Origin of the sequence: Staphylococcus sp. GDX7P312P, assembly GCF_008385775.1 — a bacterium.
GTDB classification, from domain to species: domain Bacteria; phylum Bacillota; class Bacilli; order Staphylococcales; family Staphylococcaceae; genus Staphylococcus; species Staphylococcus haemolyticus.
In genome coordinates this window covers 1-57,671 of record NZ_VUKI01000022.1, presented here as the reverse complement: position 1 = coordinate 57,671, position 57,671 = coordinate 1, and the positions used below count along the sequence as shown (strand labels likewise).

58 protein-coding genes (1 of these 58 running past the window's edge) are annotated in these 57,671 nt (G+C 34.1%); 22 read left to right on the top strand and 36 right to left on the bottom strand.

All coding sequences use genetic code 11. The features are described 5' to 3' along the window. Positions 1 to 941, bottom strand: the 5' portion of a protein-coding gene (locus tag F1592_RS06405) for a BCCT family transporter (RefSeq protein WP_053016210.1). 670 nt of this gene lie to the left of the window's left edge; 941 of the gene's 1,611 nt are visible here — the first part of the coding sequence; its start codon is at positions 939 to 941; its stop codon lies off the left edge, out of view. A 218-nt stretch (positions 942 to 1,159) separates the two neighbouring features. On the opposite strand from F1592_RS06405, the gene nagA reads away from it, so the two are divergent. Beyond that, complete coding sequence (nagA, locus tag F1592_RS06400; RefSeq protein WP_053016211.1) at positions 1,160 to 2,317, top strand: N-acetylglucosamine-6-phosphate deacetylase; 1,158 nt, start codon at positions 1,160 to 1,162, stop codon at positions 2,315 to 2,317. A 129-nt stretch (positions 2,318 to 2,446) separates the two neighbouring features. Continuing rightward, positions 2,447 to 2,695, top strand: a complete 249-nt coding sequence (locus F1592_RS06395; RefSeq protein WP_037550762.1) for a hypothetical protein — start codon at positions 2,447 to 2,449, stop codon at positions 2,693 to 2,695. A 69-nt stretch (positions 2,696 to 2,764) separates the two neighbouring features. Here F1592_RS06395 and nagB read toward each other — a convergent pair whose 3' ends face one another. Further along, positions 2,765 to 3,493, bottom strand: a complete 729-nt coding sequence (nagB, locus tag F1592_RS06390) for a glucosamine-6-phosphate deaminase (RefSeq protein ID WP_053016212.1) — start codon at positions 3,491 to 3,493, stop codon at positions 2,765 to 2,767. 24 nt (positions 3,494 to 3,517) lie between these two features. Next, positions 3,518 to 4,189, bottom strand: a complete 672-nt coding sequence (locus F1592_RS06385) for an N-acetylmannosamine-6-phosphate 2-epimerase (RefSeq protein ID WP_053016213.1) — start codon at positions 4,187 to 4,189, stop codon at positions 3,518 to 3,520. Between the two features lie 173 nt (positions 4,190 to 4,362). Here F1592_RS06385 and F1592_RS06380 point away from each other — a divergent pair, with 173 nt between their 5' ends. Beyond that, a complete protein-coding gene (locus F1592_RS06380; protein WP_053016214.1) occupies positions 4,363 to 5,169 on the top strand; it encodes a MurR/RpiR family transcriptional regulator in 807 nt (268 codons plus the stop codon). Between the two features lie 61 nt (positions 5,170 to 5,230). Here the strand turns inward: F1592_RS06380 and F1592_RS06375 are convergent, their stop codons facing one another. Further along, complete coding sequence (locus F1592_RS06375) at positions 5,231 to 6,094, bottom strand: ROK family protein (protein WP_053016215.1); 864 nt, start codon at positions 6,092 to 6,094, stop codon at positions 5,231 to 5,233. A 241-nt stretch (positions 6,095 to 6,335) separates the two neighbouring features. Between F1592_RS06375 and F1592_RS06370 the strand changes: the two genes are divergently transcribed. From F1592_RS06370 to F1592_RS06360, 3 genes are all read left to right on the top strand, one after another. Then, a complete protein-coding gene (locus F1592_RS06370) occupies positions 6,336 to 7,217 on the top strand; it encodes an N-acetylneuraminate lyase (protein ID WP_053016216.1) in 882 nt (293 codons plus the stop codon). 51 nt (positions 7,218 to 7,268) lie between these two features. Then, positions 7,269 to 8,801 (top strand): sodium:solute symporter family protein, encoded by a 1,533-nt coding sequence (locus F1592_RS06365; RefSeq protein WP_037550751.1) that lies wholly within the window; start codon positions 7,269 to 7,271, stop codon positions 8,799 to 8,801. Positions 8,802 to 8,904: 103 nt separating this feature from the next. Then, complete coding sequence (locus F1592_RS06360) at positions 8,905 to 9,720, top strand: CPBP family intramembrane glutamic endopeptidase (protein WP_053016217.1); 816 nt, start codon at positions 8,905 to 8,907, stop codon at positions 9,718 to 9,720. Positions 9,721 to 9,762: 42 nt separating this feature from the next. On the opposite strand, the gene F1592_RS06355 is transcribed toward F1592_RS06360, so the two are convergent. Beyond that, the gene (locus F1592_RS06355; protein WP_053016218.1) at positions 9,763 to 10,956 is read right to left on the bottom strand and encodes an MFS transporter; all 1,194 of its coding nucleotides are present in this window, start codon (positions 10,954 to 10,956) and stop codon (positions 9,763 to 9,765) included. A 196-nt stretch (positions 10,957 to 11,152) separates the two neighbouring features. Between F1592_RS06355 and F1592_RS06350 the strand changes: the two genes are divergently transcribed. Then, a complete protein-coding gene (locus tag F1592_RS06350) occupies positions 11,153 to 11,761 on the top strand; it encodes an NDxxF motif lipoprotein (RefSeq protein ID WP_107609848.1) in 609 nt (202 codons plus the stop codon). Positions 11,762 to 11,895: 134 nt separating this feature from the next. Here F1592_RS06350 and F1592_RS06345 read toward each other — a convergent pair whose 3' ends face one another. Beyond that, positions 11,896 to 12,714 (bottom strand): CPBP family intramembrane glutamic endopeptidase, encoded by an 819-nt coding sequence (locus F1592_RS06345; protein WP_053016220.1) that lies wholly within the window; start codon positions 12,712 to 12,714, stop codon positions 11,896 to 11,898. Positions 12,715 to 12,870: 156 nt separating this feature from the next. Between F1592_RS06345 and F1592_RS06340 the strand changes: the two genes are divergently transcribed. Further along, positions 12,871 to 13,533, top strand: coding sequence for a CPBP family intramembrane glutamic endopeptidase (locus tag F1592_RS06340; protein WP_053016221.1), 663 nt, complete (start codon positions 12,871 to 12,873; stop codon positions 13,531 to 13,533). 72 nt (positions 13,534 to 13,605) lie between these two features. Here the strand turns inward: F1592_RS06340 and F1592_RS06335 are convergent, their stop codons facing one another. The 8 genes from F1592_RS06335 to F1592_RS06300 all read right to left on the bottom strand — a co-directional run bounded on the left by F1592_RS06335 (position 13,606) and on the right by F1592_RS06300 (position 20,716). Beyond that, on the bottom strand, positions 13,606 to 14,238 hold the full coding sequence (locus F1592_RS06335) for an ATP-binding cassette domain-containing protein (protein ID WP_053016222.1): 633 nt from the start codon (positions 14,236 to 14,238) through the stop codon (positions 13,606 to 13,608). Next, positions 14,225 to 14,998 (bottom strand): ATP-binding cassette domain-containing protein, encoded by a 774-nt coding sequence (locus F1592_RS06330; protein ID WP_053016223.1) that lies wholly within the window; start codon positions 14,996 to 14,998, stop codon positions 14,225 to 14,227. Before F1592_RS06330 ends, F1592_RS06335 begins: the two co-directional genes overlap by 14 nt. Continuing rightward, positions 14,965 to 15,732, bottom strand: a complete 768-nt coding sequence (locus F1592_RS06325) for an ABC transporter permease (protein ID WP_053016224.1) — start codon at positions 15,730 to 15,732, stop codon at positions 14,965 to 14,967. Before F1592_RS06325 ends, F1592_RS06330 begins: the two co-directional genes overlap by 34 nt. Then, on the bottom strand, positions 15,722 to 16,681 hold the full coding sequence (locus F1592_RS06320; RefSeq protein WP_149809383.1) for an ABC transporter permease: 960 nt from the start codon (positions 16,679 to 16,681) through the stop codon (positions 15,722 to 15,724). The genes F1592_RS06325 and F1592_RS06320 overlap by 11 nt, the downstream gene beginning before the upstream one ends. Further along, entirely contained in the window at positions 16,674 to 18,236 is a 1,563-nt protein-coding gene (locus tag F1592_RS06315; protein ID WP_149809384.1) for an ABC transporter substrate-binding protein, read from the bottom strand. The genes F1592_RS06320 and F1592_RS06315 overlap by 8 nt, the downstream gene beginning before the upstream one ends. A 193-nt stretch (positions 18,237 to 18,429) precedes the next feature. Continuing rightward, positions 18,430 to 19,068 (bottom strand): pyroglutamyl-peptidase I, encoded by a 639-nt coding sequence (gene pcp / locus F1592_RS06310; protein WP_107609846.1) that lies wholly within the window; start codon positions 19,066 to 19,068, stop codon positions 18,430 to 18,432. Positions 19,069 to 19,092: 24 nt separating this feature from the next. Next, positions 19,093 to 20,019 carry a DUF979 domain-containing protein gene (locus F1592_RS06305; protein WP_011274623.1) on the bottom strand — a complete coding sequence of 309 codons (927 nt, stop codon included), beginning with the start codon at positions 20,017 to 20,019 and terminating at the stop codon, positions 19,093 to 19,095. Further along, on the bottom strand, positions 20,012 to 20,716 hold the full coding sequence (locus tag F1592_RS06300; protein ID WP_011274624.1) for a DUF969 domain-containing protein: 705 nt from the start codon (positions 20,714 to 20,716) through the stop codon (positions 20,012 to 20,014). Before F1592_RS06300 ends, F1592_RS06305 begins: the two co-directional genes overlap by 8 nt. Positions 20,717 to 20,969: 253 nt before the next feature. On the opposite strand from F1592_RS06300, the gene F1592_RS06295 reads away from it, so the two are divergent. After that, positions 20,970 to 21,743: an acetoin reductase gene (locus tag F1592_RS06295; RefSeq protein ID WP_149809385.1), complete on the top strand. Its 774-nt coding sequence runs from the start codon at positions 20,970 to 20,972 to the stop codon at positions 21,741 to 21,743. Between the two features lie 81 nt (positions 21,744 to 21,824). Here F1592_RS06295 and F1592_RS06290 read toward each other — a convergent pair whose 3' ends face one another. The 3 genes from F1592_RS06290 to trhO form a co-directional block, all read right to left on the bottom strand. After that, positions 21,825 to 22,799, bottom strand: coding sequence for a choloylglycine hydrolase family protein (locus F1592_RS06290; RefSeq protein ID WP_053016229.1), 975 nt, complete (start codon positions 22,797 to 22,799; stop codon positions 21,825 to 21,827). A gap of 52 nt (positions 22,800 to 22,851) precedes the next feature. Further along, complete coding sequence (locus F1592_RS06285; RefSeq protein WP_053016230.1) at positions 22,852 to 24,054, bottom strand: MFS transporter; 1,203 nt, start codon at positions 24,052 to 24,054, stop codon at positions 22,852 to 22,854. A gap of 110 nt (positions 24,055 to 24,164) precedes the next feature. Next, on the bottom strand, positions 24,165 to 25,127 hold the full coding sequence (gene trhO, locus F1592_RS06280; RefSeq protein ID WP_053016231.1) for an oxygen-dependent tRNA uridine(34) hydroxylase TrhO: 963 nt from the start codon (positions 25,125 to 25,127) through the stop codon (positions 24,165 to 24,167). A gap of 276 nt (positions 25,128 to 25,403) precedes the next feature. On the opposite strand from trhO, the gene F1592_RS06275 reads away from it, so the two are divergent. Next, positions 25,404 to 26,381 (top strand): SMP-30/gluconolactonase/LRE family protein, encoded by a 978-nt coding sequence (locus F1592_RS06275; RefSeq protein WP_033079784.1) that lies wholly within the window; start codon positions 25,404 to 25,406, stop codon positions 26,379 to 26,381. Positions 26,382 to 26,639: 258 nt separating this feature from the next. Next, positions 26,640 to 28,286, top strand: coding sequence for a phospho-sugar mutase (locus F1592_RS06270; protein WP_107609994.1), 1,647 nt, complete (start codon positions 26,640 to 26,642; stop codon positions 28,284 to 28,286). Positions 28,287 to 28,423: 137 nt separating this feature from the next. On the opposite strand, the gene F1592_RS06265 is transcribed toward F1592_RS06270, so the two are convergent. The 7 genes from F1592_RS06265 to F1592_RS06235 are packed head-to-tail and all read right to left on the bottom strand — an operon-like array spanning position 28,424 to position 33,492. Then, positions 28,424 to 29,281, bottom strand: coding sequence for an urease accessory protein UreD (locus tag F1592_RS06265; RefSeq protein ID WP_053041639.1), 858 nt, complete (start codon positions 29,279 to 29,281; stop codon positions 28,424 to 28,426). Next, a complete protein-coding gene (gene ureG / locus F1592_RS06260) occupies positions 29,281 to 29,895 on the bottom strand; it encodes an urease accessory protein UreG (protein WP_053016234.1) in 615 nt (204 codons plus the stop codon). Before ureG ends, F1592_RS06265 begins: the two co-directional genes overlap by 1 nt. Positions 29,896 to 29,907: 12 nt before the next feature. Continuing rightward, a complete protein-coding gene (locus F1592_RS06255) occupies positions 29,908 to 30,597 on the bottom strand; it encodes an urease accessory protein UreF (RefSeq protein WP_149809386.1) in 690 nt (229 codons plus the stop codon). Beyond that, complete coding sequence (gene ureE, locus F1592_RS06250; RefSeq protein WP_053016236.1) at positions 30,590 to 31,042, bottom strand: urease accessory protein UreE; 453 nt, start codon at positions 31,040 to 31,042, stop codon at positions 30,590 to 30,592. The genes F1592_RS06255 and ureE overlap by 8 nt, the downstream gene beginning before the upstream one ends. A 12-nt stretch (positions 31,043 to 31,054) precedes the next feature. After that, positions 31,055 to 32,770 carry an urease subunit alpha gene (ureC, locus tag F1592_RS06245; protein ID WP_107609991.1) on the bottom strand — a complete coding sequence of 572 codons (1,716 nt, stop codon included), beginning with the start codon at positions 32,768 to 32,770 and terminating at the stop codon, positions 31,055 to 31,057. After that, a complete protein-coding gene (locus tag F1592_RS06240; RefSeq protein ID WP_053016238.1) occupies positions 32,770 to 33,177 on the bottom strand; it encodes an urease subunit beta in 408 nt (135 codons plus the stop codon). Before F1592_RS06240 ends, ureC begins: the two co-directional genes overlap by 1 nt. Positions 33,178 to 33,189: 12 nt before the next feature. Beyond that, positions 33,190 to 33,492, bottom strand: coding sequence for an urease subunit gamma (locus F1592_RS06235; RefSeq protein ID WP_053030032.1), 303 nt, complete (start codon positions 33,490 to 33,492; stop codon positions 33,190 to 33,192). 217 nt (positions 33,493 to 33,709) lie between these two features. Between F1592_RS06235 and yut the strand changes: the two genes are divergently transcribed. Next, entirely contained in the window at positions 33,710 to 34,612 is a 903-nt protein-coding gene (yut, locus tag F1592_RS06230; RefSeq protein WP_149809387.1) for an urea transporter, read from the top strand. Positions 34,613 to 34,689: 77 nt separating this feature from the next. Here yut and F1592_RS06225 read toward each other — a convergent pair whose 3' ends face one another. After that, positions 34,690 to 35,613, bottom strand: a complete 924-nt coding sequence (locus F1592_RS06225; RefSeq protein ID WP_149809388.1) for an ABC transporter substrate-binding protein — start codon at positions 35,611 to 35,613, stop codon at positions 34,690 to 34,692. 376 nt (positions 35,614 to 35,989) lie between these two features. On the opposite strand from F1592_RS06225, the gene F1592_RS06220 reads away from it, so the two are divergent. Next, positions 35,990 to 37,129, top strand: coding sequence for a polysaccharide deacetylase family protein (locus F1592_RS06220; RefSeq protein ID WP_053016242.1), 1,140 nt, complete (start codon positions 35,990 to 35,992; stop codon positions 37,127 to 37,129). A 213-nt stretch (positions 37,130 to 37,342) separates the two neighbouring features. Continuing rightward, positions 37,343 to 38,494, top strand: coding sequence for a penicillin-binding protein PBP4 (gene pbp4, locus F1592_RS06215; protein WP_053016243.1), 1,152 nt, complete (start codon positions 37,343 to 37,345; stop codon positions 38,492 to 38,494). A gap of 87 nt (positions 38,495 to 38,581) precedes the next feature. Here pbp4 and F1592_RS06210 read toward each other — a convergent pair whose 3' ends face one another. Further along, positions 38,582 to 39,169: a TetR/AcrR family transcriptional regulator gene (locus F1592_RS06210; protein WP_011274633.1), complete on the bottom strand. Its 588-nt coding sequence runs from the start codon at positions 39,167 to 39,169 to the stop codon at positions 38,582 to 38,584. A gap of 196 nt (positions 39,170 to 39,365) precedes the next feature. Here F1592_RS06210 and F1592_RS06205 point away from each other — a divergent pair, with 196 nt between their 5' ends. Continuing rightward, on the top strand, positions 39,366 to 41,141 hold the full coding sequence (locus F1592_RS06205; protein WP_107641141.1) for an oleate hydratase: 1,776 nt from the start codon (positions 39,366 to 39,368) through the stop codon (positions 41,139 to 41,141). 77 nt (positions 41,142 to 41,218) lie between these two features. Here the strand turns inward: F1592_RS06205 and F1592_RS06200 are convergent, their stop codons facing one another. The 7 genes from F1592_RS06200 to F1592_RS06170 all read right to left on the bottom strand — a co-directional run bounded on the left by F1592_RS06200 (position 41,219) and on the right by F1592_RS06170 (position 47,589). Next, positions 41,219 to 43,477, bottom strand: a complete 2,259-nt coding sequence (locus F1592_RS06200) for an ATP-binding cassette domain-containing protein (RefSeq protein WP_107609931.1) — start codon at positions 43,475 to 43,477, stop codon at positions 41,219 to 41,221. Positions 43,478 to 43,521: 44 nt separating this feature from the next. After that, the gene (locus F1592_RS06195; RefSeq protein WP_149809389.1) at positions 43,522 to 44,307 is read right to left on the bottom strand and encodes an arylamine N-acetyltransferase family protein; all 786 of its coding nucleotides are present in this window, start codon (positions 44,305 to 44,307) and stop codon (positions 43,522 to 43,524) included. A gap of 165 nt (positions 44,308 to 44,472) precedes the next feature. Continuing rightward, the gene (locus F1592_RS06190) at positions 44,473 to 45,108 is read right to left on the bottom strand and encodes an ABC-2 transporter permease (RefSeq protein WP_053016247.1); all 636 of its coding nucleotides are present in this window, start codon (positions 45,106 to 45,108) and stop codon (positions 44,473 to 44,475) included. Continuing rightward, positions 45,108 to 45,953, bottom strand: a complete 846-nt coding sequence (locus tag F1592_RS06185; protein WP_053016248.1) for an ABC transporter ATP-binding protein — start codon at positions 45,951 to 45,953, stop codon at positions 45,108 to 45,110. The genes F1592_RS06190 and F1592_RS06185 overlap by 1 nt, the downstream gene beginning before the upstream one ends. A 90-nt stretch (positions 45,954 to 46,043) precedes the next feature. After that, complete coding sequence (locus tag F1592_RS06180; protein WP_107609933.1) at positions 46,044 to 46,763, bottom strand: DUF3169 family protein; 720 nt, start codon at positions 46,761 to 46,763, stop codon at positions 46,044 to 46,046. Continuing rightward, positions 46,760 to 46,963, bottom strand: coding sequence for a helix-turn-helix transcriptional regulator (locus tag F1592_RS06175; RefSeq protein ID WP_011274640.1), 204 nt, complete (start codon positions 46,961 to 46,963; stop codon positions 46,760 to 46,762). The genes F1592_RS06180 and F1592_RS06175 overlap by 4 nt, the downstream gene beginning before the upstream one ends. A 143-nt stretch (positions 46,964 to 47,106) precedes the next feature. After that, positions 47,107 to 47,589 carry an RrF2 family transcriptional regulator gene (locus F1592_RS06170; protein WP_053016250.1) on the bottom strand — a complete coding sequence of 161 codons (483 nt, stop codon included), beginning with the start codon at positions 47,587 to 47,589 and terminating at the stop codon, positions 47,107 to 47,109. 155 nt (positions 47,590 to 47,744) lie between these two features. Here F1592_RS06170 and F1592_RS06165 point away from each other — a divergent pair, with 155 nt between their 5' ends. Next, complete coding sequence (locus F1592_RS06165; RefSeq protein WP_149809390.1) at positions 47,745 to 48,665, top strand: DMT family transporter; 921 nt, start codon at positions 47,745 to 47,747, stop codon at positions 48,663 to 48,665. 361 nt (positions 48,666 to 49,026) lie between these two features. Further along, on the top strand, positions 49,027 to 50,196 hold the full coding sequence (locus F1592_RS06160) for an MFS transporter (RefSeq protein ID WP_149809391.1): 1,170 nt from the start codon (positions 49,027 to 49,029) through the stop codon (positions 50,194 to 50,196). A gap of 70 nt (positions 50,197 to 50,266) precedes the next feature. Here the strand turns inward: F1592_RS06160 and F1592_RS06155 are convergent, their stop codons facing one another. Both F1592_RS06155 and F1592_RS06150 read right to left on the bottom strand, forming a co-directional pair. Continuing rightward, positions 50,267 to 50,830, bottom strand: a complete 564-nt coding sequence (locus F1592_RS06155) for a hypothetical protein (protein WP_053016253.1) — start codon at positions 50,828 to 50,830, stop codon at positions 50,267 to 50,269. A gap of 73 nt (positions 50,831 to 50,903) precedes the next feature. Beyond that, on the bottom strand, positions 50,904 to 52,445 hold the full coding sequence (locus F1592_RS06150) for a bifunctional metallophosphatase/5'-nucleotidase (RefSeq protein ID WP_053016254.1): 1,542 nt from the start codon (positions 52,443 to 52,445) through the stop codon (positions 50,904 to 50,906). Positions 52,446 to 52,749: 304 nt separating this feature from the next. Here F1592_RS06150 and F1592_RS06145 point away from each other — a divergent pair, with 304 nt between their 5' ends. The 5 genes from F1592_RS06145 to F1592_RS06125 all read left to right on the top strand — a co-directional run bounded on the left by F1592_RS06145 (position 52,750) and on the right by F1592_RS06125 (position 57,259). Then, positions 52,750 to 53,709, top strand: a complete 960-nt coding sequence (locus F1592_RS06145; protein ID WP_053016255.1) for a phosphate/phosphite/phosphonate ABC transporter substrate-binding protein — start codon at positions 52,750 to 52,752, stop codon at positions 53,707 to 53,709. Between the two features lie 315 nt (positions 53,710 to 54,024). Continuing rightward, complete coding sequence (gene phnC / locus F1592_RS06140; RefSeq protein ID WP_053016256.1) at positions 54,025 to 54,798, top strand: phosphonate ABC transporter ATP-binding protein; 774 nt, start codon at positions 54,025 to 54,027, stop codon at positions 54,796 to 54,798. Between the two features lies 1 nt (position 54,799). After that, positions 54,800 to 55,600: a phosphonate ABC transporter, permease protein PhnE gene (gene phnE / locus F1592_RS06135; RefSeq protein ID WP_053016257.1), complete on the top strand. Its 801-nt coding sequence runs from the start codon at positions 54,800 to 54,802 to the stop codon at positions 55,598 to 55,600. Further along, positions 55,597 to 56,424 carry a phosphonate ABC transporter, permease protein PhnE gene (phnE, locus tag F1592_RS06130; protein ID WP_053016258.1) on the top strand — a complete coding sequence of 276 codons (828 nt, stop codon included), beginning with the start codon at positions 55,597 to 55,599 and terminating at the stop codon, positions 56,422 to 56,424. Before phnE (F1592_RS06135) ends, phnE (F1592_RS06130) begins: the two co-directional genes overlap by 4 nt. 457 nt (positions 56,425 to 56,881) lie before the next feature. Continuing rightward, complete coding sequence (locus F1592_RS06125; protein ID WP_053016259.1) at positions 56,882 to 57,259, top strand: hypothetical protein; 378 nt, start codon at positions 56,882 to 56,884, stop codon at positions 57,257 to 57,259. A gap of 129 nt (positions 57,260 to 57,388) precedes the next feature. On the opposite strand, the gene F1592_RS06120 is transcribed toward F1592_RS06125, so the two are convergent. Next, on the bottom strand, positions 57,389 to 57,671 hold a 283-nt coding region (locus F1592_RS06120; RefSeq protein ID WP_149809392.1), incomplete at its 5' end, for an LPXTG cell wall anchor domain-containing protein.

Sequence of the window (57,671 nt, the reverse complement as noted above, 5' to 3'; positions counted from 1 at the left end):
ATCCAAGCATTATTGCCAGAATATGGATTGATACGTAAGCTGTATTCAACAAAGTGTCTGATATAGTCTCCGATTGCTAGAGTATAAGATTCAAAGATGAATTTTAAGTCTCCAAAGATAAGCATGAATAGTAGTAAAACAGCGCCTAAAATAATATTGATGTTACTTAGCCATTTAACACCTCGATTTAATCCAGTTATCGCAGAACCTAAGAAAATACAAACCATGAGTACCGTAATTGCAATTTTTGTAACGTTATTATTTGGTACATGGAAGACATGATTCAATCCACCACTAATTTGCATGATACCAAGACCTATAGAGGTGGCAATCCCCATAACTGTAGCTATAATTGCTAAAATATCAATCACATTTCGAAATGGACGTTTGTAAGCTTGACCAAAGACAGGTTCCATTGCTGTAGAAATTAAACCATCCCGCTTCTTTCTAAATTGAAAATATGCCACGATAAGTCCAGCCATGGCGAAGATAGACCATTGTGAAATACCCCAATGGAAGAAGGTATAGCCCATAGCTACACGTGCTGACTCTGCTGATTGATTCGGAACATCTTTTGGAAACGGTGAATGAAGATAATGTGTGAGTGGTTCAGCAACACCCCAGAATACAATACCGACACCAAGCCCCGCCGAAAATAGCATACCTAACCATGATAAAAATGAAAATTCAGGTTCTTCATCATCACTGCCTAATTTAAAGCGACCGTAACGAGAAATTGCTAAAGAGATTAAAAAGATATCTAAAATAAATATAATAAGTAAGAACAGCCAACCAAATGAATTAGAAATAAAATTATAAATATGCTGTGCATAGGCGCCAAATGCTTTAGGAAAGAGTCCGGCCATAGCAGTAATAAGTACAATGATGGCTACGGATATCACATATACTAAATAATTGTTTTTCTTTCGCTTGTCATTCATTGTTCAATTAAGTCATCCTTTATATTTTATTTAGTTTGAGTATACCTATAATATAAAATATTTTCAAAATTCAATTTATTTGAAATATCATGATTTCTAAGTAATAGTGTTCTGTTTTGAAAACTTTTTCCAAAAGAGAAATTTGGCTAAATACGACCTAATGAAATGCTATAATTGAGATGAAAATTTGAAGAATTAAATAGAAAAGAAGGTATATCATGTCAACAAACTATGTCATTACAAATGGTAAAATTTATACGGAAAAGCAAGTTATTGAAAATGGATATCTTGTAGTAGAAGATGGCAAAATAAGTGATATTCAACAAGGAACGTATACTGGAGAATTAGAACAAATCGATGTGAAGGGTCAAAATGTATTACCAGGTTTCATAGATATTCACATTCATGGTGGTTATGGCGAGGATGCAATGGATGCTTCTTATGAAGGGTTGAAACATTTGGCTGAACAGTTATTATCAGAGGGAACGACAACATTCTTAGCAACGACGATGACACAGTCTGATGCTAATATTGAAAAAGCATTGAAAAACATTGTGGCATATCAAGCTGATCAACAACGAGGAGAAGCGGCTGAAGTAGGTGGTGTTCATTTAGAAGGTCCATTTATTTCAGAGCATAAAGTTGGCGCGCAAAATCCTAAATATGTGCAACGTCCGTCAGCGTCTAAGATTAAACATTTCCAAGAAATTGCGAATCAGCAAATCAAAATTATTACCTTTGCGCCTGAAGTTGAAGGTGCGCATGATACACTCAATCAATTACATGAAGATATTATTTTTTCAATGGGGCATACTGTGGCAACGTTTGATGAAGCGAATGAAGCGGTCGACCACGGTGCTAAACATGTAACACATCTGTATAATGCTGCTACACCATTTGAACATCGCGATCCAGGTGTCTTTGGTGCGGCATGGACTAATGAACAATTAAATACTGAAATTATAGTTGATGGTATTCATTCACATCCTGCTTCTGTACATATTGCTTATAAGCAAAAGGGAAATGAACATATGTATCTCATCACAGATGCAATGCGTGCGAAAGGGATGGAAGACGGTGAATATGATTTAGGCGGACAGAATGTCATCGTTAAAGGAAAAGAGGCTCGCTTAGCAAGTGGCGCTTTAGCAGGTAGCATCTTGAAAATGAATGACGGTTTGCATAATTTAATTGAATATACACATGATTCATTAGAGAATTTATGGCGACTAACGAGTTTGAATCAAGCCATTGCATTGAAAATTGACGACCATAAAGGTAGTTTAGCAATCGGTAAAGATGCTGATATCGTTGTCGCAGATGATACGATTCGTATTGATAAAACAATTAAATCAGGAGTTGTACATCAATATTAAAAAATTGGTTGATGTAGTTATTATAAATTCTCTCTAACATCTATTCGCGTTTAAAGATATACATTCTAGTGTATATATGTAGTAAATGTTTGATACGAAACTCGAGCGACGGAAGAGAGGTGTCCATTCATGAATAATGATTTCAGATTCCCTAACGCTAAGCATTTCTTTAGTTGGTTAGCGTGGTTATCTATTATTGCTTTAATCGCATTAATCCTACTTAATTTAATCGTTTATAGCACATTCAAAAGTTTTAATAATTTTACTTTAGCATTTGAATTTCACCAAACAGAATTAATATTCTTAATTACTTTCTCAGTAATTGCGGTTATTAGTATTATTATGTATTTAATTTTAAAACTATTTAAACATTCATAAAATGAAAAAAACAGAAAGCGGATTGGCTATCAATCCACTTTCTGTTTTTTATTTTATTTGGGTAGTGAACTATAAATGTTTGAAAATAGTGTCATCAACGATGATTTCTACATTAGGATGTTGATGCAAGATAGATGCAGGTAATGACTCAGTTGTTTCACCGTTCAAGAGTTGATGAATTGCATCACGTTTACGTTCTCCAAATGCTAATAAGATAATTCGTTTCGCACGCATAATAGAATTCAATCCCATAGAAACAGCTTGTTTAGGCACATCATCAATATGATCAAAATGAACACTGTTAGCATTAATTGTTGATTCAGTTAAATCAACCACACGCGTTTCACTTTCAAAAGATGTGCCAGGCTCATTGAATCCGATATGTCCATTTTCACCAATACCCAATAATTGAATGTCGGGTTGACCAATTTGTTTCAATTGATCCTCATAACGACGTGCCTCACGCTCTAAATCATCAACATGGCCTTGAGGAATATGAATGTTATCGGCATTCCAACTAGCATTGTGATCAAATAATAATTGATGCATATACGTATGATAACTTTGAGCATGTTCAGGTGCTAACCCTACATATTCATCTAAATTAAATGTTTGAACTTTTGCTAAATTTACTCTATTAGCCAATGCTAATTCTGAGAAGCGTGGGTAAACATCTGTCATCGTGCCACCAGTAGCAAGCCCTAATATAGCATCAGGCTTATCTTTAATTAACTTCAATAGTTCAATTGCAACATAATCACTCGCTAATTTTTTATCTACTAAGTTCGTTATCTTCATGATTTACGACTCCAAATTAAGCAATTATTTTTGTTGGACAGCTTCTATAAAACGTTCAGTGATTTGTTTAGGACGTGTAATTGCGCCACCGACAACCGTACAATGTACGCCTAAGTCGCTTACCTTTTTATACATCTCAGGTGTAATGACATTACCTTCTGCGATAACTTTCGCGTTGACCTTTTCTAATACTTCTTTTAAAAATTCAAAATCATTTTCAAAGAGAATGTGTCCCTTTGTATAAGACGTATACCCACGTAATGTTGTGCCAATGTAATCAAAGTTCAAATGATCTGCATTGATGGCTTCTTCAACAGTTGAAATATCCGCCATAATTTCAACATGGGGGGCTTTCTCTCGAATGTAATGAACTAATTCTTCAAGGGACTCCTTAGGACGTGTTTGCTTTGTCGCGTCTAATGCAATCACTTCACATCCACTTTCTATTAGTTCATCCACCTCTTTAGAAGTTGCTGTAATAAATACATTAGAACCTTCATAATCTCGTTTTACAATTCCGATAACCGGTAGTGATACTTCTTCTCGAATCGCTAAAATATCTTCTTTAGTATTCGCACGTATACCAACCGCTCCACCTTGATAAGCTGCTAGAGCCATCTTTGACATAATAAATGATGAGTGTAATGGTTCGTCAGGTAACGCCTGACATGACACGATTAATCCATTTGGTAACATTTTTAAACACGCTCCGTCTTTTTCAAAATTGTAAATAGAAATAGTATTTGTAATTGATTCGTTTATTCATTCATATCATAACATTAAGAAAATATTTATCAATTTATAATTGAGAATTGAAAAATATTTTCAAATATAATACAGTTTAACTAACTTAATTACGAGGTGCTGTTATGAAATTTGAAAATCGTATTCAACGAAGTCGTCATTTATTAACGAAAATGGATAAAAAAATTATTGAATATATACAAACACATGAACTTGATGAAAATTTCTCTACAATTAATTCCTTAGCTTATGCTATCGGGACATCACCAGCTACCATTACAAGGTTTAGTGGCAAATTAAATTATGCCAACTTTCAAGATATGAAGTTTAATTTGCAACACGAAAAATCAGAAAAGGTAGTAGAAAATGCACCGCTTGTTCAGCTCATTCATCGTTATCATCAAAACATTATTCAACAAACGGGTGAATTTATTTCCGAGGAAAAGATTAAGCGTCTAGCACACAATTTAAAAACGTGTAGACAAGTCAATTTCGCAGGATTGGGAAGTTCGGGATTAACGGCAAGTGAATTTTACTATCGCACAATGCGTATGGGTATCAAAGGTTCTGTATCAACAGATGCGCACCAAATGAAGATATCGGCATCGCTACTTTCATCACGAGATATGTTTGTCGCTATTTCAAATAGTGGAGAAACGTTAGAATTAATTGAAGCTGCGAAGATTGCTCGCAATCAAGGGGCGTATGTCGTAGTCATAACAAATTTCGAAGGTAGTGGGCTTACTAAGAATGCAGATTTAGTATTAATCACGACGGCTCAATCAAGTAACAATGATTCAAAATTCATCAACTCACAAATTGCAACACTATTTTTATTAGATATCGTGAGTTATTTATTACTGAATGATACACATATGCACCAAGTGTATCAACAAACACGAGACGTCATTTTAGGAAATGAGAAAGAATGAGTGAGGAGTGGGGCAGAATTCGTTATGAATTCAGTGTCCCACTTCTATTTAGATTCAGCTATTATTTAGTGATTGCGCCGAATAAAGCAGCATGATTCTCTGTTTGAGTTGTTTGTATCTTAGCAATACCATAGTCAGAAGGTAAATAATGATGAATTTTAGGTTCTATATATTTGAGAAGTGTTTCTCCTTGAGATGAAATACCGCCTCCAATAAGAATCAAGCTTGGATCATAAATAATTTGAATTTGAGCAATACCTTCTGCAACATAATTACTCCATTCATTGAGAATATTAAGTGCTTCTTCATTACCATCTTCTGCTAGATCAAATAATCTAGGTACATCCGTACCATGTTCAAATTGATGTTTAGTCATTAAATCTTTAAGAGCTGATGTAGAGGCACGTTGCTCAAATGTTTTACCATCTTCTTCACGATAAAGTAAGTAACCAATTTCATTGGCACGGTGACGAGAACCTTGATAAATGCCAGAAGCTTCACTGTAAAATGCGCCCCCAATACCTGTCCCCAAAGTTAAACAAAATATATTATCTTCTTCATAATGATGGAGTTTAAGTTCCCCTAACAATGCCGCATCCACATCATTATAAACAGCAATATCAGACGATAAATCTTTGAAGACTTTGAAGAATTGTGTACCGTCATAATTAGGAATGGTTGGCCCCGTATAAATAATTTGACCTAAATCTGAATCTACGACACCAGCACTTGAAATACCAATAAATGGATTTTTAAGTTGATATTGTTTCATAAATGCTGCTACTAATTGATATGTTTCATCTACAATACGCACATTAATATTATCTGGCGTTTTAATCTTTTTATAATCAATCATTTCTAAGTCATCATTAATGACTGCCACTTTAATATTTGTTCCACCTATATCTACAGCTATTTTATACATTGAGGTACCTCCTTAGTCGTCTTTATTATAACGACACTTCAAATTAAAGTAATCGTCATCATTCTTTTTGAAAAATATTTTCATCAAATTCGCAATATTTTGTTAAATCTTTTCAAAAGTAGTTGTTTAAGCAAATGATAGCGTTTACAATTCGAGATGTAAATAGAAATTTATTGTAATTGAATTTATATCAAAAATTATAAAAATGAAATTGAATAAAAATGATTTGGAGGAACGTGACATGGAAGATAAATTAAAAGGATTATACGCCGCATTACTTGTACCTTTTGATGAACATGGACAAGTAAAAGAAGAGGGATTAAAGCAAATTGCTAAAAATGCGATTGAGACTGAAAAACTTGATGGTCTATATGTGAATGGTAGTTCTGGGGAGAACTTCCTAATTAGTAAAGAACAAAAGAAACAAATTTTTAGAGTAGTGAAAGAAACTGTTGGAGACGATGTGAACTTAATTGCGCAAATTGGATCATTAGATTTAAATGAAGCGATTGAACTTGGGAAATACGCAACAGAACTAGGTTATGATGCACTATCAGCAGTGACACCATTCTATTATCCATTCTCTTTTGAAGAAATTAAGCAATATTATTTCGACATTATCGAAGCAACACAAAACAATATGATTATTTATGCGATTCCTGACTTAACAGGTGTCAATATTAGCATCGAACAATTTGGCGAGTTATTTAATCATGAAAAAGTTGTAGGCGTGAAATACACTGCACCGAACTTCTTCTTATTAGAACGTATCCGTAAAGCATTTCCTAATAAACTCATATTATCTGGATTTGATGAGATGTTAGTGCAAGCGACAATATCAGGTGTCGATGGGGCAATTGGTTCAACATACAATGTGAATGGTCGCCGTGCACGACAAATATTTGATTTAGCACGAGAGGGCAAAATTGCTGAAGCATATCAAATACAACATGATACAAATGACATCATCGAAACGGTATTAAGTATGGGCATTTACCCAACATTAAAAGAAATATTAAAAACGCGTGGTATCGATGGCGGATTGCCTAAACGTCCATTCCGACCATTTGATGAAAGCCATAGAGACGCATTGGACTCATTAATTAAGAAATACGATTTATAAGCAAACTGAGAATATTTAACAACAGAATATGTAACACAAGGGGTGTTGATTATGCATCAAGTCGGTTTTGGGGCATGGAACTGGGTAGCTGTTATTGGTTATCTTGTCATTATGTTATTAATTGGAGCGTACTTTACTAAAAGGGCTGGTAAAGATACGGATAGTTTCTTCACGGCAAGTGGTCGTTTGCCTTCGTGGGCCATTGGGTTCTCGATTTATGCGACGACTTTAAGTGCCATTACCTTTATGTCTACACCAGAAAAGGCATTTTTAACAGATTGGGCATACATCGCTGGTAATATTGCGATTGTCGCAATTATTCCAATTTTAATCGCATTTTATGTACCATTCTTTAAAAAGTTACGCGTAACATCAGCGTACGAATATTTAGAAGCGCGTTTTGGACCAAGTATACGTGTCATCGGTTCATTATTATTTGTCATTTTCCATTTAGGACGCATAGCGATTGTTATTTATTTACCAACATTAGCGATCACAGCGGTATCAGATATGAATCCATTCATCGTAGCTAGTTTAGTGGGTATTTTATGTATTCTTTATACTTTCTTAGGCGGATTCGAAGGCGTTGTATGGAGCGATTTTATCCAGGGTGTTATTTTACTTGGTGGCGCATTAATGATAATTATCATCGGTGCTTTTGAAATCAAAGGTGGTTTCGGTACAATTGTCAGTGATGCAATTGCCAATAAGAAGATTATTAGTGTAGATAACTGGAAATTAAATAGTGCAGCGGCAGCGATTCCGATTATCTTTCTTGGAAATATCTTTAACAACTTGCACCAATATACTGCGAGTCAAGATGTTGTTCAACGTTATCAAGCATCTGACTCTATGGATGAAACGAAGAAATCGTTATGGACAAATGGTGTTTTAGCGTTAATCTCTGCACCTATTTTCTATGGAATGGGAACTATGATGTATTCTTTCTATCAACATGAACAGGTCTTGCCTAAAGGATTCAATACATCATCTATCGTGCCTTACTTCATTCTAACTGAAATGCCACCATTCGTGGGTGGATTACTGATTGCAGCTATATTTGCGGCTGCACAGTCGACGATTTCATCAAGCTTGAACTCTATCTCTGCTTGTATTTCTGAAGATATTAAACATCGTTTCTTTGGAAAAGGGGCAGATAAATCAGAAGTTAACTTTGCACGATTAGTCATTGTTGTGGCAGGCTTATTAAGCTATGGTATTTCAATTTACTTAATTGCTGCTGATTCAAACAATTTATGGGATTTATTCTTATTAATCACTGGATTATTTGGTGTACCACTAGCTGGTATCTTTGCAGTAGGTATCTTCACGAAACGTGCGAATACATTTGGTGTCTTAGTAGGATTAATTGCAGGTGTAATCATTGCATACCTACTAAATGGCGTGGGTGGAGGTAACTCACCATTCTACGTATCAATCATTTCATTCGTCGTTGCTTTCGTCTTCGGATATCTAGTAAGTCTTGTCGTACCATCTAAAAATGCAAAAGATATTACTGGACTAACAATATTTGATAAAGATAAACCATCAACATATATTTCTAAAGTAATAGAGAAAAAATAATATTTAGTATACGAGTTGGACATCATTGATTGTTCGACTCGTATTTTATATCTTTAACATTGTGCTAATATAGTAATGATTATAAAAAGATAGAGGTATTATCATGAAAATATTGAAAATTGCAGGTATGTTCTTATTAGCACTACTTATCATGGTCGTTACACAAGGCATTGCATCCATCTTTAGTGATTTAATTCCATTTCTAGGTATGGGCGCTATTTTACAAGGGATTTTATATATCATTTTTGCTTTTTTAGTCGTTCGATTATTCATTAAACGTGTATTAAAAGATCGCTTGAGCGCATATCGTATAACAACACCTAGGTTTAATAAACTCTATGTGATATTAGGCTTAAGCTTACCAATAGTAGTTTATGCCATTTATTTCATTTTTATTCCAGGCGATTTTACTGTGCACAACTTTGGTAATTTAAATGATATGTTGCATTCATTTTTCTGGGCTATCTTCGTAACAGCCATAGGTGGTGCAGTCGTTGAAGAAATGGTATGCAGAGGTTTGTTGATGGGATACATTGAGAAGAAGACGAACATTAATATTGCCATTATTTCCACGGCAATATTTTTTGGGGCAATCCATTTATTAAATGGTGGGCTAAATGTAAGTAGTTTCTTCTTATTATTAATTAGCGGTTCACTAGTAGGCATCATGTTCGGTTTGGCAACCTATAAATTCAATACTATTTGGGCAAGTATTACACTACATTTTTGTTGGAATTTATCCCAACTTTTACTTATCACTGAAAAGGAAAGTCAGTATAGTATTTGGCAATATGTCGTACATACGAACAACATAGCCATCACAGGCAATCAATTTGGCTATGAAGCATCCATTATATCTATCGCAGGATACATAGGCGTTATTCTTATTTTACTAACAATTAAGCGAAAGCAAGCATAATCAAAGGTCCAGACTTCCATAAGGAGTTTGGACCTTAGTTATTTATATTGAACGTTCATATTTTTTATTCAACTTCAAGAGCATACTAATTAGGATAGAAGCACACAGAATACTACTAAATAAAATTGGATAAAAAATATTAGAGATATTAAACAATACACCGGCAAGTAAATATCCAATTGGTGCAATACTCTGAACGATGCTAGTCATAAAACCGAAGTATCGACCTTTATACTTTTCTGGAATGACTTTTTGCAAATAAATCATAGCTGAAATATTCATGAATTGTATGCCTATCCCAGTCAAAAAGCGTGAAACACTATAAACAACGAGGATTATATTCGCATTAAAATGTAAGAAAAAAGGAATAGCTAGCATTCCCATACTTATACCAAGAATCATTGTTCCAATAATATTTCTATCGAATGTACTTTTCAATATTTTAATATACGGATAAATGATAGCCATAAAAAACATTGAAATAGTTGTAATAGCTTCTATTAATCCGAGTGATTTAGAGTTCATATGAAAGTATTGAACAAAACTAGTCGAAATACCAACATTACTAAAAGATAAAAAGAAGTTAGTGATAACACCAATACTCATTAAGACGATGAGATCATTATGTGGTTTGATAAATTTAAGAATACCTATATTAGTAGCTTTTGATTCATTAGTAATTACATTGTTATTTTCAGAAGGATTCACATGATTAAATTTAATAAATAAAAAGAGTAATAAAGATAAGCATTCTGTTATAAGCATGATGATTAAGAAATCAGATAAATGAATAAACGCATAAATCATTCCACCGAGAATAGGTGCTACAATGGATACCATTCTAATAATTGCTTCACGATTTGAAACAGCCTTCTCTAATTGAGTGTTGCCAACGATTTCAACTAGACCACTTGTAAATGTCAAACTAACAATAATGTCTGTTATAGTAAGGATAATAAGTAAAATAAAAATAGTAATAATGTTGTCTAATAATTGATTAAATATAATAAAAATTGGGATAATGACTAAATTTATGATTTGGCCGATAATGACAAGTTTCTTTTTAGAGTAATAATCAATTAATTTACCTATTAAAGGTGAACATAACACCTCGATGATCACTAAAGTAATTAGATAACTCGTAAAATAGAGTGGACTTTTATAGTCATATAGTAATTTAAATGATAAGGCAAAGATGAATAATTCACTTCCAATAATGCTAATTAAGGTAAACAATAACAGTAAATAGTAATTTCGCTTTATCGCAAGTCACCCCCACAATATAGTATCTTTATCATACCATTTATTAGAATTTTCAGAATAAAAATGTTATATCATTTAAGTTTTCAATTTTGTTTATTTATATAATTTTGTACGATATACTCTGACTATGAATATATTTAATACTGATAAATAGAAAAGGAGATTTGATATGAAAAAGTTTATATTATTCATTTCAACATTAGTATTAACCCTTTCATTAGTAGGATGTTCGTCATCGTCTGAAGAAAATGATTCTAAAGATACATCAAATGATAATAAGCAGTCACAAAATAGTTCTAAACATAATGATAAGATACCTAAACATATTTTTGATAAAACAACTAAAGGTCAGAAAATCTCTGAGAGTACGATAAAAAAAGATATTAAAACCTATTTAGATACTGATAGAAAATTAACAGATGCAAGAGAGCCTTATGAAGAAAAGTTAGAATCTGGTGAAAAGTTGTCTAAAAAGAAAGAGAAAAAATTTAATCATATTGTAGACTTACAAGAACAAAATTTAAAAAACTTTGCCAATTACATAAAAAATAATCAGATGCCTAACAAAGAATATGAACAATACACTAAAAAGATAAGTAATTATATGATAGCAACATATCAAACAAATCAACGTGCGTTAAATTTAGATGAAGATGCATCATTAAAAGATATTCTTGATGTCAATAAAGACAAGGCGATTGCGAATGGTCGAGAACAAGCTAAAATTGAGAAATTCTTGAAAGAGAAAAATATAAAGACCATTGCATTTGATAAATAAGAATAAGCAGGACTTCAACGGAATGAAGTCCTGCTTTTATAGTGTCAATAAGTGCTAAATTCTAAATTAAGAAATATTTAAGATAGAATTGCGACAATATTTGTTATGTTAGAACTAGTTTAAGAGTTCAATGTTTAACTAAAAAATACCATAAAGTAACTTACTAGAACCATGATGCCACTCACACCATTATGAATCATATGAACCATCATGCTGTCACGAACATTTTTACGACGATGGTAAGCAAGATAGAATATCATTCCCATCATGGTATACATTAGAATTGCTACCCAATTTGAAATACCATGCTGAGAAGCAAAGATAAGTGATGATAGGATGAACGGTAACCAGAATCGTGTACGTTTAAATAATGTTTCTTTAAAAATGCCACGATAAACAAGTTCTTCTAAATAAGGTGCTACAAATGTAATTGTCAGTACGAAGACAATTAGCGGGAAGACTTGGCCCAATTGATCAGGCGTTGGTTTGGCAGCGTTCATATCACCTAATAACATTTTGTCATTTTGTGTTTGCATTGAACCTGTCGCAAATAGCATTAAATATGACATACCAATAACGATTAATCTAAGAAGTACGGCCCAACCAACATTAACTGCAATATCCTTACCTGTAAATTTTTTAGGCTTTTCATAGGTATGACGTTTGTAATAGCCTCTAACTAGCCATATTACTACAGCAGCTAGTATGAAATAAATGATGGTCACTAATGTGCAAGTTAATGTATCCATATAAATAGAAAAACTATAGATAAACATACTACTCACAATAGGAATTTGAATTAGTAGCATCCAGCCAATGAAAATAAGGGCACGTACAAACTTATTACCATTTGGACGACGTTCTTCGGTATGTATGTGGTCTTTAGTTGAATTATCTTCGTTTGAAGAAGATGTAGTATTTGAAATTGTATCCATATTCTGATGATTCATCATAATAAACCCACCTTTGTCTAGAAATATAAAATCTTGAAAATGAATACCTCTATATGAATGTAACATATATTTGACATTTATTGTAGGTCACTTCATAAAAATGCGTTATCTTAACTAAAAATTAACATTTCGAATTATATGTTTAGGAGGCTAACTATGTCTAAAGATGAAATGTCACATGACCATATAACAGGAGATTTCCAAATTTCTCAAAAACCTTATTGGAAGTTGCTATTACAGTCTCTATTATTAATTTGTATTTTATTTGTTGCCGAATCAATGGTTATATTTTTAGTAGAGAAGCCAAAGTACTTTTGGATTGCTATTGTAGGGGTCATTATCGCATTTCTAATTTTAAAATTAAGTAAGTTGAAGCTATTTCAATTTAGTCGAATAACTAAAAAGCAATGGCTAATCATTATCATTGGATTCATTCTTGCCAATGGTGCAGATTATATTTATTTTGAATTCATGCCTACAACAGGGAATGAAAAGGAGTTAGAGGAAAGTTACCGCAATGTACCACTGTATTTACAACTCATTGCGATAGGTATTTTAGGTCCTATCTTAGAAGAAATTATATTTAGAGGATTGTTAATTAAAGGTATCTTTAGAGGTGCGCCTATAGTTGGTGGCATAGTATCTGTTATTTTATTCGCTGGCGCTCATGGCCCAAGCAACATAGGTGAATGGTTTATTTACGGCTTTTCAGGTTTCATTTTCGTTATTGCATATTTAACAACAAAACGGCTCGAAATACCTATCATCATACACATGCTTGGTAATATATTAGCTACATTTCAAAATTATTTTTGGTAGAAATACTTTAATTACATAGTATATACGCAATAAAAAGCAATGCCTAAGTTTTGATAGGCATTGTTTTTTAACTTAAATATGCTCAATTTTTAAATGTTTACCGGGAAGGCTGTCTAATAAATAAGGATCATGCGTAATAATAATAAGCTGTAACTTATCCATATTTCGTAACATTTGGAGTATGATTTCTTCATTTATCACATCAAGATTCGTTGTAGCCTCGTCTAGAATTAATACTTCAGGTTCAACTAATAATGCCTTCGCAATCCATAAACGTTGGAATTGTCCGCCACTTAAGGTGCTCACTTTTTTAGGTAACAAAGATTTGTCGAGTTTACATTGTTCTATGACGCTTAACATCTTATCATCATGTTGACTTTTAGGAATATTAAAGTGTTTTAAAGGTTGTTTTAAGATCCAAGAAACTGTTTTTTTAGGATCTAATGTATTGGCATTATATTGAGGCACGTATTGAATATGTTTCAGCCAATCTTGCTGTGACACATGTCCAAGCGTCATATCTTTATAACTTACCATACCTTCATAATTATCATCTAAACCTGCAATGATTTGTGCGAGCGTAGACTTACCACTTCCACTAGTACCACTAATGATTAAATTATCAGTATCTTTAAGTTCTAAATTAAAGTTTTTAAATATCTGCTTTTCAGAAAATGATTTATTTAAAGATTTAATCTGCAACATAACGGTATCTCCTATGCGCTAATTCAATTAATTGCTGTGAGTAAGCGTGCTCGGGACGCACTAAAATATCGTTTGCTTCGCCACTTTCAATCATTTGGCCATTACGCATCACACTAATATGTGTTGCGTAATCCATAGCTAAGCTTAGGTCATGCGTGATAAATAGTAATGACATATTATGTTCTTGAACAACATGATTTAATAATTTCATTAGTTGATTTCGATTGTCAAAATCAAGTGCACTTGTCGGTTCGTCCACGATCAATAATTTAGCTTCTCTAACAATTGACATTACTAAAGCAATTCGTTGAGCCATACCACCACTCAACTGAAAAGGGTAGTCATTAAATAAATCTTCAGGATTCTCTAATCCTAAATGTCTAAATTGACGTAGAACGAATTCGTGTTGCTGTTGTCGCGACAATTGCGTATTTAATGCATCAAACAGTGCATCAAAATGTTTTCGAATACGTACATTTTGGAAGAAATTACTATTAGTATCTTGGAACATGGCATCGGTATTATTTAAATCAATTGCAATTTGACCTTGATACTTTAGATGAGGATGACGCATATTCAAAACTGTACGTGCTAATAAAGATTTACCACTGCCACTCTCTCCAACTAAACAATGAAAGCTACCCTCTGTAACAGTTAAATCTACTTGATTCAACAATGCATGATTTCCGTCATAGACGGAGACATTCTTCAAATGTAGTAACGCATTTATTGAGTGAATCGACGATTGAGTATTTGACATATGAGCGCGAACCCTCCTAACAATATTCCTGGAAAGAAGAATAACCAAGGTGCTGAGTAAAAGTAGCTCTTACCGTCGTAGAGTATGGCACCTAATTCTGGCAATGGTGGTTTTACTCCTAATCCAATAAAAGCTAATCCTGAAATACTAAGCATTAATTTTCCAAAATCGGCAGTAATGAGTGCAGTCACGTTACACATAAGATGTGGAATAATATGATGTACTGTCGTTTGTGTCCTTGTTAAACCACTTAATGATGCAAATTTAACGAAAGGTTGCGTTTGTACATCACGAGCCAAATTTCTGAAATAACGTAAATAGCGTCCTAACCACCCAATCATCAAGGCCAAACATAAACCTACAATTGAGTTATTAATAAAGCCTAATACGACAAGTGCGATAATAATAGATGGTAAAGCAATTAACATATCAGCAAATGCCATCAATAGTGCATCTAACCAACGACCAATTAGTGCAGCTGCTAGCCCTAATATTAGTCCCAATATTACGGTCCCAACTATAATGAGCGTCGTTAAACCAAGTGTAACCATGCTACCAACAAATAGGCGAGTGAAGAAGTCACGTCCTAAATGGTCAGTGCCTAATAGATGATGAAGGCTTGGAGGTAAAAGTGCTTCCGATTGATGAATCATGTTTGCTTTGTCATAAAGCAGAAAAGCAAGTATAACGAATATGATTGCAATAATAGGGCATATCCAATGTTTAATCTTCATAAGCTATTCGGCCTCCTGACTTTTTTGACATTCTTAGACGTGGATCACTTTTCTCAAGTAAAACATCGCCGAAGAAATTGAGCACCATTATGAAGGTAATAATCATCATTAAAATGCCTAAAATAACAGGGTAGTCACGTAAATTAATACTATTGATTAATAACTTACCTAATCCAGAAATACTAAAAATAACTTCTAAAATAATCACTCGGCTAAATAAATGAATAAAATTATTAATGGTGATTGTCATGAGTGGTGCCAAAATTTCTTTTACTTGTACATAGATACGATCTTTTAATTTAAATTGTCGTAATTGAGCTAATTGGAAAGGTTGGCTTTGTAATGTACTTTCAAAAAGATGACTGCTTAACAACAACATATGACTTCCTTCTACAAGGACGAGTATGACAATCGGAAGAACAAAATATTGCCAACTATTACTTCCTACGAAAGGGAATAGATGCCATTTCACACCAAAGTAATAAATGAAAATAATCGCTAGCCAATATTCTGGTAATGATGTAACTACTTGGGCAATACGAGTTATTACGACTGACCACTTTTTTCGTGAATTATTGCCACATAAGTAACCAATTACGTAACTTATAGGAAACAGTATGATAGCTGAACCGAATATTAATTTAATGGTTGGGACAATTGCCTGGGAAATACGTTCAGTTACGGGTTCACCATTACTAAAACTCGTACCAAGGTCACCTGTAAAGACATTGCCTAACCATTGGACATATCGAACTGGCATTGCCTGACTTAAACCAAGTTTATCTTGAGCCATTTTAATACGTTCAGGCGTGATTTGTGCAACACCATGTTCTTGTAAGTATTGAACGGCAGGGTTACCGGTTGTATTCTCTAAGAGAAGAAATAATTCAAAGGAAATGATGATTAAATAGATGAGTAGTCTGATGAAATGATTTACAATGTTAGTCATTATTAGACACCTTCAACTTATCGTAATTTATTGGTGCATCTGTTTGTCCTGAGAACTCGAATTGTCTGATTTTAGGACTTGTCACAAAGGTCTCATTAGGATATGAAATAGGAACTATGAGATATTGCTGATCAATATAAGACGATAGTTTATTAAATGCGCGTTGTCGGTCATGCATGTTGATAATCGTCGGAAATTGCTTAAGCATAGATGTTAAGGTTGTATCGTTTGCGAATACACCAGGGCGTGAGCCATCTTGTTTAAAACGTGCATTCAAGAAATTGTATGGCATTAGCGCATTTGTATATGTACGATAATAAATGAGATCAAAATCTTTACGCACCGTTAAAGTTTCATAGTAAGTTTGTGAATCTAAAATATTAATATCGAGTTTAATTCCTACTTTTTTAAGGTCTTGCTGCATGATTTCAGCTTTCGTCTTCCATTCTGGAAATTCATCCGTTTGGAGTGCGAGTTTAAGTGAAAGTATGTGACCATCCTTTTCGAAATAACCATCATTATTCATCTTATAACCTAAAGAGCGGATTAACGATTTAGAAGTCGAAGGCGAATAAACATGGTCAGGTTGATTGTGAGCATTAACGTATTGAACATTCTGTTGAAATAGACCCTTCAGTTTCTTATTTGACGATAGGTCATCTGTGTTTATGGCTTTACTAATCGCCTCACGCATTGTCTTGTCTTGTAAGATTTTATGCTGGGGATTAAATCCCATAAATTGTGTTTCTGTACTTGGCGACGTATGTACAGAAAGTGCGTTATTTCTATGAGATTCTTTCACTTGTTGTGGTGTCATCTGACCTAATGAACCACCTGTAATATCAATAGAGTGACTCTCGATCGCTAAGTGTCTTGAATCACTATCTTCTATAGATTGGAAAGTTAGATTGTAATTAAGTGGATGGCCATTGCGATAATATATATTAGGTTTAAAACTCACAGTTTCATTTGTTGAATCTGCTACTTTGAATGGACCTGTGCCAATTGCTTTTTCAAATTTACCAGTTGTATTGCCACCTTTAACAGCGTGTGGACTCATAATGCGAAGCGGTCTAACTTGAGACAATTCATTTAATACTTGGTTTGACGGTGATTTTAACTCAATCTCAACAGTGTGTTTATCTTTTATTGTTATTGATTTTAATTTATCTAACGTTTCCATAGGGTCAGTTGTATCCGTTGCCTTCGCACGTTCAATTGAGAATTTAACAGCCGATGCATCAAAATCAGACCCATCATTGAATTTTACATTCTTCTTTAAATGAAATAGGTAGTGTTTACCGTCTTCTGAAGCTTCCCAAGATGTAGCAAGACCTGGTTCAATCTTGCCATTTTTACCATAAGTTACAAGCGGTTGATAGATAGCATTGTACACAGGCATAGGCGCATCAAAGCCTTGTGCATCTAGTTGATTTGTATTAAATTCACGAGGTAGTGAGACTTTAACCTCTTTGTTGTCATTATGATGCTGAGCACAACCACTTAACATAAGCATCGCGCACATAGAAAGTGAATAGAATATGCGCTTTTTCAATGTTTTACCTTCTTTCCATTGTATTCATCATTATTTTTTATAATAGAGTTTAGTTATTGGAAAATATTTTTCCATCAATAGACATTATTATATGATACACCCTATACAAATTCTTTGAAATGATAAATTTGTGAATAGATATGTAGAGGTTTTCCAATTTTGAAAATAAAAAAAGAGGGTGGGAACCCTCTTTTTAATGTGTTTCTCCTAGTGCAACTTTGGCGTCGTCTTCTTTAGAAATGGTTTTAATAGCGGCTGTTAAACCTTTCGCAATTGTTTCAATAGACATCGACGGTTTCTCAGGCTTATCTGTCACTTGTTCAGGGATAAAAGGTACATGAATAAAACCGAATAATAACCCTGGATAAGACTTGTCAGCGAGATAACCTAATTGGTATAAGACATGGTTACAAACAAATGTGCCCGCTGTATTCGATAAGCTTGCAGGGACGCCTGCTGCTTTAATCGCTTCAGTCATCGTTTTAACAGGTAAGTTTGAGAAGTAAGCAGGTGCGCCATCTTCTTGAATAGCCACATCAATAGGCTGATTACCTTTGTTATCAGGTATACGCGCATCGTCGATATTGATGCCTACACGCTCAGGAGTAAGGTCATAACGACCTCCAGCTTGACCAATAGACAAGACCACATCGTAATCGCCTTTAGACAGTTCTTTATCAATGACGTCTTTAGATTCATGAAAGACGGTTGGAATTTCTAACTTTGAAATGATATGTTCGCCAATCGTATTCTCCAATTGCTTTACTGCCTCTAATGCAGGATTAATCTTTTCACCGCCAAATGGATCAAACGCTGTAACTAAAATTTTCATTATTCATTTCCTCCTTAGAATTTTTTAAAATGCCCAGAAATACATTAGAGCAATGTGAATTACTATAAGTGCTAATGCTATAGGTGCTTGTGCTTTAATAACGCCAAATTCTTGTTTCATCTCAAGTAGTGCAACTGGTAATGTGTTGAAATTTGCTGCCATAGGTGTAAGTAATGTACCACAGAAACCACCAGTCATGGCAAGCGCACCTGCAACGATTGGATCGCCACCTTGTGCAATAACGAATGGAATACCGATACTTGCTGTTATAACAGTAAATGCTGCGAAAGCATTTCCCATAAGCATTGTAAAAAGAACCATCCCTAATATATAAGCAATTGCGCCTATTAAATGGTTGCCTTCAGGTAAAAATGAAGAGATACCTTTTGAAATGACTTGACCCACACCACTTGCAGTAAAGAGTACGCCAAGTGCAGCTAAGAATTGTGGTAAAATACCTGTCGTTCCAACTTGTTGTGTTAATCGGTCACTGTCATACAATGTGTAAGATAATTTTGGTTTAATAATGAGTAGTGCTGCGATTAATCCCACAATTGATGAAATACCTAAACCGATGGCACCGCCAAGTGGAGTCCAGTTTGAAACAACTACTGCTACCACAGCTAAGACAATTGCAGGAATGAAAAGTTTATTTCCATATTTAGCAGAACCTTTTTCAACTTCTTTATCATTAACATCGATAATATTTTTGATTTTCACTTGTCTGAAAAGTGTTAACGCACCCATTGCTAAAACTAGAAGACCATTAATTGCATCTGGTATGTAAGGACCACCTATAAATAAAATAGCTAAAATGGTCCAAAATGCTGCTGTACCTAAACTTTTAGATTTATCTTGTGAACGTAAAGCGCGATAAGCTGTATATAAAAATTGAAGTCCAATCAGTATGTAAAATATTTCTAAAATATGGTTTAAAGTTGCTTCACTCATGATTTTTCACCTCATTATTTCCATATTTTTTATTGAAGTAACGATCGAGTAAAATATTTTTAATCCAAACTAAAATAAGTGTGATGATAGCAACAGGAATTGAAGCGAGCACTAAACTCATTGCATTCACTTTGATGTCTAAAGATTGGAAAGTCCCAACCATCAATAACACACCAGCAGCACCAACAAATAAGTTTTGTCCAAAGAAATTACCATAATTTTCCATGGCAGATGCTTCGGCTTTTAGTTTTTCAATATCTTTCTCATCGATGTCTTTATCAGTAAGATTGTAACGTGTTCGAAGTGCACCTTGAACCATAGGGTTAATTAAAGGTCGAACAAATTGAGGATGACCACCGATACGTATTGATGCTACGCCAGCGATTTCACGAATAATTAAATATAAAGTAAGAAGGCGACCGGTTGTTATTTTCTTAACGTTACTAATTAGTTTAGAAGCTTGTTGCTTCAAACCAAAACGTTCAATTAAACCGACCATAGGAAGTGTAAGCATAAATAAAGTTACAAGACGTTGATCTACAAAGGCTTTTCCAAGTGTTGAAAGTACTTCAACGATATCCATACCGGCAACTAAACCAGTGACTACTGCTGCAATTAAAATAATTGCGATAGTGTCAAACTTAAGAATGAAGCCGATGATTATGATTAAAATACCAATCAATTTAATCCATTCCATAAAAACACTCCTTTGATGTATTAACTATATTAAAAAATAAAAAGTTATAATTTTCTTAATATTAGCACAACTATTTTCTATATAGAAGAGGATATAAAAAAAAAGAATAATATTTTAACATGTGCTCATATTAATGAAAAATTGTATAAAATCATGAAATATTTTATGAAAATTTTATGAATATAAGTATTTATTAATGTATTATTATACTTATATGATAAAATTTACTTATAAATTAAAGGAGGAATGTATTATGGCAAAAACAGCAGTTATTACAGGGTCAGCCGCGGGATTAGGTAAAGGAATTGCAGAACGTTTAGCAAATGATGGGTTTAATATTGTGCTTCAAGATATTAACCAAGATACATTATTAAAAACTGAAGAAGAATTTAAAGACAAAGGTTTTAATGTTGTAGATTTCCATAGTGACGTTTCTAAAAAGAAAGAACAAGAGGAATTAGTTCAATTTGCAGTTGCAGAATTTGGTCAAATTGATGTCTTTGTAAACAATGCTGGCGTAGATGCTGTATCTTCAATTTTAGAAATTACTGAAGACGAATTAGATAAATTATTCCATATTAACGTTTATGGAACGCTTTTCGGCATTCAAGCAGCAGCGAAACAATTTATTAAGCAAAATAGTAAAGGTAAAATTATTAACGCATGTAGTATCGCCGGACACGAATCTTATGAAGTGTTAGGTACATATTGTGCTACAAAATATTCAGTACGTTCATTCACACAAACAGCAGCTAAAGAATTAGCTGAAAAAGGTATTACAGTGAATGCATACTGTCCGGGCGTAGCTAAAACTGAAATGTGGGATCGTATCGATGCAGCCATGGTTGAATTAGATGACAATTTGAAACCAGGCGATGCATTTGAGCAATTCTCATCAGCAATCAAATTAGGACGCTACCAAGAACCAAAAGATGTAGCTGCTTTAGTAGCATTCTTAGCATCGCCGGATTCTGACTATATCACAGGACAAGCTATCCTAACAGACGGTGGATTAGTGTATAGATAAATCGAGTATTGATATTGGAGAGTATAATATAAAGTACAAGCGTGGCTTTTTAATCAGTCACGCTTGTTTGTTTATATATAATTAATTTACTTTATCGGTAGACAATCCTTGCGGAATCGGATCAAATATAACTAAATCGTCGCTATTTAATAACTCCTCAGTTAATTGTAATTCAGCAATACGATTAGAATTATAGTATTTCACATACAATGTACGCGATGTTAAGTTGAATACAGTTTGGTACAGCGTATAGTGGAATTCATCTTCAGAAGGGCGAACTGCACCTTTAGGAATGCTTACACTATCAAGAATTCTAAACGCATCTAATACTGCATTATCACCATTGTCAGGCAACAAATTACTTACAAGATAAGCTGCTCTTACATAACGTTCTGCTGACGTATAACCACCTGGTAGTCCAGAGGTACCACTTTCATTGCCGATATATAAATTTTTATAGCGTTTATATTGTGGTTTGTAAGGTGTCACATTCGCATAATTCTTCAAGTTCTCGTAATGCCAATTTAAATCAGGGCTATTTGTTAGTACACCGACTGGATTATCATGAACGACAATGCGACCTTCTACAAACGTAATCTCTGCAGTTCGGCCTGTCGCGTCCGATACATGATAATGTAATGGCGGCGCTTCATTAATATCATTCAATGTATGTGCAACGACATTAACTTGGTCTGCTTGTTCAATAAGTTCCTCAATCGTTTTGTTGTAACCAAGTACCCATGTTAATACTTCAGTTTGTGAAATATTGATGTATCCATCGTGTATTTTATTAGCGTATGAGGCATAACCACGGTCATATTGATTAGATATTGCGAGGCCATGCTCATTTACACCGTCTCCGAAAATAAAGCCTTCCATATCAGAACCGGCACCAGTAAAACCATACGTCGTTGTACCTTTATAATCTACACGAGATTCCCAATAGTAGTGACGTGGTTGCACAGCAGGATGTCCAGTTAATGGATAGTCATAGTCCATCGTACGTCCTAAAATAACGTCACCGTTTTTAGCTTGAAACGTAAAACCTGTACACATATGTAGAAACCTCCAGTATTTAAATTGAGAATTATTATCAATTATAAGATTTCTAATTATGCATTTCAATTTTTAAAGTTTTTCGGAAAAAGAACCCTAAAATAAAAGTTGCTATATACATACTAAAACAAATAATATAGGCCCAAATTATACCGTAATAGTCAACTATAATAGAAATAATAAAAGTGCCAATAGCGAAGAAAATGCTGTTAAATAAATTGTTTAATATGTATGTAGAAGTTAGAATTTCTTTTGGTGTGTTGCGCTGAATCATTGAATTTAGTGAAATATAACGCATGTCTTCGAAAATGCCCATAAATAATGAAAATAACAATGCGATCATTATTGAATGGTGAAGAATAAAACTTAAATTAATAAATGCTAAAAGCAAAGGAACGTAAATAATTATTGGATAGTTTATTTGTGTGAAGAAACGATCCTTATGGTTTATCCATAGTCCTGCAATAATTGTGCCACTAAAGAAAAGGGCATTGATTAGTCCAAACCAATAATCAGGGACATGTAAATAGGTTCTTGTATAAGTAAGAATGATAGCTGCTATCCATATGGTCGTTGCGAAAGATTCAAAAATAATAGAAATGTTTAAATACAAACTCAATTTATCACGATAATTATCACGAATAACAGCTTTAAAACTACTAAAAATATTTGCCTTCTCATTTTTGTAAATTTGACGTTCTGAAAGGCGTAAAATAAAAAAATAACTTATCATTTCAAGTACTAGCGCAAATAAGAATAAGTATTTCGCACCTATAAGACTCATTAAAATGCCGCCTAATGCCCACGTAGAAAGTTGAACAACACTACTCATCATATTCATTAAAGCGTTAGCAGATGTAATCGCATCTTTATTCTCAATAAAAGGAATCATTGAGTTCTTAATTGGGTTTGTAAAACCATCAAAAATAGCATTAAGAAAAAGTAAAACAAAAATAAAAATGGGAGATATGCCAAATATTAATAAACCAGCGATACTTGCTAAACTTACTAATTTAAGACCTTGAAATATAGATAAGACTTGCTTTTGCGTAAAATATTGATAAATATAATTGGAAATAAAACTACTCACAAAAATGCCAGATGTAAAGATAATGGGAATCATCGAGGCAGCGGTCGTTTTAGATGTGATATTAAAAACAATAGCAATAAGGCCAACAATTGTTAAAATATCACCAGTGTTAGCAAACAATTGACTATAAAACAGATGAAAGTAGTCTTTACTATGTTTTCTCATATTGCCAAACCTCAATAACACTTGTGATTTTACACTATTATAGCATTAGGTAGTCATAAAAAATATCCCTTATGAGCTAATTAAATCTCATAAGGGATAGGATTCATATATTAAGCATGTGCATGTTCTAGAACGTCTTTGAAGTTTTCTAAACGACGATTCCATTCTTCATCGCTAATGTTGTTTTTAGCTACATAACGGTTACGTTCATGTTTGGCACAGTCATATGAACAAGCACCGAGATATTTATCTTCATTTTCTTCTGAAACAAGAATTTGCTTGTTACATTCAGGATTTGAACAGTTAATATAACGTTCGCAAGGTGTACCGTCAAAGTGTTCTTTACCGATAACTGTTTTCTCAACTTGGTTAACGTCAACGCTAATACGTTCATCGAAGACGTACATTTTACCGTCCCAATATTGACCTTTAGTTTCAGGGTCTTTACCGTAAGTTGCGATACCACCGTGTAGTTGTCCTACATTTTCGAAGCCTTCTTTAACTAACCAACCAGAGAATTTTTCGCAACGAATACCACCTGTACAATAAGTTACGATGTTTTTACCATCTAATTGATCTTTGTTCTCACGAATCCAGTCTGGTAAGTCTCTGAAACGTGTGATATCAGGGCGAATGGCACCGCGGAAGTGACCTAAATCAAATTCATAGTCATTACGAGCATCTAAGATGACAGTATCTTCATCTTCAAGTGCTTCTTTAAATTCACTAGGTGAATAATATTTACCAGTTGTAACACGTGGATCAACATCGTCTTCTAAACCTAAAGCAACGATTTCATTTCTTGGACGTACGTGCATTTTTTTGAAGGCATGGCCTTCAGCTTCATCAATTTTGAACGTCATATCTGCGAAACGTTCATCTGCATGCATATATTCGATATATTTATCAGTATCTTCTTTCGTACCTGATAATGTACCATTGATACCTTCTGTAGAAACTAAAATTCTACCTTTTAAATTGTTTGATTTGCAGAATTCTAAGTGCTCAGCTGCAAATGTTTCAGGGTCATCAATTGTTGTGTATTTGTAATATAATAACACTCTATAATCCATTTTCTAATTCTCCTCTAAAAATTTATTTATCGTAAAGGCAAGCCGTATCATTTAGTTATTCATTAATTTATCTTTTTATAAAAATCAACATTATATTATTTTACCAAATTTACAATAACTTTCAATATTTCGGTTTTGAAAATAGGGCAACAGACCTATGTTAGAAGTACAATTACTTTTTGAAAACGATTACATGTAGTACGATAAGTAGAAAGTGAAGTAAAGGATTATAATGAATTAAGATTATACTTTTCGAAAAGGGAGGAATTGTTAATTATGACAAATCAATCTTTACCAAAATTAACATATACTGGGGCATCAAAAAGTGCAGTACCTATTATTTCTGAAAGCGAATTACAAACGGTAACGGCAGAACCTTGGTTAAAAATTTCAGATGAAGGACTTCAACTTGAAGGTCTTATCTTTGATAGAGATCATAATTTATTTTTATGTGAAGTGTTTGGCGGTAAAATCTTTAAAGTCGACATAGACACAAAAGAGGTTTCAACAGCGTTTCAATCAACAAAACAAAATCCAGCTGCAGTCAAAATACATAAAGATGGACGTTTATTCACTTGTTATTTAGGCGATTTCGAGTCAACAGGTGGTATCTTCGCCACAAATGAACATGGTGAACAATTTGAAGAAATTATTTCGGAACTTAACACGGAATATTGTATCGATGACATGGTCTTTGATAGTAAAGGTGGTTTCTATTTCACTGATTTCAGAGGGTATTCTACAAATCCTAAAGGTGGCGTCTACTACGTTTCGCCTGACTTCAAGACAGTGACCCCAGTTATTCAGAATATTTCAGTAGCGAATGGTGTAGCTTTAAGTACGGATGAAAAAGTACTATGGGTTACGGAAACGACGACAAACCGACTTCATCGTATTCAATTAGAGGACGATGGCGTGACAATTGCACCGTTTGGCGCAACGATTCCATATTACTTTACTGGCCATGAAGGACCAGACTCAGTATGTATTGATAGCGATGATAATTTATACGTAGCAATGTATGGACAAGGACGTGTTCTAGTCTTCAACAAACGTGGCTATCCTATTGGTCAAATCTTAATGCCAGGGCGTGATGAAGGTAAAATGTTACGTTCAACACATCCACAATTTATTCCTGGAACAAACCAATTGCTCATTTGTACCAATGACATTGAGAACGGCTCAGAAGGTGGTTCTATGATTTATACCGTTGAAGCCTTTGCGAAAGGTCATGAAAGCTATCAATTTCAGTAAGTAATAAAGAAATAAGCGACATCGTCTAACACACCATAAAACCCCTCACTATCGACCTAGTGAGGGGTTTGGTGTTGCCAATGGAATTAATTTATGAATGTATTATATCACTATGAGTAACTTATTGCAAGTTTAATTCGTCTAGCATAAATGATTACTAAGTAATGCTTATTTTCTAATCCAATGAAACTTTTTTGAATATCCAGTATACTGTAATAGAATAATAAGACATCCGCATAAGTATGAAAGGAGTATATAATGAAAGACAATTGGATGAAATATAAAGATGACAGTCTTGTAGCATCATTCTATGATAGCCAGACCACGACGTTTCAAGAACAAGGATTTGAAACTGAATTAGCATTTGGTACTGCAGGTATTCGTGGCCAGTTTGGACTTGGTCCAGGTCGTTTAAATCGCTATACCATACAACGTCTGGCATTAGGAATTGCTAATTACTTAAAAGATAAAGAAGATAATCCTTCAATTGTCATTCACTATGATATTCGTCATTTATCTTCAGAATTCGCGTATATTATTACGCAAATTTTGACTTCGAATGGCATCAAAGTTTATCTGGCAGATGGGTATAAAACAACGCCACAACTATCTTTTGCTGTCCGATACTTGCAAACATCTGCCGGTATCATGATTACAGCAAGTCATAACCCTAAAGATTATAACGGCATCAAAGTTTATGGTGTAGATGGTGCGCAATTAGATGAGGATACTTCATTAGAAGTTGCTCAATATATCAATAACTTAGGTAATCCACTTGAGTTGAATATTGACTTAAATCAAGAACTTATTGAGAAGAACACCTTTGATTTACCAGAAGCGGTTTATGATAGTTACATAAATGAACTTACAAATCTTATAGGTGATATTCCACAATCTGATTTGAAGGTCGTATATACAAGTTTGCATGGTACTGGTGTGCCGATTATTCCTGACGTTTTAAAGCATCTTAATTTTCAGAATGTAAGTTTAGTCAAATCGCAATGTGAGCTAGATCCAAATTTCAGTTCCGTTAAAAGTGCGAACCCCGAAGAGCGAGAAGCCTTTGATTTAGCAATTCAACAAGCTCACGATATCGACGCCAATTTAATTATTGCGACAGATCCGGATGTCGATCGCATGGGCTTTGTTGAACGAGATACAAATGGTCGTACATATTACTTTGGTGGCAGTGAGATTGGCGCATTATTAATTAAATATCTGCTCGAACATTCGAATGTCCCAAATAATCCAATTGTTATTCAATCTATTGTAAGTGGCGAGTTAGGTAAACGTCTTGCTCAACAACATGGGGTGACTGTGAAGGAAGTCTTAATCGGCTTTAAACATATTGCTAAAGCCATTCGTGAGTTAGATGATACAGAATCATTTTTATTTGCCTATGAAGAAAGCTATGGCTATTTAGCCGATGATTTCGTGCGAGACAAAGACGCCATTCAAATTGTTCCATTAATTATTAAGTATGCTTCTATTTTGAAAAATGAAGGCAAAACACTGTACGACGCATTAAAAGAAATCCATAAAGAAGTAGGCCAGTATCGTGATAAACCGATGTCTAAAGTCTTTGAAGGTAAAGAAGGTCAACAACAAATTAACGCTTTAATGGATAAATTAAGACGTAATATTCCTGATGTCATTGCAGGATTAAAAGTCATTGCAGTAGAAGATTATGAGACATTGAAACGCATTTATAAAGAAGACAACACGGAAGAAGCAATATCATTACCACAAGCAAATGTGATCCGAATTATCTTTAAAGAAGGATTTATTGCTTTGAGACCATCAGGTACAGAACCTAAACTCAAATTCTATCTGTCACTCAACGTCGATAACTTCGAACAAGTCTCACAAGACATATATAATTACATATTTGGCGATACCGAATAGCATGATAAAAACTATTTATATGCAAGTAAGCAGTATTAAATATCATTCCACCTCAATCGTTCATTTTCAAAATTAAAGAATAATATAAAACAGCTTATGGTACATATCACAAAGTGCACCATAAGCTGTTTTCTTAATTAATATTTTCTTAAAAAGTCTATTTGCCGATCATATAACTTATTCGCAATATAAGATTGAACTGTATTTAGAATCTCCTCAATTTCCTGGGTCATATTAGATAACACTCTTACAGTAAAACCATGTGTTGGCAATTGCGTGATACCAAGGCGACAATTATATTTCAGCGTATAATCTTTAATTTCCTCATACACTTCATCGATTAACTTCTGCGTCACTTCCGGATGAATAAAGTAAGCTGAACCTAAATGCGTATAATGCTCCATATAACCAAGTGAACTAATTTCTGTTTCACCCGGATGCATACGCAAATTATCATATACGACAAGCTCATCATCTACATAAATTTCATTAAGTAAATGCATATAGTCATAAGTGAAATACGCTTCACTCGAAGAATAACCAGGTGTAAGAATATCCGTATAGAACATTGATGCGGTCGCATCCAATTTAAATACATTATGTTGGAAGAACTTCGCATGTTCGTAAGCAATAATCGGATCACCAACATATTCCATATAACCATCTTTCGCTATATGAAATGTTTGATATTGTTCAACACGGTCATTCAATGTCTTATATATCTTTGTAGCACCTTGCGATGTTAATGTCACTGACGCATTTTCATCCACATTAATATTCATTCGGTAACGATCGCCATCAAGGTAGCCACCACCAACATTCACAATATAGAAGGTTGGAATTGTTGAATCATTTAAATAGACTGGGCGAATCACTTTTAAAGCTTTTTCAAAAAAGATATCTCGTGCAACAGAACGTTTACCATTATTGAACACAGTTAGGTCTAACTGTCCAGTCCAAGATTGTTCAGTATCTGGTTTCATATCTTCAGCCATTAAGCTAACCCTTTAAGTAATACATCTCGTTCAATCCACTCAATAACGTTGTCTAAACCATCATCTGTCTTAAGGTTAGTGAATGTGAATGGGCGATTTCCTCTAAATGTTTTCGTATCTTCGGCCATTTGGTCTAATGATGCTCCAACAAATTCTGCTAAATCTGTTTTATTAATAACGAAGTAGTCAGATTTAATCATACCTTGACCACCTTTACGAGGAATCTTCTCACCTTGGGCAACGTCAATAATGTATATTGAGAAATCTACTAATTCTGGACTAAATGTCGCTGCTAAGTTATCGCCACCAGATTCAATAAATATTAACTCAATGTCGTCATTACGTTCCAACAATTCATCAATAGCAGCGAAGTTCATTGAAGCATCTTCACGGATAGCTGTATGAGGACAACCGCCTGTTTCGACACCTATAATTCTATCTTCAGGTAACACACCTGTATCTACTAAGATTTTTTGGTCTTCTTTTGTATAAATATCGTTTGTGATAACACCGATACTTAATTCTTTAGACAGACGGCGCACTAATTTTTCTACTAATTGTGTTTTACCTGCACCAACAGGACCGCCAATACCAATTTTAATTGGATTTGCCATAACTCTTACCTCCTATGAAATAAAGATTCTCACATTAACGTTCTCATGTTCCATTTGATTAAGTTCTAATCCGGGTGCTGTTACACCGAAATCTGCTTTGCTTAATGTAAATATGTGTTGTCGTGTACGTTCGATTTGTGGAATCATTTCCGTCACAACTTGTTGACCTGTTGTTTGGCCTAGTGGAATTGCACGTACTGCATTTTGAGTTAAACTTGAAACATTTTGATACAAGTAGTAGTCAATAATCGTCTCGATATCAACGCCTAAATAATGACCTAACATTGCAAAGCAAATTGCTGGATGCAACTTTGCACGTTTCTCAGTCATTTGTGTGTGGTACCAATTGATCCATTGACTATCGTAGAATTCCATCGCAAGTTTAGCCATACGTGTTCCCATTTGTTTTGTACCTACACGTGTTTCACGCGGTAAACTTTGAACATAGATTAATTGGTCTAATCTTAATATTTCCTCTGTGTCTTCATTTTCTAACGCTTGGTACACAAGACGCATAGCTAAACCATCTGAATAGGTTAATTGTTCATTTAAAAATAATTGTAACCATGCTTTAAATGTTTCAGCATCTTTAACTACATCGCGTTGAATGTATGTTTCTAAACCAAACGAATGACTAAATGCACCTGTAGGTAATTGCGAATCACAGAACTGAAATAATCTTAAGTGTGAATGATCAATCATGTGAATGACCTATGTGTCTAAACGCTTTATTCACTTTACGATCTTCATGACTATAAGGTATGCCTAACGTTTTAAGTAGGTCTTCTACTAAATAGTCATATTGGACTAACATTTCAGTTTCTGTAAATTGTGCAGGTAAATGACGATTGCCAAGTTGATGTGCGATATCGCCCATTTCTTGTAACGTACGTGGTTTGATAACGAGTAGATCTTCAGAATTCACATCAACAACAATCATATTTGTGTCATCTTGGTATAAAATATCACCATATTGTAAATCGATAGGTTGATTTAAACGGATACCAATCTCTGTGCCATGATCAGTTGTAACACGTTGAATACGTTTTACTAAATCTGAATTCTCTAAATAGACTTTTTCAACATGTTTCTTTTTATCTTCATCTGATAAATTAGCAATGTTGCCTTGAATCTCTTCTATAATCATTAAATGAACCTCCTAGAATAAGAAGTATCTTTGAGTCAACGGTAGTTCAGTAGCAGGTTCACTAGTCACTTTTTCGCCATCAACAAATACTTCATAAGTTTGTGGATCTACATCCAGTTTTGGTGTAGCATCATTATTTTTCATATCTTTTTTCGTTAAATTACGGATGCCGTGAACAGGTCGAACCATACGTTGTAGGTTCAAGCTACGATAAATACCACTTTCGAATGCAGTTTTAGAAACAAATGTAATGGCAGTGTGCTGTAAGTTACCACCATATTGGCCATACATTTTGCGGTATTTTTGAGGTTCTGATGTTGGAATAGAACCGTTGGCGTCACCATTAACTGCGGCATTAATTAAACCACCTTTAACTATAAGTTCTGGTTTAACACCGAAGAAGGCTGGTTCCCACATAACTAAATCTGCTAACTTACCACCTTCAACTGAACCAACATAGTCTGAAATACCATGTGTAATGGCAGGATTAATCGTATATTTAGCGATATAACGTTTAATACGGTTATTATCGTTGTATTCGGCATCACCATCTAACAAGCCACGTTGTTCTTTCATACGATGGGCTACTTGCCATGTACGTGTAATCACTTCACCTACGCGTCCCATAGCTTGTGAGTCAGAACTAACCATACTAAATACGCCCATATCTTGAAGTACGTCTTCAGCTGCGATGGTTTCTTTTCTAATTCGAGAATCAGCGAATGCTATATCTTCAGGAATAGATGCATTTAAGTGATGTGTAATCATAACCATATCTAAATGTTCATCTACTGTATTTTGTGTATAAGGCAATGTTGGGTTGGTAGATGAAGGTAAGATATTAGGATATGAAGCGGATTTAATTAAATCAGGCGCATGTCCGCCACCCGCACCTTCAGTATGGTACATATGTAGGACACGGCCTTTGACTGCTGCCATTGTATCTTCCATAAATCCAGCTTCATTTAATGTATCGGCGTGAAGTGCGATTTGAACATCGAATTCATCTGCTACTTCTAATGCATGATCGAGTGCTGAAGGTGTTGCACCCCAGTCTTCATGTACTTTCAGACCGATTACACCTGCGTGTATTTGTTCAATAAGTGCAGTGTGATTAACAGCTTGCCCCTTACCAGTAAAACCTACATTAATAGGGAGTTGTTCAGCTGCTTCAAGCATACGATGAATATGCCAAGGTCCAGGTGTAACTGTTGTAGCCTTCGTACCTTCTGATGCGCCAGTACCGCCACCAATATGAGTCGTGATACCACTTTCGAGTGCAACTTCAGCTTGTTCAGGGTTGATAAAATGAACGTGTGTATCAATACCACCAGCTGTCACAATTTTACCTTCAGCTGAAATGATATCTGTTGTTGCACCGATAATAATATCAATATTATCCATAATATCTGGGTTGCCAGCTTGACCAATAGCAAAGATGTAGCCATTTTTGATACCAATATCGGCTTTAACGACTTTATCGTAATCAATGATAACTGCATTTGTAATAACTAAATCTGCAACATAACGGTCGTCACGTGTCACGTTTGGATTTTGCCCCATTCCGTCACGAATAGATTTACCGCCACCAAAAGTGACTTCATCTCCGTAACTTGTATAATCATGTTCAACTTGAGCAAATAAATTTGTATCACCTAGACGAATTGAATCGCCTTCGGTCGGACCATAAAGACTGGTATATTGAGATTGTGTCATTTTAAAGCTCATTAGTGTTGTCCTCCTTTTTTATTGAGGTTTTCTTCGCCTTCATCATTAAATACGCCGGCATATTCATCATCTTCGTTGGTTGGACGGTAAACACTACTTTCATCAATTTTACCGTTAACCATACCACGGAAACCATATATGTTACGATGACCTGCATATTCAACAAGTTGGACTTTCTTTTCGTCGCCTGGTTCAAAACGTACGGCTGCACCAGCGGGGATATCTAAGTGTTTGCCATAAGCTTTTTCACGTTCAAATTGTAAAGCTTTGTTAGCTTCAAAGAAGTGAAAGTGAGAGCCAACTTGTACTGGGCGATCTCCGGTATTTTTAACAACAAGCACCGTTTCTGCACGCCCATGATTAATTTCGATTTCAGTTTTTTTAACAATAATTTCTCCAGGAATCATAATATAGCCTCCTTAGACGATTGGATGGTGAACTGTAATAAGTTTCGTACCATCTGGAAATGTTGCTTCAATTTCGATTTCTTTAATCATGCTTGCAACGCCTTCCATTACATCTTCTTCATTTAGAATTGTTTTACCGTAGCTCATTAACTCGGCTACCGTTTTACCGTCTCTGGCACCTTCAAGTAATTCATCACTGATTAATGCAAGTGCTTCAGGATGATTTAACTTTAAACCACGTGCTTTACGACGTCTTGCTACTTCTGCAGCTACAACAATCATCAACTTATCTTGTTCACGTTGAGTAAAATGCACATCTATTCCTTCTTTCCATTTAGAATAACTTTCGTAGTTTTAATGTTAGAACTGTTAAAGGTAGAGTACAAGCAATATAGTAATACGATTATTTTAAATTCAAACTCAAATTGTATTTCTACATGTTTAAATATTGTGAAAGTATTTTGTAAGTGCTATTAATAGTGCTAGAATTTAAAAGGAATGTTTAGTAATAACTAAAGAGTAAGGTGAGTTTGTGAAGTATGTAGATATATTTTTCAAGAATATAGCGCAAGTAGTGTTTATGAATAACAAATGGTCAGGTATATTCATTCTAATTGGCTTGTTTGTGGCTCAATGGGAAATTGGTTTAGCGGCAATGATAGGTAGCGTCTTATCAATCTTATTGGCACCTTATTTCAATTATAGTGAAGCGGAAATTCAAGATGGGTTAGCAGGGTATAATGCTGTGTTAACTGCTATTGGTTTAGCTTTATTCCTTCAATCCTCAGTGGTAGCTTGGATAGTATTGATACTTGCAACCATTTTAACTTTGCCAATGGGTGCTGCCATTAGAGAACTATTAAAACCATTTGACATACCGATGCTAACATTTCCATTTGTATTGATGACATGGCTCGTGTTAGCTATGACGACGCAATTTTCAAATTTAAAAGTAACGATTGATATATTGCCTCAACAGGTGAAACATCCTGATATTAGTCATAACCATATAAGTTGGATTAGTGGAATTACAACCAATTTTAGTGAGATATTTCTTGTAACATCTATGCTTGGTAGTGTGTTGATTATTATAGGTATCTTTGTAGGATCAATAAGAGGTGGCGTATATGCGGTCATCTCTAGTATCTTAGCAGTGGCATTTATTGTCTTATTAGGTGGAGATTATCCATCGATAACCAATGGTCTATATGGTTATAACGCTATACTTACTGGAATAGCATTAGGTGTAACATTTAAAACTAAACTCAATACTTATATTGCCGTTATTACAGGGTTATTATTAACTGTAGTGATGCATGGTGCAATCGCAACGTTACTTACACCAGTAGGATTACCTGTATTTACAGCGCCGTTTATATTTGCAACGTGGATAGTTTTATTTTCTGGCAAACAAACGTTTGAAGAAACAACCTAAAATGATCGAATAGAAAAACCATCAATAAACCAGCTATTCTGGTTCATTGATGGTTTTTAGTTAAATCGAGAAAATCATTATTTATTTGCAAAATCTAATAATTTTTTCTTTAAATCTTTACGTTCATAGTCAAGTGAGTAAGGGTCATTTAACCAATAAATACCTTCGTCTACTTTAAATGTTTGACCTTTTTTAACTGCGTCTGTGTTTTTCCAAACATCTTTATTAGCGAATGAAAGTTTAGCGCCTTTAGCGACAGGTGTCACAACGTAATCTCCAGCCATTTCTGGAATTTGTTCAGCAGAAATATCAGCTAAATCTTCTTTCTTAGTGGCACTTTCAACTTTGCTTGGCATTTTTAGACCAAATGAATCATAAAGCACTTCACTACCGTGACCGTATGTTTTACCTAAAACATAGATTTTTTTATCAAAGTCTTTAATGATTGATACAGTTGCATCTTTACCAATGGCATCTTTAATTTCTTTGCCATCATCTTTTGTTTTGTCTTCCCATTGATTTACCCATTTTTGAGCTTTATCTTCTTTACCAATAATTTTTCCTAATTCTAAATGTTGTTCTTTGTAGTCATGTTTCATATAGTCGAATGCGACAGTTGGTGCGATTTTTTTCAATTTCTTCAAGTTTTTATCTGTATTGTAAGTAATAATTAAATCTGGTTTTTCTTTTGCTACGGCTTCAACGTTCTCAGGATCAATTTTTTTAACATCTTTAAATTTATCTTTTAATACTGAACTATCATCCACGTTTTTAGCTACAGCTTGAATATTGGCATCAAGTTCCTTTAAACCACCTGCATATGTTGTTCCTAAAACAACTATACGTTTAGGATTTTTAGGAATTTTAACTTTTTTACCATCGTCAGTTGTATAAGATTTAGTATCTTCTTTCGCATCTTTAGAATTACTATTATCCCCATTGTTTCCACAAGCGGCTAAGGCTAGTATAAACACTAATGCCAAGGCTAATAATTTTCTCAAAACATCCATCTCCTTTTATATGTATAATGCAATTATATAGGAAATTATATTAAAGCTAAAGGTGAGCGTAATGACATAGGATATTCACGGTAAAATTGCGATAGTACTCATACTAATATTTGTGTTTGTTAGTACATTTTCGATGCCAACAATTTATGAATTAATATTGAAAAGCTTAATCGTTTTAGCGATTGTAGTTAATGTAAGTTTGAAATTCCTCGTGAAAAGAAGAAACAAATAATTTAATATTGAATAAAATTAATTTCATGTAAAAATTCCGTTAAGTTAGAAATGATATGTCATGCATAGTATAAAAATGTTATATAATATTTAGTGAGCGGCATAAAATTACTTTCTTACATAAAGGAGCCAATACATGATTAAAAAATATTTGTTGAGTGTATTCACTGTTTTAATAGCCATTGTTTTATGTGCTTGTCAATCGACATCGCAAACGCATGAGAAAAAAGCTAAAGAAGAAACGCATAATAAAGAAGAGAATATTTATGCGAAAAAGCGTAGTTCTGGTCAAAATGATTGGGTTGAATATAAGGGTGATGTAGCACATATCTTCTTCCATCCTTTAATTACGGATCCTAAAGTGGCGTTTACTGGTGAAGCGAATCAAGCCAAAGGGAATAATGATTGGATGATTACCGTTGAAGAATTTAAACGCTCACTTGATGAATTACATAAGCATCATTACATATTGATTGATCCACATGATGCATATGATTTCAATTCTAAACCTATTAAAAAGAAATCACTTAAGTTGCCTAAAGGAAAGAAACCGTTAATTTTATCAATAGATGATATGAATTATTATGAATATATGAGAGGAAATGGTTATGCAGATCGCTTAGTATTAGACAAATATAATCATGTTGTATCTGAAACGAAAGGCAAAGATGGTAAGGTTACTCAAAGTGAATCGAATGACATTGTTCCGATTCTAAATCGTTTCGTAAAAGAACATCCAGATTTTTCATTGAATGGACAAAAAGGTGTAGTTGGTTTAACTGGATACAATGGGGTACTCGGATATCGCACGAATGAGTTGGATAGTAAAGACTACTCTAAGCGTAAAGAACAAGCGATAAAAGTTGCAAATGCAATGAAACGCGATGGCTGGACATTCGCAAGTCATTCTTGGGGGCACATTGATTTTGCAAATAGTTCATATGATCGTATTGTGAAGGATACAGAACGTTGGAAGAAAGAAGTAACGCCAATTATTGGCAAAACGGACTTATTTATTTTCCCTCATGGTGCGCAAGATAGAGGTTCAGCAGGCTATCAGTACCTAGAGAATAAAGCAGGATTTAAATTCTTAGCTGGGGTAGGTCCGAATAATTTTACTGATATTGGTGAAGATAGCGTTTATCAAGACCGTGTTGCTATCGATGGTTTGAATCTATATGACTTTAAATACAAGTTGAAACCATTTGTAGATCCAGACAAAGTTTATAGCAAAGAAGATCGTAGTTATTTTAAAGGTGAGAAAGGTTATAAATAATTAGTCGAACTCTGAGAATTGCATTATGGTAGTTCTCAGAGTTTCAATTTTTCATTAAAAGCAGGCAAAATTTGATTGATATCAAAAATGTATTGTAAGTAACAACAATATATTTAAGTGGTTATGATTTTGAATGTAGTTGTATTATTCCTATAATATTGTTATAAAAAGTATTGTGCAACATTATTAATATTAAAAAAAGTAGGGGATATTTTGTTTGGTAAATTTGTAAAAGGAATAGGTATTATCGCTACGATTTCGTTATTACATACTTCGATAAGTGATGCGAGTGAATCGCCAGTAACTATTGCTAATAAAGAAAAGAATAGTAATATTAGTACGAAATATCAGCCTAGTGGTGTCATGCTTACTACTGATCAAGGGCAAATTCTATATAATTACCGGGGAAATAATCAGGTTGACCCTGCTTCTATGTCTAAAATGATGACCTTATATTTAACTTATGAAGCGATTGAGAATGGGAAGTTAAAGCTCAATGACAAAGTCAAAATTACAAATAAGTTTGCTACTATGTCCAACCTACCAAACCTATCATCAGTATCATTGAAACAAGGTCAAACGTATACTATTGAGGAATTAATTAAACAAACCACTTTAGCATCAAGTAATGCCGCAGCAATGATATTAGGTGAGAAAGTAAGTGGCGATAATAATACATTTACTAATAAAATGAATCAACAAGCTAAATCGTTTAATATGACTAATACAAACTTTGTCAATCCGGCAGGTGCGCAAAATAGTTTGTTAGATCAATATGCACCTTCAAAATTTAAAAAACAAGATTTCCCTAAAAGTACCGCTAAAGATATGAACCTTTTAATGCAAGCGTTAATTAAGAAGTATCCTCAGATATTACAAATATCTAAGTTGCCACGGGATACTCAAAGAGGAAATACTTTTAAAAGTACGAATCTATCTTTAAAAGGACAACCACTATATTTACCTGGTACAGATGGCTTAAAGACAGGTACAAGTAATAAGGGTTATAACATTGCACTAACAAATAAGCAAGATCAATTACGTCTAAATGAAACAATAATGAATGTGAAACCCTTTGGTGATGTAAATGCGAAGTACAATAGAAATAGAATAGGTAATCAAATCATTAAACAATATCGTCAAAAATATGAATATAAGAAAGTGTTAACTGAAGGAGACCATGAGATAGATGGCAAGAAATATCATGTAAAAAAAGATTTATATGATGTTGTCCCTAAAGACAAATCCAAATGGCATCTGGCTATCAATAGTAAAGGTAAAGTTTATGTTCATTATTATAGGGACTTCTTACCAGGCAGTCATTATCCACGTGTAGCTGCTGATAAAAAATGGAAATGGTTCTAAATCAATAAATTAAATTAGAAAAAATGTCGCTAAGTTTTTATCTTGGCGACATTTTTCAAATTATGAAATATCTTCAATAAAGGCGTTTTAACTCAGTTTCTTCAAATGTACTTCTCTTGCGCCACATATCATATTAACAATTTCTTTCGTCACTTTATCAATCGATTGCTGTTGTCCATGTTGAATCCAATTCGTGATGACGCTCAAAATACCTCCAGTTAAAAATTCTCCATATATTGTTACATCTACATAAAATTGACCACTCTGTCGATCAAATTCAATTTGCTTTTGAACTGCTTTATAGATTTGTTCATAAAAAATAGTATAAACTTCGCCGTAAAAATTGAGTGTTATAACGCTACGGACAATGTCTTTATTATCGTGAATAAATGTCAAAACATCTCTCATCAATTTCTCAAAAAATTGTCGTGGGTTGTCGGGATTAATGTCGGGTAAATATAGCTCTCTAAAATGATCAATCAACGTGCCGACAACGTGATTTAACAAGTCATACTTATCATTAAAATGACGATAAAAGGTTGATCGTCGTACATTTGCTTTTGCACATAAGTCTTGAACCGTTATTTGTTCAAAAGATTTAGTTTGTAGTAAATCAGAAAATGAAGTAATTAGGGCTTGATGTGTTTTTTGGACGCGTAAATCTTGTTTGTTCAACTTAATCACTCCTCATATCGGACAGTTTGAATAAAATGTCGCTTATGTTACAAACACACATAAGTGACGCACAATTCTTGCCCCTCGTCATTTTATAATACTATCGAAGGGTAGATTAATTTCTTTAAGATTACTTATAGTTTACTACTTTTCAATCTAAAAATTAAAAACTATGAAAACTTGGGAAGTGATACGTATGTACTATAGTAATGGAAATTATGAAGCATTTGCACGTCCTAAAAAACCAGAAAATGTAGAGCGTAAATCAGCTTATCTTATTGGTTCCGGATTAGCATCTCTAGCTGCTGCATGTTTCTTGATTAGAGACGGACAAATGGATGGGTCAAAAATCCATGTTTTAGAAGAATTATCTAAACCTGGTGGAAGTTTAGATGGAGATGAACTTCCTTTGAAAGGCTATGTTGTGAGAGGTGGAAGAGAAATGGAGAACCATTTCGAATGTTTGTGGGATTTATTTCGCTCCATCCCGTCACTTGAAATGGATAATGCTTCCGTTCTAGATGAGTTTTATTGGTTAAATAAAGAAGATCCTAATTACTCACGTTGTCGTGTTATTGAAAAAAGGGGGCATCAGTTATCTACTGATGGTGATTTTACTTTGACGCCACAAGCCATTAAAGAAATCATTCATTTATGTTTAATGAAAGAAGAGACATTAAACGATGTGAAGATTACGGATGTCTTCTCAAATGACTTTTTGCATTCGAATTTCTGGATCTATTGGAAAACGATGTTCGCATTTGAGCCATGGCATTCTGCAATGGAGATGCGTCGATATTTAATGCGCTTTGTACATCATATTGGAGGATTAGCAGATTTCAGTGCCCTTAAGTTCACCAAATATAATCAATATGAATCACTAGTTCTTCCGATGATTGCTTACTTAGAGTCCCACGGTGTGCAATTTCAATATGATGTTCAAGTGTTGAATATCAAAGTAGATATCACAACGAAAGAGAAGGTTGCGCGTGAAATACAACTTAAGCGTTCAGGTAAAGATGATATCATTCCTCTAACGCCAGATGATTTAGTATTTGTTACAAATGGTAGTATCACTGAAAGTTCAACTTATGGAGATAACAACACACCCGCACCCCCTACAAAAGAAATCGGTGGTAGTTGGACGTTATGGCGTAATCTTGCCAAACAGAGCCCTGAGTTTGGTTGTCCCGAAAAGTTCTATCATCGTTTACCAGACAAAAGTTGGTTTGTATCAGCAACTGCGACGACTAATAACATGACAATTATTAATACAATCGAGCAAATTTGTAAACGAGACCCTCTAGCCGGCAAGACAGTGACTGGTGGTATTGTTACTGTTAATGATTCTAAATGGCAAATGAGTTTTACTGTTAATCGTCAACAACAATTTAAAAGCCAACCCGAAGACGAGGTGAGCGTTTGGATCTATGCATTATACTCAAACGTAAACGGGGATTACATCCATAAACCTATCACTGAGTGCAGTGGAAATGAAATTTGCCAAGAATGGTTATATCATATGGGCGTTCCTATCAATCAAATTGAAGACCTCGCTAAAACGCAATGTAATACGATACCAGTCTATATGCCATATATCTGTTCTTATTTTATGCCTAGATCCGTTGGAGACAGACCACTTGTCGTGCCTAAAAATGCTCGCAACATAGCCTTTATTGGTAATTTTGCAGAAACAGAAAGAGATACTGTATTTACCACTGAATATTCGGTAAGGACTGCTATGGAAGCAGTATACCAATTATTGGACATAGATAGAGGTGTCCCTGAAGTGGTTGCAACAGAATTCGACCTTCGTATATTGATGGATGCCTTATATGAACTTAATGATGGTAAAAATCTATCAGAATTCTCAGAACATAACAAAATACAGAAACTCGCTCTTAACGCTTTCTTGAAGAAAATAAAAGGTACCTATATCGAAGAATTGTTGCACCAACACAAGTTACTATAAGTGTAGATAAAATTCATAATGGCAAAATTATGCCCCCACGTGTCTAATCAGCATGTGGGGGTATTTGTTTAGTTTATTTATTGGCCAATATATCGTTTTAAATGTTTAGCGGTTACGGAATTGTCGATGTCAAAAATGCCTTTAGGTTCACCCGCATAAAGTAATTGGCCACCTTTATCACCAGCATAAGGCCCAATATCAATTAACCAATCCGCCTGAGTCATCATCGTTAAATTATGTTCAATCAAGATAACCGTATTGCTTTCTTCAATAAGATGATTAAAGCAATCGATTAGAATTGGCAAATCATCTTCATGTAGCCCAGTTGTTGGCTCATCAAAGATAAAGATCTTATCGGTCACATCTTGTGTCAGGTAACGGCTTAGTTTCACACGTTGAATTTCACCACCTGAAAGGGTATCTAATGATTGTCCAAGAGTCATATAGTTTAATCCTGTATCCGCTAATGCTTGAAGCGGTCGTGTAATACCTGGACTGTCGCTAAATTTCTCAATGGCTTCATCCACGGTTAATGCTAAAATATCCGCAATAGAATAGCCTTCTACTTTTGCTTCTAACACTTCTGGACGATATCTTGTACCACCACATAATTCACATACTTGTGAAAAGTCTGGCATAAATGCAAGTTCCGTTTTTAAAACACCTTTACCATGACATTCCGGACAGGCACCTTCTGAATTATAGCTGAACATACTCTTTTTAAGACCAGTATGTTGACTAAAGAAACTACGTACATCATCAAAGATATCTAAATAAGTAAGTAGATTAGAACGATTTGATGCATGGACAGGTTTCTGGTCAATAAAGATAGCCTCTTGTTCACGTTCAAATCCAGCAGTGATGAGTGAACTTTTACCTGAACCTGCAACACCTGTAACAACAGTCATTGCATGCTTAGGTAGTTCAGTTGAGACATTTTGTAAGTTATTGCGACTAATATTAGCAATTTGAAGCATATCTTTCGCTTTACGTGGCGTTTCTTTAAGTTGATGCTGTCGGTTCAACGCTTGACCAGTACTTGTGTCCGAACTGAGTAATTCATTATAAGAGCCAGTAAATGTAATTTCACCACCATTTTTACCTGCTAAAGGTCCTAAATCAATAATGTGATCAGCGGTCTTTATAACATCTGGATCATGTTCTACAACGAGCACTGTGTTGCCCTTATCCTTTAAAGATTGAATGATATCGTTGATACGCTGAATATCCTCTGGATGTAGTCCGACACTTGGTTCATCAATAATATAGACTAAGTCGCTTAAAGGACTATTAAGGTGACGAATGAGTTTAATACGTTGTGACTCACCACCAGATAGTGAAGTTGTTTCTCGCGCTAGTGTTAAATAATTCAACCCAATATAACTTAATGCTTCTAGTTGTTTCTTAAGTGGCTCTATAATCACACGGGCTTTGTCTGATTTTATTTTTCTTAAAAAGGCTAACGCCTCATCGATTTGTAGGTTTGTAAATTCTGCAATATTTAAGCCATTGATTTTACAGCTTAATACAGTGTCATTAAGACGTTGTCCATGACAATCAGGACAATCATGTTTCGATACTACACGGTCAATATCTTCTTTAAAACGTTTCTTTTCAAAATTATCATTGAGTAAAAATGAACGACGGAAACGATGAATAAGACCTTCAAATTTAGCAGTTCTAGGCCAATTTGAAGGTGGATTCTTTAATTTAGTTGGTTCGGTGTATAAAAACGTATTCATTTCTTCTTTCGTATAATCTTTTAATTTCTTATCATTATCAAATAAACCTGTATATAAATAACGTTTACCTCGCCAACTATCAGGTCTAAATGAAGGGAATTTAATCGCATCCTCATTAAGTGATTTATCATAATCAAGCAATTCATTTAAATCAATATCTTCAACATAGCCTAATCCTGAACATGTTTCACACATACCTTTAGGATTATTGAAAGAAAAGATATCTGAATAACCGACAAATGGTTCGCCGATACGTGACCATAGCAGTCGGACGGACGCGTAAATATCAGAAATTGTACCTACAGTTGAACGAGAGTTACCTCCAAGACGTTTCTGATTAATAATCATTGCGACAGGAAGATGCTTAATTTGATCGACGTCTGGTTTCTCATATTGTGTCAGTTGATGTTGCACATAACTTGAATATGTTTCATTTAACAATCTTTCGGATTCTGCAGCTACAGTATTGAAGACGAGGGAAGACTTACCCGAACCTGAACGCCCTGTAAAAACTGTTAATTGGTGCTTCGGAATTGATACATTTATATTTTTTAAGTTATTTTGTTTGGCACCAATAATGTCTATATTTGTCATAATTACACCTCTTAAATCTAGATTACCTTGCTGGTCATATTAAATTATGCTTCTAGTGGTTTGATTTTAACATCAAGATTAAAGTATTCCTTTAAAATGTTTCGGTAGTTATCTGAAGTTACATCATATTTATCTTTGCCATCTTGTTTACTTAGCGTGAGATGGTGTAAAGACATCGTAGCACGTCCAAATGATTGTGGTTGAGTAACGATAAGTTGTTGTACAAAAATAGAATCTGGATGTTGTGAATTATATTGAATCATATCTTCAAAATCTTCTATTTGTTTAGGTTGGAAACGAGCCTCGTAACGTGTGATCCTACTATCGTCTTCGAGTTTCTGAATGCTATAAGTTCCTTCATGCTCTGAAATTGCTCGGAATTCACCTGTAATATCTGTAACAGGATGAGTAGGATCTATATTTGTAATAGGTAAGGCCTGTAAAGGTAAGTCACCAAAACCTACATCTGCAATATAATTTACATCATTAATTGGAACAACAAGTGACATGTGTGAACCTTCTGGACTGCGATTGCCATTAGGCTGTTCTACAGTCGCAGACATACGATATACGGTGAAACCTTTTTCTTCAAGGTAAGTCCCAAAGAAATGATTCATTTCGTAACAGAATCCACCACGATGCTGATTGATCAATTTATCATACAAATCATTAATTTCTACAGAAACAGGCATGCCATTTTGGACATTGATATTTTCAAAAGGAACCGTCAACATATAGCGTTTAATATAATAATTGAGTGCTTCAAGTGAAGGTTCATGATATTTTGATGAATCAATATTTAAATAGTGTTCGATAGCTTGAATATCCATTAGATGAGGACTCCTTTGTTAAAAGCTTTTAGTAATCCATACCCTATAATGATGGAATGACGCATGTAAGAATAGAAACGAAAAAGGTTCTAAACACTTGATAGCAGTTGATGCCTCGTGTTTAGAACCAGTATTTATATATTAAACTATGTTATTATTCAAAAATTACAGTTCTTGCTTGTTGAAAATGGCTATTGAAATGAAATAAGAAGCCACTAAACAAATTAAACCGAGTATTGCATATAATCCGATGAAGAGTATATCAGTAGGATTTGTTCCTAAATCAGAGAATGAACCTGAACGTACAATGGCAGACATAATAACACCAAAGTAAGTAATAAAGAATAAAATAAGAACGATAACCGATGTTGAAATCATGATGACATTTGAATTTTCAGGACCAAATTTAAATGTTAACGGGAACATGATAGCATATGTGCCTGCCGCACCAATACCTACTAAACCTGAAATAAGTGTTAACATTAAATTCTGATGTATCGCTAATACTGCAATTAATCCAATAATTAATCCGATAAAGATGAGTATGCCATAAAATGCGAAATAACTTTTAATGTAAGCACTTCGATGTGTTGGCAATGTTGAAATATAATACATCCATTTAGAATCTTTTTCTCGCTTTAAGTTATCCGTCACTGGTGATAATAGGAAAATCATTGGTAAGAAACATGCCATTGCTGGATTTATAAAAGCGAATAAGAAACTTGCTACAATAGCTACAATTAAATATGTGATAAGTGACTTTTTAGATGCATAGAAACTACTTAAAATTAGACCTTTCATTATTTATCACCTCTCATAATTAATTTTGTTGCGTCATCAATAGTGTTAAGTGGGTGAGCGTTTGTCACACTAGACCAATCCTTGACTAAGATTTGGCGTTGACCTTGTCTCACTCTTGATGCAATGATGATGTCTTGTGGAATATCTAAATCATCATGCTCATCAACTTCGACAATACCGTATTGATTTAACAATTCTTCCTTGCTTTCTTGAAGTACAATTTCACCATCACGCATAAAGATTAATTTTGTAGCTAAATGTTCTATATCTTCTGAAATATGAGATGAAATGAGTATGCCATTGCCCTCTGAAATATAGTCTTCCAACATTTCAATGACTTCTTCACGTCCTGATACGTCCATACCAGCAGTTGCTTCGTCCAGTATGAGTAATTTTGTATCATGCGCTAGAGCCATGGCTAAGGCTGCTTTCATACGCATTCCTCTTGAGAATGTTTTAATTTGAGCGTTAGTTGGTAATTCGAAACGCTGAATGACTTCAAAGAAACGATCACTGTTCCACGTTTTGAAAATATTTGCAAAAACCTTATCCATATCTTTAATTTCGAGTTTATCAGGCACACGTAAGTCATCAAATACAACACCAATATGCTCTTTGTATGCATAATCCTTATCTGAGACAACTTGATCAAAAAATGAAATCTCTCCAGAATCTTTAAAACGGTTACCAACTAATGTGTTAATCAATGTTGATTTACCTGAACCATTCTTACCAATTAAACCAATCACTTCGCCAGGTTGAAGTGTTAAAGAAATATCTTTCAAATGGAAATTCGATTTTTTGTACGACTTGTTGAGATCTTGCACTTGCAATAGATGTTCCATAATAATCCTCTCTTTCTGTTGATTAGTATTAGATTTAATTCAATTAAAGATTAGTTACTTTTATCATAATATAGATTAATTAATAAATAACTAGGATTTGTAAAATTTACGTACTTTTAACATATAACCAAATGTGTTGTAAGCGAATAAAATGATTAAGATGCCAATGCCAACTGCTTGGTTAATACCTGTAGTGATTGAAAAGATACCTAAGAACATAGCGCCTACCATTATTAAGGAAATATTGACGTGATATACTTTAAACATTGATTCAAGTGTAATATGACGCTCACCTTCATCCATATTTTGTAAAATACGTTCTGTATAATTGGCTTCACCTTGTTTAGGCATACGGGTGTCAAATTTTCTATAAAAGAAACCAAGCATGGTTGACGGAATTAATGTCAATATAAAAGGCACAATGACTAAAAATAAAATAGACGATGGGCCATTACCTAAGGCAATAATAAATATGTTTAATAAAGCGACTAATACTGTAATGTAATATAATGTGCCAGTTCTCATGAAAGTTAAATTAGCTTTTTGTTCATGTTGATCGAGGTTGGCATCATTGGCATTTTCAGTCTTATGTTTGTATTTTAAAGATGTCTGAGAGGTCTTCCAAATCGCTAAGATAAGTCCAATATTAATTAATGAAGCGATAATGGTAACGATAATCGTGAAATTGTATGAAGCGAAATGTAAGATACCAAAGGTGTTCCCATCACTTAGCATTCCTATTGAGGCTCCTATCATTCCACCAATAATACCTCCTATCAATAAATAGAGTAAATATCTGCCTACTTTCATAAATCTCCCTCCTCAAATATAAAGACATTTTCAACTGGTTCATTGAATATACGCGCAATTTTAACGGCTGTTAAAATGGACGGCATAAAATCATTCCGTTCAATCAAAGAAACTGTTTGCCGAGAGATACCGGCTTGTTTAGCGAGTTGTGTTTGATTGAAGCCATCGCGAGCACGTAATTCTTTAAGACGATTTCGCAATATTCATCAACTCCTTGGCTTTTACGTTACATTATCTTTGTCATTTTGACAAGTATATTAGTCAAAAAGACTTATATTTTTGTCAAAGTAGATATAAAAGTAGCCTTCGGGTTGTCTGAAGTTAGACATCCTGAAGGCTTGATTTACCGTGTTTTACTATTTGTTAAGACCCATTGGTTTAGATCGTTTAGACGATATTTTGTGACGATGTTTTGATTGACTTCATCTAGCGTAATAGAAGTTAATGTTGAAATTAAAGTAGCTTCAATTTTATTTAAAGCATGACTAACTACGCACATTTCTGCTCTTTGACCTTCCTTTTCACCTAAGAAAGGTTTCAATAATTGCTGACTAGAAAAAATCGCGTCTCGACCTTCAATTGCTAGAAAAACATCATAAAATGTGATTTGATTTAAAGGCTTATTTAAAGAAAAGCCACCATTTTTGCCTGTAGAAGAATTAACGAGACCTTCTTTAACAAGAGCTTTAATAATCTTCTTTAAATAAGAATCTGAAACATTTAAACGATCACTTAAAGCAGTAGAGGTCATCACGCTATGTTCTGATAGTAGATTCAGCATTAAGAGAACATAGACGGCTTGTTCCCATCCTATAGATAATTTCATAACAGTCCTCCAATGATAAACGTTTCTTCTATTATAAAATATAATATAAAATTTTTATATATTATGATTGAAAAATAGAAAGGGTGCATTATAATACTAATTAAAGATAAAGAATATCTTAATTATCTTTAATATATGACCTGGAGATGACATCTATGAATTTACATCAACGTTCGCATTTATACTTCTATATATGTATTATTTTAACGACCATATGTATGGGCTCTTCTTTTCCAACTGGGAAGTATCTCATCTCAATTAAATACGTGCCACCTATGTTACTAGGCGGATGGCGTTTTACCATCGCGGGATTCATTATCTTATTGGTTTTATTTTTGAAAAGGGGCATCAAAAACACATTACCATCTATTGATAATAATAGTTATAAAGGCTTTATATTTGTCGCTACAATCGGTTTATTACAAACGGCTGGAACAATGGGATTATTAAATATAGCAATGTCATTGGGTGTATCCTCTTCAATGTCTGCTGTTTTACTGCTTACCAATCCATTATGGTTAGCTGTTCTTGCGCATTTTATACTGAAAGAGCGTTTAACAATGATTAAAATGGTTGCACTCGTGATTGGTGTAATTGGGGTTACGATATGTCTAGGGGTAGATCGTACATTGCTAGGGTGGGGTGCGTGTGTCGCATTACTTGGGTCACTATGTTGGTCATGTAATACTGTCGTGACTAAGCAATTTAAGTTTGATAAAGGTGCATGGGTATTAACGGGATGGCAGCTATTATTTGGTGGCATCATCATGTTCTTGATTAGCCAATTGTTAGGAGAGCACTATCACATTGGACAATTGAATGGTTGGGGATGGTTATGGTTTTGGTGGCTTGTGTTTCCTGCGTCTATTGGATCATTTGGATTATGGTTTAGCAGTTTAAATTTACGAGGTGCTACGATTTCGAGCAGTTTTCTATTTTTAGTGCCCTTATTTTCGACTATTTTTTCAATTATAGGGTTAGGTGAACCTTTCACATTGCACATTATGATAGGTGGCTTGTGTGTTGTAATAGCATTGATCATTATTAATTATTCGCCACATCACCAGAGAAGTTAAGATAATAAATGTTTGAAAAATCGAATGATCGCACTAAATAGTTCTAGGATAATATTAATTATGAGTTCCCAAAGTGGCTGTTTGGATTTATCTTTTTTAGATTCAGACATCATATCACTCCTATGCTAGTCAGTTTAACATAGCGATATTTTGATTGAAAATGTTACATATATGGAAGGTTTTCGAAATACTATATCTTTGAAATTGTCTTAATTTTAATACAATGAAAATATATGAAAACTTGCAAACACTGACTTAAGAAAATAAAAAAATCTGAACAAATCTCTTCACATGGTATCTAATTTTTTGTAATATAGCACTCGTATTATTTTTGAGAGCGATAAAAAAGGAGGTAGCAATGATGAAAGGTAACAGAATGATGTTCTTCATATTCATGTTAGGTACATTTACAGTGGGGATGGCAGAGTATGTTGTAACGGGATTACTAACTCAAATCGCAAGTGATATGAAAGTGTCTATTTCAAGTGCAGGTTTATTAATCAGTGTATATGCTGTGAGTGTTGCGTTAATTGGACCATTTATGCGTATATTCACAATGAATGTTCGTGCCAAACGCTTATTACCCATTTTGGTTGCCATATTTATAGGTAGTAATGTGGTAGGGATGTTGGCACCCAATTTTCAAGTATTGCTGTTATCAAGATTGTTGTCAGCTTCAATGCACGCACCATTCTTTGGCGTGTGTATGAGTGTGGCTGCAGCCGTTGCACCTCGTGGTAAACAACCGCAAGCCATCGCATTAGTCCAAGCAGGATTAACAATTGCGGTTATGATTGGTGTGCCATTCGGATCATTCTTAGGTGGCTTTGCGAATTGGAGAGCCGTATTTGGCGTTATGATTGGTTTAGCGATTATTACAATGCTAGGTATGTTGAAGTTTGTACCAGATGTATCTCTAAGTACAGAATCTAATGTAAAAAATGAATTAAAAGTATTTAAAAACCCACACATTTTAATCGTGATGTCTATTATCGTCTTTGGTTATTCTGGCGTATTCACAACATATACGTTTATGGAACCAATGATATATGACTTCGCACCTTTTAAAATAGTAGGATTAACAATTTGTCTATTTATGTTTGGGTTAGGCGGTGTGTTAGGCAACTTAATCACAGGGAATGTGCCAGAACCTAAACTGACAAAATATCTATTTTATACGTTTTTATTACTATTTTTAACCATCGTATTATTTGTCACTTTCGTGCATAATGCGATTTTAGCTATTATTATATGTTTCTTATTTGGATTTGGAACATTTGGTACGACACCGTTATTAAATAGTAAGATTATATTAAGTGCCAAAGAAGCACCATTACTTGCGAGTACATTAGCGGCGTCAATCTTTAATGTGGCAAATTTCTTAGGTGCCATTATTGGTTCAATTTTATTATCGATCGGTTTACCTTATTTAATGATTACCTTTGTGTCAGGGGGAATAATTATTTTAGGTATTTTAATTAATGCAGTTAATTATTTTTATGAAAAGAAACATATCCAATTTGAAAAATGAAAGTTGAGTTGAAGAAACACCTCTAATGTCAGTGTGTAATCGTACTGATATTAGAGGTGTTTGATTATAGTTATTCAGATTCGAATTTTAATGTTGGTTCGTACATATCGTGATTAAAGTGATGTTTAGAAAATTGACGTAAATCATTTATGAACGTATCTATGTTACGATCTAATTTCTCTTTGGTTCTCACGATGATAACGCGTTTATCGTCAGAGTTTGTTTCGTATTTATCATTATAGATTCTTGCAGCTATAGAAAATTTAGAGATATAATTCTCCAATGATTCATAGCAATTTAGTAAATCACGAATAGGTTTATTAGATTCCTCTTCATGGTGACTCATAGTACCCAATAATTCTTGAATTTGATCGTCTAATTTTACAAAAAGTTCCTCCACGTCATCGCATTTTTCTAACGTTTGCGGCTTGTTTATTAGAGCATTGGTTTCACTTAAATGAATTTTACTTATTTTAGATGCTTTATAAGCAGTTAAATCTATCATACTCAAAATATCATTTTTATAATCTTCACGTTTTTCTTCTTTCTCTTTAGTGATTTGATATTTAATTCCCCAAAATGTCCCAATTAGCGCAAAGATACCTCCGACAATGGCAGCTAAAAATTCACTCATAATAATGAACTCCTTTTCTAGTGAGAATATTTACACTTATATTGTACACTATTTAAATAATGTAAGAAGAAAATTATAATTCGACTTTGAAGTTAAGAACTTGAGATATGTTAGATATATCGTTATTGGTAATGAAATCAATTAAAAGTTGTGCACCTTCTACTTGTATGTCCTTGACTACAGGTGCGTCAGCAAACATGTTGTAATTACCACCACCTACAGCACGATAGTTGTTGACACAAATGGTATAAGTTTTATCACTGATAAGTGGCTCATTGCCAACCTTAATATCAGTTACGCGTTGACCAATAGGTTCTCTTACATGAATGGTATAAGTGATACCGCCATAAATGTCATAGTTAAAATGCTGTGGTTTCGGATATAAAAATGCATCGTTGATTGTTATTTCATTTTTATCGTTAAGCGTGAAGTAGCTTGCTGATTTTTCTAAAGCGGCTTTAATGCCTGCACCAGTAAGTTTTAAAACTTGGAATGTATTGGGAAAAGGATAATTATTAATAATATCACGCATAGTAATACGTGTATTAAATCCTGCTGCTGAGTCGAAGAGTGCCGTACTTGCAATATCAGCACCACTTTTCTCCAATAACATAACATTTATTAAATTAATAAGTGGATGAGGTTTCATTCGTGCCTCAAATTGATCTTCTACTAACATCGGTTCAGGTAAGGTCGTGATTTCAGTATCTAGCCAGTCTTCTAGATGTGTTAATAGCTTAGAATCTTCCGGTAATAGACTGTATTCTGAGTCTGCCACTACAGGTAACAATTCGCTTTGCGTATCAATAATCTGATTATTGTCGCCAATCGTTAGCGTTACTTTACCTATTTGTGTTGCACGTGTACCAGGTTGAATAACGGCAGTTTCATATTTAACTGTCGCGATATCTCGATGTTGGTGACCTGTAATCAATACATCGATGCTTTCATGGAAACGATGTAGAATTTCGGAAGCCTCATTCTCACCAGTTAAATCTTCAGTTGGTTCCTCTGTATCTATATCACGTTCGAATCCGCCGTGATATGAAACGACGACGATGTCAGCTTTTTCACGGACATTAGGTAATAGTTGGGTAAGTGTTTCAATCGCACTCTTGAAAGTTAAGCCTTCGATATGATGAGGTTGTTCCCAGTTGGGAATGTATTGCGTAGTTAAACCGATGACGCCTACTGTTAGTCCTTCCTTTTCAAAATAATGCACGCCTTCACCTGTAAAAGGTTGTTGTTTTGAGTCTAAAATATTAGCACAAAGCACTGGATGGTTAAGGTTTTGTAGTGTGTCTTTAAGGTATGGTAAGCCATAGTTAAATTCATGATTACCAATCGTTCCCAAATCAAAATTTAAGCGGTTATATATCGTTGTTAACGGTTTGCTAGAGCGTAACTCTGATACTAAATAGTTGCATAAAGGTGACCCTTGTAAGAAATCGCCGTTGTCGATTTTGAAGTAAATATCGTCGTTTTTGCTTGATTGTTCGATAAGTTGATTAGCATATAACAAACCCATAGGTAACTGTTGATTCGTCTGTGAGAAATCAGTTGGGAATATGTAGCCGTGAACATCACTAACGATATAAAAGCTAAGTTGAGTCATAAGTACCATCCTTTCATTAATGATAGTTATTTATAATTATAAGGTATGCGTGATAATCAATCATTATTCATCTCCAAAAATAAATTTATCTTTATATAACAAAGTTATAGTAAAAAAGATATACAGAATAGATTTTAAAAAGAATTTTTAGAAATAATTTACAATACCTTAATGATATAAACGTATTTTATATAAATTTGACATTAATTAAATACTATTTTAATTAATATTGTGCTAATCTTATATTGTCAATTAAATTGACAAATTACACGATTTATACATATCGAACGGGGGCATTACAGTTATGAAGCAAATGAAGTATCTTTTAGTGCTAGCTTTAACAGTTATTATTTTTACGGCAGCATGTGGAAATAATAGCTCATTAGATAGCAACAACAAAAGTTCTGACAGCGGTTCTGATTCTGGTAAAGATGGTTACAAACCTAAAGAATTAACAGTGCAATTCGTGCCATCTCAAAACGCGGACACACTTGAAGCGAAAGCAAAGCCACTTGAAAAATTATTATCTAAAAAATTAGATATCCCAGTAAAAGTATCTGTATCAACTAACTACAATACAATCGTAGAAGCGATGAAGTCTAAAAAAGTAGATGTAGGTTTCTTACCTCCAACAGCTTACACTTTAGCACATGATCAAAAAGCAGCAGATTTATTGTTACAAGCTCAACGTTATGGCGTTAACAAAGATGGGTCTAACTCAGACAAATTAGTTAAAGATTATAAATCAGAAATTTTGGTCAAAAAAGATTCTGGAATTAAAGATTTAAAAGACTTAAAAGGTAAAAAAATCGCATTACAAGATGTAACGTCTACAGCAGGTTACACGTTCCCAATTGCGACACTTAAAGAAGCGACTGGCATTAACGCTACTAAAGATATGAAGATTGTAAATGTGAAAGGGCATGACCAAGCGGTTATTTCATTACTCAATGGTGATGTTGACGCGGCAGCAGTATTCCAAGATGCACGTAACATTGTTAAAAAAGATCAACCTAACGTATTTAAAGACACTAAGATTATTAAGTTAACAGAACCTATTCCAAATGACACAATCTCAGTTCGTCCAGATATGGATAAAGAATTCCAAGATAAACTTAAAAAAGCATTTAAAGATATCGCAAAAACAAAAGAAGGTCACAAAATCATCAGTGAAGTATATTCTCATGAAGGATACACAGATGCCAAAGATTCAGACTTTGATATTGTAAGAAAATATGAAAAACAAGTTCAAGATATGAAATAATATTAGAACATCATTAAACGAAATTGAAGTTTTATTATTATCACAACATATCTAAAATTAGACTAATGAACATTGTAGATTAATAAAAGACAAAGAGGAGCAAGGTCGAAAATAATATTTTTAAGGCTACTCAGCAAATTTGCAGTAGCTGGCTGAACTGAGATGGCACATAAAACAAGCTTTCTCAGTTCTAGTCGTCCTTGTGGGTGTGAGCAGACCCTAGCAAAGAGAATTTCAATAAGCTAAAGATACAACGAATTAATAAACAATTCTGTCTCACGCCTTTCTTTGTAATAAATGAAGGGTGCTATTTAAATGAGTCAAATTGAATTTAAAGATGTCAATAAAGTTTATCCAAATGGGCATGTAGGATTAAAAGACATCAATTTGAGTATTGAAAAGGGAGATTTCGCAGTTATCGTAGGCCTGTCAGGTGCAGGTAAATCAACGCTTTTAAGATCAGTTAATCGACTTCATGATATAACATCTGGTGATATTCTTATTGAAGGTAAATCGATTACGAAAGCTAAAGGTAAAGATCTACTAATGATGCGCCGTAATATTGGGATGATCTTCCAACATTTTAATCTTGTAAAACGATCATCTGTATTACGCAATGTGTTAAGTGGGCGTGTTGGCTATCATCCAACTTGGAAGATGGTGTTAGGGCTTTTTCCAAAAGAAGATAAAGTAAAGGCCATGGATGCTTTAGAGCGAGTGAATATTCTGGATAAATATGACCAACGTTCTGATGAATTATCAGGAGGTCAACAACAACGTATTTCAATCGCTCGTGCATTAGCACAAGAACCAGCAATTATTTTAGCTGATGAACCTGTAGCGTCTTTGGATCCTCTAACAACAAAACAAGTGATGGATGATTTAAAGAAGATAAATGAAGAATTAGGTATTACAATTCTTATTAACTTGCACTTTGTAGATCTAGCACTTGAATACGGTACGCGTATTATAGGGCTTCGTGCTGGTGAACTTGTATTCGATGGCCCTGCAAGTGAGGCAACTGAAGAAGTGTTTAATGATATTTACGGTCGTAAACTTAAAGATGATGAGAAGCTAGGGGTTGAATAATATGACGGCGCCTACAACGAGTAAATATGATAAATATTTGAATAAGAAGTTTTCGCTTAAAACGAGTTTTACTATTTTTCTAGTATTAGCTTTAATAATATGGAGTTTCTTATATACTGGCTTTAGTTTTGCCGATTTAATGGTAGGTTTACCTCAAATTGGTTCATTCTTTGGACAAATGGTACCACCAGACTGGGCATATATACATACAATATTGAAACCTATGTTAGATACCATTCGCATGGCTATTGTTGGGACATTTCTAGGCGCGATTGTATCTATCCCAATTGCTTTAATCTGTGCAAGTAATATTGTTAAAACGAAATGGATTTCAATTCCGGCTCGTTTTATTTTAAATATTGTGCGTACGATACCAGATTTATTACTAGCAGCTATATTTGTAGCTGTCTTCGGTATTGGTCAAATTCCAGGTGTATTAGCACTATTTATCTTAACTATTTGTGTTATTGCAAAGTTACTCTATGAAGCACTTGAAACCATAGATCCAGGCCCAATGGAAGCCATGACGGCAGTTGGGGCAAATAAAACGAAATGGATTGTCTTCGGAGTTGTGCCACAAATATTATCAACTTTCTTCTCATATGTGTTGTTCGCTTTTGAAATTAACATTCGTGCTTCAGCGGTACTTGGTCTTGTAGGCGCTGGCGGTATTGGATTGTTCTATGATTCTACTTTAGGCTTATTCCAATATCCTAAAACTGCGATGATTATTCTATTTACATTAGTTATTGTTGTCATAATTGACTATGTAAGCTCGAAAGTGAGGGAACAACTCGCATGACACAAAATAAATATAATTTAGAACAAAAGTATCCCGTTAAATCAAAAAAGCACAAGCAAAAAATAATAAAAAATTGGATCATTGCAATTGTTGTTTTGGCTATTATTGCGTGGGGTTTTGTAGGAATGCCCGCATTAGAATTAAAATCCAAATCCATTGAAATTTTAAAATCTATTTTTAACGGACTTTTTCATCCGGATTGGGGTTATGTATATATTCCTGCTGGTGAAGATTTATTACGTGGATTACTTGAAACGTTTGCGATTGCGGTGATTGGTACGTTTATCGCTGCTATTATATGTATTCCATTTGCCTTTCTAGGTGCACGAAATTTAATTAAAGTACGACCAGTAACTGGCATCACTAAATTTATATTAAGTGTCATTCGTGTATTTCCGGAAATTGTCATGGCTTTAATCTTCATTAAAGCAGTTGGACCAGGATCATTTTCAGGTGTATTAGCCTTGGGCATTCATTCAGTGGGAATGCTAGGGAAATTATTCGTTGAAGATATCGAAAGGCTAGATTTCACGTCAGTCGAGGCATTGAAAGCAAGTGGTGCTAACAAGACGAAAACTTTGATCTTTGCAGTTATACCACAGATATTACCATCATTTTTATCACTTGTGTTATATCGCTTTGAATTGAATTTACGTTCTGCCTCGATTCTAGGACTTATCGGTGCTGGAGGTATTGGTACACCATTAATTTTTGCACTTCAAACACGTTCTTGGGACAGGGTAGGTATCATATTAATCGGATTAGTTATTATGGTAGCAATTGTTGATTTAATTTCAGGAGCAATACGTAAGCGAATTGTATAGATGAGAGAGACGATTAAATTTTAAAGTATATTTAACCGGCTCGATGCTCTAAATGTTTAAATATACCATGGAGATGGGACAATGCATTTGATATGAGTGGCGTCCCATTACCATGGTTTATTTTTTATGTTTTAAAAGCCCTATGTAATGTATTTTCAAAAATGATTTTGACTTCATTGTAGGGATGACGAACCTTTTTGACATCGCAGCATAAGCATCACGTTTGTCAGCATTATAACCTTGTCGATGAATTACAACATTGTGTTCTAACTACATTGAAATGTTATTGCATTAAGATATAAATTTTAACCATTCATTTACTAATTTATTTGCCATAGCTATGTCTCACATTTCTACAAAGTTATAAACTATCTTAAACTTACAGAGTTGTAATTTTGGGCTTTCTTTCTAAAAATATCCTATTTTATATGTTTATATATAAGTGAGGTGAGTAAATATGGAAAATGTAAATAGTAATAAATATAGAAACGATCAATTCTATGGTAGTAGAAATGAAAATATTGCATCATCTATAAGTTATTTAAGTGTGTTTTTTGCACCGGTACTATTACCTATTGTAATGTGGATTATCGCTGACAAACCTGTATCAATTCATGCTCGTAAAGCATTATTTAACCATATACTTACTTGGGTTTGCTTTACATTAGCGCCATTAGCATTGATGCTATCTGCTAGTGTTATGGGCAATGCATCAACTAATACAGAAAGCTGGATTGTTTTTGGCTCATGGACAATTGCAGTTGTATTGGTGGTAGTAGGCGTTTATTTGTTCATTAAAAATATTATTAGAGGCATTAAATTCTTATTAGTTTAGAGATTATAAAAAAGAAGCTATCGCTTATAGGTTGATTCACCTGTAGCGATAGCTTCTTCGTTTTCATATGCATAAAAGAAATGCTCTAGTAATAAAAGTAACAGATAATTAGAAAAATATAGTTATTGCTTATTTCGAAAATTTACGTCTGAGGCTAATTACACCTACGCCTAATATGAAAGCTATAAAACTGTAAACAAACGTTGTCGTTGAGGTGCGTTCACCTGTCATAGGTAATTCGTGATGTAATGAAGTTTGACTCGCTTGTTGAGAACGAGTTGCTTGTTTACTAAGTGGCGAATTCATTTGTGATTTTGTTGATTGATCTTGTTGTTTAATTAAATGATGCTTTTCAGCATAGCCATTGAATCCCATGTCATTATCTTCAGCCTGGTGTTTAGCAGGGTCTTGT

What these genes read in the sequence shown, in the direction of transcription:
- F1592_RS06190 (WP_053016247.1), bottom strand. Translation starts at nt 45,108, where the DNA reads ATGAAAGGTCTAATTTTAAGTAGTTTCTATGCATCTAAAAAGTCACTT.
- F1592_RS06125 (WP_053016259.1), top strand. Translation starts at nt 56,882, where the DNA reads ATGGAAAATGTAAATAGTAATAAATATAGAAACGATCAATTCTATGGT.
- F1592_RS06335 (WP_053016222.1), bottom strand. Translation starts at nt 14,238, where the DNA reads ATGTTGCAGATTAAATCTTTAAATAAATCATTTTCTGAAAAGCAGATA.
- F1592_RS06145 (WP_053016255.1), top strand. Translation starts at nt 52,750, where the DNA reads ATGAAGCAAATGAAGTATCTTTTAGTGCTAGCTTTAACAGTTATTATT.
- F1592_RS06325 (WP_053016224.1), bottom strand. Translation starts at nt 15,732, where the DNA reads ATGAAGATTAAACATTGGATATGCCCTATTATTGCAATCATATTCGTT.
- F1592_RS06160 (WP_149809391.1), top strand. Translation starts at nt 49,027, where the DNA reads ATGAAAGGTAACAGAATGATGTTCTTCATATTCATGTTAGGTACATTT.
- F1592_RS06330 (WP_053016223.1), bottom strand. Translation starts at nt 14,998, where the DNA reads ATGTCAAATACTCAATCGTCGATTCACTCAATAAATGCGTTACTACAT.
- F1592_RS06200 (WP_107609931.1), bottom strand. Translation starts at nt 43,477, where the DNA reads ATGACAAATATAGACATTATTGGTGCCAAACAAAATAACTTAAAAAAT.
- F1592_RS06220 (WP_053016242.1), top strand. Translation starts at nt 35,990, where the DNA reads ATGATTAAAAAATATTTGTTGAGTGTATTCACTGTTTTAATAGCCATT.
- F1592_RS06380 (WP_053016214.1), top strand. Translation starts at nt 4,363, where the DNA reads ATGAAATTTGAAAATCGTATTCAACGAAGTCGTCATTTATTAACGAAA.
- F1592_RS06305 (WP_011274623.1), bottom strand. Translation starts at nt 20,019, where the DNA reads ATGAGTGAAGCAACTTTAAACCATATTTTAGAAATATTTTACATACTG.
- pcp (WP_107609846.1), bottom strand. Translation starts at nt 19,068, where the DNA reads ATGAAAATTTTAGTTACAGCGTTTGATCCATTTGGCGGTGAAAAGATT.
- ureE (WP_053016236.1), bottom strand. Translation starts at nt 31,042, where the DNA reads ATGATTATAGAAGAGATTCAAGGCAACATTGCTAATTTATCAGATGAA.
- F1592_RS06385 (WP_053016213.1), bottom strand. Translation starts at nt 4,189, where the DNA reads ATGTTACCAAATGGATTAATCGTGTCATGTCAGGCGTTACCTGACGAA.
- F1592_RS06180 (WP_107609933.1), bottom strand. Translation starts at nt 46,763, where the DNA reads ATGAAAGTAGGCAGATATTTACTCTATTTATTGATAGGAGGTATTATT.
- F1592_RS06340 (WP_053016221.1), top strand. Translation starts at nt 12,871, where the DNA reads ATGTCTAAAGATGAAATGTCACATGACCATATAACAGGAGATTTCCAA.
- F1592_RS06270 (WP_107609994.1), top strand. Translation starts at nt 26,640, where the DNA reads ATGAAAGACAATTGGATGAAATATAAAGATGACAGTCTTGTAGCATCA.
- ureG (WP_053016234.1), bottom strand. Translation starts at nt 29,895, where the DNA reads ATGGCAAATCCAATTAAAATTGGTATTGGCGGTCCTGTTGGTGCAGGT.
- F1592_RS06205 (WP_107641141.1), top strand. Translation starts at nt 39,366, where the DNA reads ATGTACTATAGTAATGGAAATTATGAAGCATTTGCACGTCCTAAAAAA.
- F1592_RS06240 (WP_053016238.1), bottom strand. Translation starts at nt 33,177, where the DNA reads ATGATTCCTGGAGAAATTATTGTTAAAAAAACTGAAATCGAAATTAAT.
- F1592_RS06150 (WP_053016254.1), bottom strand. Translation starts at nt 52,445, where the DNA reads ATGACTCAACTTAGCTTTTATATCGTTAGTGATGTTCACGGCTACATA.
- F1592_RS06185 (WP_053016248.1), bottom strand. Translation starts at nt 45,953, where the DNA reads ATGGAACATCTATTGCAAGTGCAAGATCTCAACAAGTCGTACAAAAAA.
- F1592_RS06350 (WP_107609848.1), top strand. Translation starts at nt 11,153, where the DNA reads ATGAAAAAGTTTATATTATTCATTTCAACATTAGTATTAACCCTTTCA.
- F1592_RS06170 (WP_053016250.1), bottom strand. Translation starts at nt 47,589, where the DNA reads ATGAAATTATCTATAGGATGGGAACAAGCCGTCTATGTTCTCTTAATG.
- F1592_RS06360 (WP_053016217.1), top strand. Translation starts at nt 8,905, where the DNA reads ATGAAAATATTGAAAATTGCAGGTATGTTCTTATTAGCACTACTTATC.
- F1592_RS06255 (WP_149809386.1), bottom strand. Translation starts at nt 30,597, where the DNA reads ATGATTGATCATTCACACTTAAGATTATTTCAGTTCTGTGATTCGCAA.
- phnC (WP_053016256.1), top strand. Translation starts at nt 54,025, where the DNA reads ATGAGTCAAATTGAATTTAAAGATGTCAATAAAGTTTATCCAAATGGG.
- F1592_RS06320 (WP_149809383.1), bottom strand. Translation starts at nt 16,681, where the DNA reads ATGACTAACATTGTAAATCATTTCATCAGACTACTCATCTATTTAATC.
- F1592_RS06375 (WP_053016215.1), bottom strand. Translation starts at nt 6,094, where the DNA reads ATGTATAAAATAGCTGTAGATATAGGTGGAACAAATATTAAAGTGGCA.
- F1592_RS06285 (WP_053016230.1), bottom strand. Translation starts at nt 24,054, where the DNA reads ATGAGAAAACATAGTAAAGACTACTTTCATCTGTTTTATAGTCAATTG.
- F1592_RS06165 (WP_149809390.1), top strand. Translation starts at nt 47,745, where the DNA reads ATGAATTTACATCAACGTTCGCATTTATACTTCTATATATGTATTATT.
- F1592_RS06365 (WP_037550751.1), top strand. Translation starts at nt 7,269, where the DNA reads ATGCATCAAGTCGGTTTTGGGGCATGGAACTGGGTAGCTGTTATTGGT.
- F1592_RS06275 (WP_033079784.1), top strand. Translation starts at nt 25,404, where the DNA reads ATGACAAATCAATCTTTACCAAAATTAACATATACTGGGGCATCAAAA.
- phnE (WP_053016258.1), top strand. Translation starts at nt 55,597, where the DNA reads ATGACACAAAATAAATATAATTTAGAACAAAAGTATCCCGTTAAATCA.
- F1592_RS06395 (WP_037550762.1), top strand. Translation starts at nt 2,447, where the DNA reads ATGAATAATGATTTCAGATTCCCTAACGCTAAGCATTTCTTTAGTTGG.
- F1592_RS06295 (WP_149809385.1), top strand. Translation starts at nt 20,970, where the DNA reads ATGGCAAAAACAGCAGTTATTACAGGGTCAGCCGCGGGATTAGGTAAA.
- ureC (WP_107609991.1), bottom strand. Translation starts at nt 32,770, where the DNA reads ATGAGCTTTAAAATGACACAATCTCAATATACCAGTCTTTATGGTCCG.
- F1592_RS06370 (WP_053016216.1), top strand. Translation starts at nt 6,336, where the DNA reads ATGGAAGATAAATTAAAAGGATTATACGCCGCATTACTTGTACCTTTT.
- trhO (WP_053016231.1), bottom strand. Translation starts at nt 25,127, where the DNA reads ATGGATTATAGAGTGTTATTATATTACAAATACACAACAATTGATGAC.
- F1592_RS06290 (WP_053016229.1), bottom strand. Translation starts at nt 22,799, where the DNA reads ATGTGTACAGGTTTTACGTTTCAAGCTAAAAACGGTGACGTTATTTTA.
- nagB (WP_053016212.1), bottom strand. Translation starts at nt 3,493, where the DNA reads ATGAAGATAACGAACTTAGTAGATAAAAAATTAGCGAGTGATTATGTT.
- F1592_RS06155 (WP_053016253.1), bottom strand. Translation starts at nt 50,830, where the DNA reads ATGAGTGAATTTTTAGCTGCCATTGTCGGAGGTATCTTTGCGCTAATT.
- F1592_RS06195 (WP_149809389.1), bottom strand. Translation starts at nt 44,307, where the DNA reads ATGGATATTCAAGCTATCGAACACTATTTAAATATTGATTCATCAAAA.
- F1592_RS06300 (WP_011274624.1), bottom strand. Translation starts at nt 20,716, where the DNA reads ATGGAATGGATTAAATTGATTGGTATTTTAATCATAATCATCGGCTTC.
- nagA (WP_053016211.1), top strand. Translation starts at nt 1,160, where the DNA reads ATGTCAACAAACTATGTCATTACAAATGGTAAAATTTATACGGAAAAG.
- F1592_RS06265 (WP_053041639.1), bottom strand. Translation starts at nt 29,281, where the DNA reads ATGGCTGAAGATATGAAACCAGATACTGAACAATCTTGGACTGGACAG.
- phnE (WP_053016257.1), top strand. Translation starts at nt 54,800, where the DNA reads ATGACGGCGCCTACAACGAGTAAATATGATAAATATTTGAATAAGAAG.
- F1592_RS06345 (WP_053016220.1), bottom strand. Translation starts at nt 12,714, where the DNA reads ATGATGAATCATCAGAATATGGATACAATTTCAAATACTACATCTTCT.